At 68.2% G+C, this 56,836-nt stretch carries 47 protein-coding genes (1 of these 47 only partly in view); 21 read left to right on the top strand and 26 right to left on the bottom strand.

Annotation, left to right across the window (positions count from 1 at the left end):
* From BLT43_RS14985 to BLT43_RS14970, 4 genes are all read right to left on the bottom strand, one after another.
* On the bottom strand, positions 1–316 hold a 316-nt coding region (locus BLT43_RS14985; protein ID WP_131802665.1), incomplete at its 3' end, for a Calx-beta domain-containing protein.
* A 469-nt stretch (positions 317–785) separates the two neighbouring features.
* Positions 786–1,094 (bottom strand): antibiotic biosynthesis monooxygenase, encoded by a 309-nt coding sequence (locus BLT43_RS14980; protein WP_090114123.1) that lies wholly within the window; start codon positions 1,092–1,094, stop codon positions 786–788.
* Between the two features lie 22 nt (positions 1,095–1,116).
* Entirely contained in the window at positions 1,117–2,649 is a 1,533-nt protein-coding gene (gene lsrK / locus BLT43_RS14975; RefSeq protein WP_090114122.1) for an autoinducer-2 kinase, read from the bottom strand.
* Positions 2,646–3,596 (bottom strand): sugar-binding transcriptional regulator, encoded by a 951-nt coding sequence (locus BLT43_RS14970; RefSeq protein WP_090114121.1) that lies wholly within the window; start codon positions 3,594–3,596, stop codon positions 2,646–2,648. Before BLT43_RS14970 ends, lsrK begins: the two co-directional genes overlap by 4 nt.
* Before the next feature lie 169 nt (positions 3,597–3,765).
* On the opposite strand from BLT43_RS14970, the gene lsrA reads away from it, so the two are divergent.
* The 6 genes from lsrA to BLT43_RS14940 all read left to right on the top strand — a co-directional run bounded on the left by lsrA (position 3,766) and on the right by BLT43_RS14940 (position 10,446).
* Positions 3,766–5,253: an autoinducer 2 ABC transporter ATP-binding protein LsrA gene (gene lsrA, locus BLT43_RS14965; protein WP_242652308.1), complete on the top strand. Its 1,488-nt coding sequence runs from the start codon at positions 3,766–3,768 to the stop codon at positions 5,251–5,253.
* A complete protein-coding gene (locus tag BLT43_RS14960; protein WP_090114119.1) occupies positions 5,246–6,253 on the top strand; it encodes an ABC transporter permease subunit in 1,008 nt (335 codons plus the stop codon). The genes lsrA and BLT43_RS14960 overlap by 8 nt, the downstream gene beginning before the upstream one ends.
* A complete protein-coding gene (locus tag BLT43_RS14955) occupies positions 6,250–7,230 on the top strand; it encodes an ABC transporter permease subunit (RefSeq protein WP_090114118.1) in 981 nt (326 codons plus the stop codon). The genes BLT43_RS14960 and BLT43_RS14955 overlap by 4 nt, the downstream gene beginning before the upstream one ends.
* A 30-nt stretch (positions 7,231–7,260) precedes the next feature.
* Positions 7,261–8,277, top strand: a complete 1,017-nt coding sequence (gene lsrB / locus BLT43_RS14950) for an autoinducer 2 ABC transporter substrate-binding protein LsrB (protein WP_090114117.1) — start codon at positions 7,261–7,263, stop codon at positions 8,275–8,277.
* A 64-nt stretch (positions 8,278–8,341) separates the two neighbouring features.
* On the top strand, positions 8,342–9,574 hold the full coding sequence (locus BLT43_RS14945) for a class II aldolase/adducin family protein (RefSeq protein WP_090114115.1): 1,233 nt from the start codon (positions 8,342–8,344) through the stop codon (positions 9,572–9,574).
* Positions 9,575–10,068: 494 nt separating this feature from the next.
* On the top strand, positions 10,069–10,446 hold the full coding sequence (locus BLT43_RS14940; RefSeq protein WP_090114113.1) for a hypothetical protein: 378 nt from the start codon (positions 10,069–10,071) through the stop codon (positions 10,444–10,446).
* A gap of 33 nt (positions 10,447–10,479) precedes the next feature.
* Here BLT43_RS14940 and BLT43_RS14935 read toward each other — a convergent pair whose 3' ends face one another.
* From BLT43_RS14935 to BLT43_RS14915, 5 genes are all read right to left on the bottom strand, one after another.
* Positions 10,480–11,835, bottom strand: a complete 1,356-nt coding sequence (locus BLT43_RS14935; RefSeq protein WP_090114111.1) for a GH1 family beta-glucosidase — start codon at positions 11,833–11,835, stop codon at positions 10,480–10,482.
* Between the two features lie 87 nt (positions 11,836–11,922).
* Positions 11,923–13,011: an ABC transporter ATP-binding protein gene (locus BLT43_RS14930; protein ID WP_090114110.1), complete on the bottom strand. Its 1,089-nt coding sequence runs from the start codon at positions 13,009–13,011 to the stop codon at positions 11,923–11,925.
* A 5-nt stretch (positions 13,012–13,016) separates the two neighbouring features.
* Positions 13,017–13,919 carry a carbohydrate ABC transporter permease gene (locus tag BLT43_RS14925; protein WP_090114109.1) on the bottom strand — a complete coding sequence of 301 codons (903 nt, stop codon included), beginning with the start codon at positions 13,917–13,919 and terminating at the stop codon, positions 13,017–13,019.
* Positions 13,912–14,838 carry a carbohydrate ABC transporter permease gene (locus tag BLT43_RS14920; protein WP_090114107.1) on the bottom strand — a complete coding sequence of 309 codons (927 nt, stop codon included), beginning with the start codon at positions 14,836–14,838 and terminating at the stop codon, positions 13,912–13,914. Before BLT43_RS14920 ends, BLT43_RS14925 begins: the two co-directional genes overlap by 8 nt.
* 126 nt (positions 14,839–14,964) lie before the next feature.
* Complete coding sequence (locus BLT43_RS14915) at positions 14,965–16,203, bottom strand: ABC transporter substrate-binding protein (RefSeq protein WP_090114105.1); 1,239 nt, start codon at positions 16,201–16,203, stop codon at positions 14,965–14,967.
* Positions 16,204–16,387: 184 nt separating this feature from the next.
* Here BLT43_RS14915 and BLT43_RS14910 point away from each other — a divergent pair, with 184 nt between their 5' ends.
* The 4 genes from BLT43_RS14910 to BLT43_RS14895 all read left to right on the top strand — a co-directional run bounded on the left by BLT43_RS14910 (position 16,388) and on the right by BLT43_RS14895 (position 22,250).
* Positions 16,388–17,422: a LacI family transcriptional regulator gene (locus BLT43_RS14910; protein ID WP_090114103.1), complete on the top strand. Its 1,035-nt coding sequence runs from the start codon at positions 16,388–16,390 to the stop codon at positions 17,420–17,422.
* A 276-nt stretch (positions 17,423–17,698) separates the two neighbouring features.
* Complete coding sequence (locus BLT43_RS14905) at positions 17,699–18,151, top strand: MarR family transcriptional regulator (protein ID WP_090114101.1); 453 nt, start codon at positions 17,699–17,701, stop codon at positions 18,149–18,151.
* Positions 18,148–19,182, top strand: a complete 1,035-nt coding sequence (locus tag BLT43_RS14900; RefSeq protein ID WP_242652307.1) for an efflux RND transporter periplasmic adaptor subunit — start codon at positions 18,148–18,150, stop codon at positions 19,180–19,182. The genes BLT43_RS14905 and BLT43_RS14900 overlap by 4 nt, the downstream gene beginning before the upstream one ends.
* Before the next feature lie 11 nt (positions 19,183–19,193).
* Positions 19,194–22,250 (top strand): efflux RND transporter permease subunit, encoded by a 3,057-nt coding sequence (locus BLT43_RS14895; RefSeq protein WP_090114099.1) that lies wholly within the window; start codon positions 19,194–19,196, stop codon positions 22,248–22,250.
* Positions 22,251–22,413: 163 nt separating this feature from the next.
* Here the strand turns inward: BLT43_RS14895 and BLT43_RS14890 are convergent, their stop codons facing one another.
* The 10 genes from BLT43_RS14890 to BLT43_RS14845 all read right to left on the bottom strand — a co-directional run bounded on the left by BLT43_RS14890 (position 22,414) and on the right by BLT43_RS14845 (position 34,715).
* Complete coding sequence (locus BLT43_RS14890; RefSeq protein WP_090114097.1) at positions 22,414–23,283, bottom strand: HpcH/HpaI aldolase/citrate lyase family protein; 870 nt, start codon at positions 23,281–23,283, stop codon at positions 22,414–22,416.
* A complete protein-coding gene (locus BLT43_RS14885; RefSeq protein WP_090114095.1) occupies positions 23,280–24,497 on the bottom strand; it encodes a CaiB/BaiF CoA transferase family protein in 1,218 nt (405 codons plus the stop codon). The genes BLT43_RS14890 and BLT43_RS14885 overlap by 4 nt, the downstream gene beginning before the upstream one ends.
* Positions 24,494–25,558 (bottom strand): ABC transporter ATP-binding protein, encoded by a 1,065-nt coding sequence (locus tag BLT43_RS14880; RefSeq protein ID WP_090114093.1) that lies wholly within the window; start codon positions 25,556–25,558, stop codon positions 24,494–24,496. The genes BLT43_RS14885 and BLT43_RS14880 overlap by 4 nt, the downstream gene beginning before the upstream one ends.
* Positions 25,559–25,561: 3 nt before the next feature.
* Complete coding sequence (locus BLT43_RS14875) at positions 25,562–27,631, bottom strand: ADP-ribosylglycohydrolase family protein (protein WP_090114091.1); 2,070 nt, start codon at positions 27,629–27,631, stop codon at positions 25,562–25,564.
* On the bottom strand, positions 27,628–28,785 hold the full coding sequence (locus tag BLT43_RS14870; RefSeq protein ID WP_090114089.1) for an ADP-ribosylglycohydrolase family protein: 1,158 nt from the start codon (positions 28,783–28,785) through the stop codon (positions 27,628–27,630). Before BLT43_RS14870 ends, BLT43_RS14875 begins: the two co-directional genes overlap by 4 nt.
* A gap of 50 nt (positions 28,786–28,835) precedes the next feature.
* A complete protein-coding gene (locus BLT43_RS14865; RefSeq protein ID WP_207497592.1) occupies positions 28,836–30,251 on the bottom strand; it encodes an extracellular solute-binding protein in 1,416 nt (471 codons plus the stop codon).
* Positions 30,252–30,286: 35 nt separating this feature from the next.
* Complete coding sequence (locus BLT43_RS14860) at positions 30,287–31,180, bottom strand: carbohydrate ABC transporter permease (RefSeq protein WP_090114087.1); 894 nt, start codon at positions 31,178–31,180, stop codon at positions 30,287–30,289.
* A complete protein-coding gene (locus BLT43_RS14855) occupies positions 31,181–32,197 on the bottom strand; it encodes an ABC transporter permease (RefSeq protein ID WP_090114085.1) in 1,017 nt (338 codons plus the stop codon). It lies immediately after the preceding gene.
* A gap of 10 nt (positions 32,198–32,207) precedes the next feature.
* Positions 32,208–33,302: a substrate-binding domain-containing protein gene (locus tag BLT43_RS14850; RefSeq protein WP_090114080.1), complete on the bottom strand. Its 1,095-nt coding sequence runs from the start codon at positions 33,300–33,302 to the stop codon at positions 32,208–32,210.
* A gap of 201 nt (positions 33,303–33,503) precedes the next feature.
* Entirely contained in the window at positions 33,504–34,715 is a 1,212-nt protein-coding gene (locus BLT43_RS14845; RefSeq protein WP_090114078.1) for a serine hydrolase domain-containing protein, read from the bottom strand.
* Between the two features lie 116 nt (positions 34,716–34,831).
* Between BLT43_RS14845 and BLT43_RS14840 the strand changes: the two genes are divergently transcribed.
* The 6 genes from BLT43_RS14840 to BLT43_RS14815 all read left to right on the top strand — a co-directional run bounded on the left by BLT43_RS14840 (position 34,832) and on the right by BLT43_RS14815 (position 40,951).
* Positions 34,832–35,644 (top strand): helix-turn-helix transcriptional regulator, encoded by an 813-nt coding sequence (locus tag BLT43_RS14840; protein WP_165612630.1) that lies wholly within the window; start codon positions 34,832–34,834, stop codon positions 35,642–35,644.
* A 75-nt stretch (positions 35,645–35,719) separates the two neighbouring features.
* Entirely contained in the window at positions 35,720–36,829 is a 1,110-nt protein-coding gene (locus BLT43_RS14835; RefSeq protein ID WP_090114074.1) for an ABC transporter ATP-binding protein, read from the top strand.
* Between the two features lie 8 nt (positions 36,830–36,837).
* Positions 36,838–37,731 (top strand): ABC transporter permease, encoded by an 894-nt coding sequence (locus tag BLT43_RS14830; RefSeq protein ID WP_090114072.1) that lies wholly within the window; start codon positions 36,838–36,840, stop codon positions 37,729–37,731.
* Between the two features lie 64 nt (positions 37,732–37,795).
* Complete coding sequence (locus BLT43_RS14825) at positions 37,796–38,590, top strand: ABC transporter permease (protein WP_090114134.1); 795 nt, start codon at positions 37,796–37,798, stop codon at positions 38,588–38,590.
* A 25-nt stretch (positions 38,591–38,615) separates the two neighbouring features.
* Positions 38,616–39,647 carry an ABC transporter substrate-binding protein gene (locus BLT43_RS14820; RefSeq protein ID WP_090114070.1) on the top strand — a complete coding sequence of 344 codons (1,032 nt, stop codon included), beginning with the start codon at positions 38,616–38,618 and terminating at the stop codon, positions 39,645–39,647.
* Between the two features lie 71 nt (positions 39,648–39,718).
* A complete protein-coding gene (locus BLT43_RS14815) occupies positions 39,719–40,951 on the top strand; it encodes a serine hydrolase domain-containing protein (protein WP_090114068.1) in 1,233 nt (410 codons plus the stop codon).
* A gap of 192 nt (positions 40,952–41,143) precedes the next feature.
* On the opposite strand, the gene BLT43_RS14810 is transcribed toward BLT43_RS14815, so the two are convergent.
* From BLT43_RS14810 to BLT43_RS14800, 3 genes are all read right to left on the bottom strand, one after another.
* Positions 41,144–41,710, bottom strand: a complete 567-nt coding sequence (locus tag BLT43_RS14810; protein ID WP_090114067.1) for a gamma-glutamylcyclotransferase family protein — start codon at positions 41,708–41,710, stop codon at positions 41,144–41,146.
* Positions 41,711–41,751: 41 nt separating this feature from the next.
* Positions 41,752–42,699: a tyrosine-type recombinase/integrase gene (locus BLT43_RS14805; RefSeq protein ID WP_090114065.1), complete on the bottom strand. Its 948-nt coding sequence runs from the start codon at positions 42,697–42,699 to the stop codon at positions 41,752–41,754.
* A 1,420-nt stretch (positions 42,700–44,119) separates the two neighbouring features.
* The gene (locus BLT43_RS14800) at positions 44,120–44,527 is read right to left on the bottom strand and encodes a hypothetical protein (RefSeq protein WP_090114064.1); all 408 of its coding nucleotides are present in this window, start codon (positions 44,525–44,527) and stop codon (positions 44,120–44,122) included.
* Between the two features lie 358 nt (positions 44,528–44,885).
* Here BLT43_RS14800 and BLT43_RS14795 point away from each other — a divergent pair, with 358 nt between their 5' ends.
* On the top strand, positions 44,886–45,191 hold the full coding sequence (locus BLT43_RS14795; RefSeq protein ID WP_090114061.1) for a hypothetical protein: 306 nt from the start codon (positions 44,886–44,888) through the stop codon (positions 45,189–45,191).
* Positions 45,192–45,447: 256 nt separating this feature from the next.
* Here BLT43_RS14795 and BLT43_RS14790 read toward each other — a convergent pair whose 3' ends face one another.
* Positions 45,448–45,951: a hypothetical protein gene (locus BLT43_RS14790; RefSeq protein ID WP_090114060.1), complete on the bottom strand. Its 504-nt coding sequence runs from the start codon at positions 45,949–45,951 to the stop codon at positions 45,448–45,450.
* Positions 45,952–46,202: 251 nt separating this feature from the next.
* Between BLT43_RS14790 and BLT43_RS14785 the strand changes: the two genes are divergently transcribed.
* The gene (locus tag BLT43_RS14785; RefSeq protein WP_090114059.1) at positions 46,203–46,658 is read left to right on the top strand and encodes a helix-turn-helix domain-containing protein; all 456 of its coding nucleotides are present in this window, start codon (positions 46,203–46,205) and stop codon (positions 46,656–46,658) included.
* Between the two features lie 173 nt (positions 46,659–46,831).
* Here the strand turns inward: BLT43_RS14785 and BLT43_RS14780 are convergent, their stop codons facing one another.
* Together BLT43_RS14780 and BLT43_RS18950 are read right to left on the bottom strand one after the other, a co-directional pair.
* The gene (locus tag BLT43_RS14780) at positions 46,832–48,226 is read right to left on the bottom strand and encodes a hypothetical protein (RefSeq protein WP_090114058.1); all 1,395 of its coding nucleotides are present in this window, start codon (positions 48,224–48,226) and stop codon (positions 46,832–46,834) included.
* A 206-nt stretch (positions 48,227–48,432) separates the two neighbouring features.
* A complete protein-coding gene (locus BLT43_RS18950; RefSeq protein WP_131802664.1) occupies positions 48,433–48,741 on the bottom strand; it encodes a hypothetical protein in 309 nt (102 codons plus the stop codon).
* 60 nt (positions 48,742–48,801) lie between these two features.
* Here BLT43_RS18950 and BLT43_RS14775 point away from each other — a divergent pair, with 60 nt between their 5' ends.
* From BLT43_RS14775 to BLT43_RS14765, 3 genes are all read left to right on the top strand, one after another.
* The gene (locus tag BLT43_RS14775; protein WP_090114057.1) at positions 48,802–50,187 is read left to right on the top strand and encodes a tyrosine-type recombinase/integrase; all 1,386 of its coding nucleotides are present in this window, start codon (positions 48,802–48,804) and stop codon (positions 50,185–50,187) included.
* A gap of 411 nt (positions 50,188–50,598) precedes the next feature.
* On the top strand, positions 50,599–53,955 hold the full coding sequence (locus tag BLT43_RS14770) for a glycosyltransferase (RefSeq protein WP_090114056.1): 3,357 nt from the start codon (positions 50,599–50,601) through the stop codon (positions 53,953–53,955).
* Positions 53,952–56,441 (top strand): DUF3131 domain-containing protein, encoded by a 2,490-nt coding sequence (locus BLT43_RS14765; RefSeq protein WP_131802663.1) that lies wholly within the window; start codon positions 53,952–53,954, stop codon positions 56,439–56,441. The genes BLT43_RS14770 and BLT43_RS14765 overlap by 4 nt, the downstream gene beginning before the upstream one ends.
* Before the next feature lie 226 nt (positions 56,442–56,667).
* Here BLT43_RS14765 and BLT43_RS19195 read toward each other — a convergent pair whose 3' ends face one another.
* Positions 56,668–56,836, bottom strand: partial view of a hypothetical protein gene (locus tag BLT43_RS19195; protein ID WP_165612629.1) — the 3' portion only. 8 nt of this gene lie beyond the right edge of the window; only the last 169 of its 177 coding nucleotides appear in the window; the start codon falls outside the window, past its right edge; it ends in the stop codon at positions 56,668–56,670.

The raw sequence follows: 56,836 nt of genomic DNA, 5'->3' as shown, positions 1-56,836 counted from the left end.
CGCCGCCGGCGAAGCTGGCATTCGGCGTCAGTTCCGACAGCTGCATCACCACGCTCTCGTCGCGCTCGTCGAGGCTGTCGCCGGAGATGCGGATGGCGATCTCTTTGGTCGTCTCGCCCGGCGCGAAGCTGAGCCGGCCCGACGTCGCAGAGGAGTTCAGCCCGTGGTAGAGATCCTCGTCCTCCGCCGTGCCGGCAAGCGTCCGGTAATTGAAAGAGACGGCATCCGCGGCCGCCTCCGACAGGCTGACCACGAAGATCAGGTAATTCAACGAGGATTCGGTATTGGCGGCGGGGGAGATGGAAACCGTGGTCATTACGAAAAACTCCGATACCAGTAAACGCCTGACACCGGAGAGTGCACCCGAGCTGCATACAATTATCAATAGATCAATGTAACTTAGACCATTCCTTTGCGGCGAGCCGCGAAAACACCGGCGGGCGAGCGCGCAAATCAGAAGCCATCTACGAGAGCGGGATAAAAATAATTAATACGGGCTAAATATAAATATTAATACATCTAATTAATTCGGAATGCGGATCGCGTGATGCGACAGGAATTTTTTCATGAACCACGCGCTGCTGGGCCACGTCGAGACGCTCGGAGCGGTGCCGGGGCCTTCCGTCATTTCCGAAGGGGCCGCTCCACGAGAGGCCCGGTTCGGGCCACTTGGCGGCACAGGTCATACGAGGGCGGAATATCCGCAATCCGGGGCCATTCGGCTCCCTGGCCCGGCCCCTTTCGGGCCGCCGGGCAGTTCCATTCGCCCGGCGCCAAGTGACGCCCTAGGCGAGCGCCTGGTCCTGGATCAGCACCGGCTCGAAATAGGTCTTGCTCCGGCCGCCGAGCGTGATCGGTTCGATCATCGCCACGCAGCGCCGGTAATGTTCGGTCTCGCGGTGACGATCGAGCGCCGCGGCGCTTTCGAAGATCTCGTAGACCGAGAAATTGTGGTCGTCCTCGGGGTCGCAGAGCAGGTCGAACCGGATGTTGCCGGGCTCCTTACGCGTGCCTTCGCAATTGATGCGGAACGCCTCGAGGAACGTCTCCCGCTCGCCTTGCGCCACCCTGATGTTCACGAGTTGGATCAGCATGTCTTGTCCTTCCGGGCTGGTGTTACTGGATGCCGGGGGCGCGCCACATCGGCGTCGTGACCCCTTCGGCGGCGAGCGTGCGCTGGACCGCGTAGGCCTTGGCCCAGCGCTCGCCCAACGCGTCGTAGAGCGGCTTCAGCCCCGGATCGGGCCGGTACTCGGCATCCGGACGGAACCAGGCGCGGCCGGCGGCCTCGAGCGTGTCGAACTGCCCCGCACCGGTCGCGGCCGCCGCGGCGCATCCCAGCGCCGTGGCCTCCTTCACCTGCGGGGTGACCACCGGCAGGCCCGTCACGTCGGCGAGGATCTGGCTCCAATGCGCGGATTTCGATGCGCCGCCGGCAAAGACGATCCGCTCGGGGCGCCGGCCGAGAAGGCCGGTCACGGCATCGAGGTTGCGCGCCGCGACCACGGCCGCGTTTTCCTGTAGCGCCCTGAAGATCGCCGCCGGACCGCCCCGCTCGGGGTCGAGCGGCAGGTTGAGCAGCGAGGGCGCGGCGTGAAACCACGCATCGTAGCGCATCACGTCGGAGAAGATCGGCAGGATGCCATGCGCGCCCGGCGGCACCTGACGGCTCTCGGCCTCGATCGCGGCATAGTCGCGCCCCTGCCCGAAGGCGTCGCGGAACCAGCGCATCACCGCGCCGGTGAAGAAGCTGATCGCCTCGCACTGGTTCAGCCCCGGCACGACATGCGGGTTGATCCTGAGCCGCATCGAGGGGTCCGACACCTCCGCCCCGACATTGACCACGGTCTGCCAGAAGGTGCCGCCCATGATCGCGCAGTCGCCCGCGCGGGTCGCGCCGAGCGCGAAGCTGCCGATCTGGCAGTCGCCGCCGCCGGCGATCACGGGGGTGCCGGGGGCGAGGCCGGTCTCGCGCGCGGCCGCGGCGCTGATCGTGCCGACCGTCTCGCCGGTGGCGGCGGCGCGTGGGAACAGCCCCTCTGGCAGGCCAACCTCCTCCAGCGCGCCCGGCACCGGGCGGCGGTCGCGCAGGTCGACGAGGCCGGTGGTGCCGGCATTGGACGCCTCGCAGACGAGCTCGCCCGACAACCGGTAGAGGATCCAGTCCGACAGCATGGTCAGGTGCCGCGCCGCCTGCAGCGTCTCGGGCGCATGGCGCTGCAGCCAGAGCAGGCGCGGCAGCGCGCCCAGCGCGAAGGTCTGGCCGGTGGCCCGGTAGAGCCGCCGCTCGAGATCGGCATGGTTCTCCTTGAGCCACAGCACCTCGGCCTCGGCGCGGGCATCGACATTGGCGCAGGCCCAGATCTCGCGCCCCGATGCGTCATGCAGCACGAAGGCCTCGCGCATCGAGGTCGCGCTGACCCCGGCGATCCGCGCCGGGTCGACGCCCGAGCGCGCGATCACGGCGCGGCAGCATTCGGCCAGCATCGCCCAGTTGCCGGCTGTGTCGAAATCCATCGAGCCCGGGTAGCGGGGATCGCCGGCATGCCACCATTCGCGCGCCTCGGCCGCGACCTCGCGGCCGGTCTCGTCGAACAGCACCGCCCGGCCCGAGCCGGTCCCCGCGTCGATCGCAAGATAATGTCTCATGCACCCTCCCCGGGCTGTTCGAGCACGAGGCGGGCCGTGGTCTCGTCGGTGATCAGGATGTCGAGCAGCCGGCCGCGTAGCGCAGCACCGATCGCCTTCGACTTGGCCCGGCCGCCGGCCGCGCCGATGACCTTCTCGGTGCCGCCGAGCTGCGCGAGGTCCACGCCCACCACGCGCCGGTGCAGCGGCAGGTCGAGCGTCTGGCCCGCCTCGTCGTAGAGCCGGCACAGCACGTCGCCCACCGCGCCGCGGCGGCGCAGCGGCTCGACCTCGTCGCGCGAGAGGTAGCCCTGCGCCACGACGGTGGCGCCTTCGCTCAGCTCGCCGATGCCGACCAGCTTGAAATCCGCGTTCAGCGCCATGTCCATCAACCGCGCCACCGAAGGCTCGCGCATCAGGGCGGTGGCGAGGTCGGGGTCGGCCACCACCAGCGGCGCGGGAATGACGTGGATGTTGCGGTCCCAGTTCGCCATGCCCATGCCGTCGACATAGGTCCGCACGCCGCCGGTGAGGGAGACGAGACCCACGCCCCGCTGCCGCGCGACATGGCCGAGCATCCGGATCGAATGGGTCACCGTCGCGCCCCAGCCCACCGCCAGCAGGCTGTCGGGCGCGAGGTGCTGCATCAAGTACTGCGCCGCCGCCTGGCCGATGCGCTCGTTCAGATCATCGGCCGGCGCATCCGGGATGACCCGGCAGTCGCCCAACCCGAACCGCGCCCGCAGCGTCTCTTCCAGTTCGAGACAGCCTTGGTGCCGCGAATTGATCCGCACCTGGATCAGGCCGGAGATCCGCCCCTGCTCGAGCAGCCGCGAGACCTTGATGCGCGAGATATTGAGCTGCGCGCCGATCTCGTTCTGGGTCAGCCCGTCATTGTAATAGAGCCAGGCGCAGCGCGCGAGCAGCGCCTCGTCCAGATCGCCCAGTGCGTCGTTCGTCCCGTCCATCGCAGCCCATCTCCGTCACGCCCCGCGTAAGGCATCTCAGAATGCTCTACACGCGATCATATGATCAGGTCAAATACTTCGAGTCGAAGCAAGTGCGCGCATCAGGGCGAAAATGTTTGACAGATCGCGCGTCATGCTGATCATATGATTTTGTCAGGTTCATTTGAACATGATGGGGAGCAAGATGGGCGAGATGCTGGCCGAGCTGCGCGGCGTGACCAAGGCCTACGGGCCGGTCCAGGTGCTGCGCGACGTCGATTTCGAGATCCGCGCCGGCGAGATCCACGCCCTGCTCGGCGGCAACGGCGCCGGCAAGTCCACCCTGATGAAGATCCTGGCCGGGCTGGTGCCCGCCAGCGCCGGAGAGATCCGCATCAACGGCACATCGCTGTCGCACCCCACGCCGGCCCAGGTCCAGGCGCTCGGCCTCTATCTGGTGCCGCAGGAGGCGCATATCTTCCCGCACCAGTCGGTCCTGCAGAACGTCTGCATCGGCCTGCCGCGCGCCGCGCATCACTACCGCGACCGGATCGAGCGGCACATCGCCGAGCTGGGCGTCTCGATCTCGCCCGACGCCAAGGCCGCGACGCTCGAGATCGCCGACCGCCAGCTGGTCGAGATCCTGCGCGGCATGATCCGCAACGCCCGCGTCCTCGTGCTCGACGAGCCGACCTCCGCGCTCACCCCGCACGAGGTCGAGGCGCTGTTTACCCGGATGCGCGCGCTGCGCGACGCCGGGGCCGGCCTCGTCTTCATCTCGCACAAGCTGCACGAGCTGCGCGCGATCTGCGACCGGATCACCGTTCTGCGCGACGGCAACACCGTTCTCGCCGCGCCGCTGGCCGACTGCCCCGACACCCGGATCATCGCCGCGATGAGCCCCGGCGCCAGCGCGCTGCGCGACCGCGCCGCCCCGCGCGAGATCGGCGCGCAGGCGCTGACGCTCGAGGGCGTCTCGGGCGAGGGCTTCGAAGACATCTCGCTCGGGCTGCGCGCGGGCGAGATCCTCGCCCTGACCGGCGTGGTCGGTGCGGGGCGCACGGAGCTGGCCGAGACCCTGGTCGGGTTGCGGCCGCTGGCCGGCGGGCGGCTCGAGGTGAACGGCCGCGCCCTGCCCCGCCCCAGCCCGCGCCGGGCGGTCGATGCCGGGCTGGTCTACCTCTCGGAGGATCGGCAGCAATACGGGCTGTTCCTCGAGGCGCCGCTGTTCTGGAACACCTCCAGCTTCGTCACCCACAAGCTGCCGGCGCTGCTGCGCCCCGGGCGCGAGAAGGCACGCTTCGCGCGCTACCGCGACAGCATGAAGATCCGCTGCCAGTCGCCCGAGCAGAGCGCCGCGGCGCTGTCGGGCGGCAACCAGCAGAAGGTTCTTCTGTCGAAATGCCTGGCCGCCGCGCCGCGCGTGCTGATCCTCGACGAGCCGACGCGCGGGGTCGATGTCGGCGCGCGCGGCGACATCTACGCGATCATCGAGGAGCTGGCCGCCCAGGGCGTCGCGGTGCTGCTGATCTCGTCGGATTTCGACGAGGTGGTGCGCCTCGCCGACCGGATCGCGGTGATGGCGGGCGGCCGGATCGCCGGCGAGCTGCCCGGCGGCAGCCCCATCGGCGAGATCGCCCGCCTCGCCTTCGAATCCCGGGAGCCCGCCCATGCTTGACGCGATCGCACGAAACCGCGTGGCGACGCTGGTCTGCGTCACCGTGCTGGTGCTCCTGGCGGTGGGCCTCGCCGCGCCCGGCTTCCTGACCGGCAACACCGCCGCGATCATCTGGTCGAACGGGCTGGTGCTGATGCTGGTCGCGCTCGGCATCCTGCCGGTGATCCTGACCCGCAACATCGACGTCTCCGGCGGCTCGATCCTCGGCCTCTCGGCGGTGGTGCTCGGCCTCACCGTCAATGCCGGCACCCCGCTCTGGGGCGCGGTGGCGCTGGCGCTGGCCGCGGGCACCGCCGCCGGCGCGCTGAACGGCGCGCTCGTCGCGGGCCTCGGCGTGCCTGCGATCGTGGCGACGCTCGGCACGCTCGGGCTCTATCGCGGCATCATGCTGATCGCCACGGGCGGCGAATGGATCGAGGGGCTGCCCGACGGGCTCAAGGCGCTCGGCGCCAAGGGCGCGATCGGCATCGCGCCGCTGGGCTGGGTGGTCGGCGCGCTGGCGCTGGCCCTCGCGCTGGCGCTGCGCACGCGCCGGGGCCTGTGGCCGAACGCGGTGGGCGACAACCGCGAGGCGGCGCGCCATCTCGGCCTGCCGGTGCGGCGCATCGTCTTCGGCTCCTTCACCTTCGCCGGCTTCATGGCGGCGCTGGCGGGCGTCACCTTCGCCGCGCAGATCGGCTTCGTGCCGAACCAGGCCGGCACCGGGATCGAGCTGCGCGCCATCGCCGCGCTGGTGCTGGGCGGCGTCAGCCTCTTGGGCGGCGTCGGCACGGCCGGCGGCGTGGTGGTGGCGGTGATCTTCTTCACCGCGATCGACACCGCGCTGGTCTTCCTGAAGATCCCCGCCTACTGGAACGACCTGATCGGCGGCGCCATGCTGCTTCTGGTCCTGCTGATCGACGGGCGGCTGCGCATCGCGCTCGAACGCCGCGACCGCGCCGCGCGCTACCGCCGCGCCACCCAACTCCCCGACCGGACCCCGCTGGAGGACGCCGCATGATCCGCCACGTGATGCGCTGGGAGGCCGTTCTGGTCGCGATCCTCGTCGCCGAGCTGCTGATCTTCGGGGCGATCAACCCCCGCTTCCTCAACAGCGCGAGCCTGCTCTTCGGCACCTCCGACTTCGTGCATATCGGCATGGTCGCGGTGCCGCTCACGCTGGTGATCATAGCCGGCGGCATCGACGTGAGCTTCGCCTCGACCGTCGGCCTTACCGCGATCCTGTTCGGCATCGCCAACTTCATGGGCGCGCCGCTGGCGGTGTCGATCCTCGCGGCGCTGGGCGCGGGCGCGCTGGCGGGCGGCTTCAACGCCGCGATGATCCGGGTGACGCGGCTGCAGCCCTTGGTGATCACGCTCGGCGCGCTCTACCTGTTCTCGGGCGCGGCGACCGTGCTGTCGGGCGCCGTCGGCGCCAGCGGCTACGAGGGCATCGGCGGCTTTCCGGCGGGCTTCACCGCGATGGGCTATGCCCGCATCCTCGGCCTGCCGACCGGTCTGGCGCTGTTTCTCGCCATCGCCGTCGCGCTGTGGCTGCTGCTGCATCTCACCCGCTTCGGGCGGCTGGTGTTCCAGACCGGCCAGAACGAGGCGGCGGCGCGCCATTCCGGCCTGCCGGTCGGGCGCGTGCAGGCCACCACCTACGTGTTGACCGGGCTCTGCGCCGCGCTGGCCGGGCTGATGCTGTCGGCCTATTTCGGCTCGGCCCGGGTCGATCTCGGCACCGCCACGCTGCTGCCGGCGATCACCGCGGCCGTGCTGGGCGGCGCCTCGATCTATGGCGGCCAGGGATCGGTGCTGGGCACGGTGATCGCGGTCTTCATCATCGGCTACCTGCAGCAAGGACTTCAGATGAGCGGCGTCCCGAGCCAGATCTCGGGCGCGCTCTCGGGCGCGCTGCTCGTCGTGGTCGTGGCGCTGCGCCACGGCGCGGCGCTGCTGCGCGATCTCATCCCGGCCGCGTCATCGTCCCGATGACACGGCCGGACAACAGGGAGGAGACGGGACATGACAGTGAAGACACTACTGGGCGGCGCGCTGGGCGCGGCGCTGATCGCCGGGGCGGGCGGCGCCAGCGCGCAGGACATCGCCTTCATTCCGAAGCTGGTGGGGGTGGGCTTCTTCACCTCGGGCGGCGCCGGCGCGGTCGAGATGGGCAAGGAGCTCGGCGTCAACGTCACCTATGACGGCCCGACCGAGCCCAGCGTCTCGGGCCAGGTGCAGTTCCTCAACAACTTCGTCAATCAGGGCTACGACGCGCTGATCGTGTCCTCGGTCTCGCCCGACGGGCTGTGCCCGGCGCTGAAGCAGGCGATGGCGCGCGACGTGCTGGTCATGACCTGGGACAGCGACGTCAACCCCGACTGCCGCAGCTACTACGTCAACCAGGGCACGCCCGAGCAGCTCGGCGGCCTGCTGGTGGACATGGCGGATGACGGCATCGAGGGCGAGGAGGCCAAGGTGGCCTTCTTCTACTCGAGCCCGACCGTAACCGACCAGAACGCCTGGGTCGAGGCCGCCAAGCAGAAGATCGCGGCCGAGCATCCCGGCTGGGAGATCGTGACGACGCAATACGGCTACAACGACGCGCAGAAGTCGCTGCAGACCGCCGAGAGCATCCTGTCGGCCTACCCCGATCTCGACGCGATCATCGCGCCGGACGCCAACGCGCTGCCGGCGGCGGCGCAGGCAGCCGAGAACCTCGACCGCGCGGGCGACGTCACCATCGTCGGCTTCTCGACCCCGAACGTGATGCGCCCCTACGTGAAGCGCGGCACGGTCGAGCGCTTCGGCCTGTGGGACGTGACCCAGCAGGGCGCGATCTCGGTCGCCGTGGCCGCGAAGGTGCTGCAGGACGGCCCGCTCAATGTCGGCGACAGCGTCGAGGTGCCGGGCATCGGCAAGGTCGAGGTCTCGGCCAACTCGGTGCAGGGCTACGCGCACGAGGCCGACGGCAACGGCATCGTGCTGCTGCCCGAGCGCACCGTGTTCACCGCCGAGAACATCGACAACTACGACTTCTGATCGCGGGGTCCGCGATCCTTCGGGGGCCGGTCGGACCGGCCCCCGCTTCATGCGAGGAGACGACATGCAATCGCGCTGGAACGACGACGACGCCGCCCGCTTCGCCCGCGAGGCCGAGGCGCAGGGCCAATCCGCCGCGCTCGGCCTGCGGGTCTACAGCTCGCGGCTGATCGGCGGGGACCCCGACCTCGTGCTGCATGGCGGCGGCAACACCTCGGTCAAGATCGGCAGCGGCGCCGACGCGGTGATCCACATCAAGGGATCGGGCTGGGATCTCGGCGCGATCGAGGCGCCGGGCCTGCCCGCCGTCCGGCTTGAGACGCTGCTCGCCGCGCGCGGGGTGGCGCGGATGTCGGACGACCGGATGGTGGCGATGCTGCGCGGCGCGCTTCTGGAGCCCAAGGCCCCCACCCCGTCGGTCGAGGCGCTTCTGCACGCCTATGCACCGCACGCCTTCGTCGATCACGGCCACGCCACCGCCGTGCTCGCCCTCGCCGACCAGCCCGGGATGGAGCCGACGGTGGCCGATCTCTTCGGCGGCGAGGTCGCCTTCGTGCCCTACGTGATGCCCGGCTTCGCGCTGAGCCAGGCCTGCGACCGGGTGATGCGCGACAACCCCGGCTGCAAGGGCCTCTGGCTCGAGCAGCACGGCCTGTTCACCTTCGGCGCCACCGCGCGCGAGAGCTACGAGCGGATGATCGACTACACCGGGCGCGCCGAGGCGCATCTGGCCGATCGCGGCATCGCCCTGCCCGGCCCTGAGGCCGACGACGCCCCCGCCGACCCGGCGCTGGCCGGGATGCTGGCCCGCGCCCTGTCGGGCGGCGCGCTGGGCGACGACCCGGCGCTGGACTGGCGCAGCACGCCGTCGATCCGGGCGCTGGTCTCGCGCGACGACCTGTCGGAGATCGTGCATCGCGGCACCGCGACGCCCGACCACGTGATCCGGCTGAAGCCCTTCCCGATGATCGTGGCGCCCGACATCTCCGAGGCCGGGATCGCCGCCGCGCTCGACGCCTACGGCGCGCGCTACCGCGCCTATTTCGAGCGTCACGCCCCGCATGCCGAAGAAGAGAAGATCATGCTCGACCCGCTGCCGCGGGCGGTGCTGGTCGAGGGCCAAGGCCTCTTCGGGCTCGGCCGCGACGGGAAGGCGGCCCGCATCGCCGGCGATCTCTGGGAACAGACCGCGCGGATCGTGCTGGCCGCAGAGGCCTATGGCCGCTTCACGCCGATCGCCGAGCGCGACCTGTTCGACATGGAGTACTGGTCGCTCGAGCAGGCCAAGCTGCGCTGAGACGGGCCTCGCGGCGCGCGCCCCGCAAACGGGCCCGGGCCGCCGGCTCACCCGGGGGGGCGCATCGCCGTGCCGATCGGGGCGCGGGAACGGCCGACCGACGGATGCGCATGGGCCGGTACCGATGTCGCGAAACGGCCCGGCACCCCGGCCGGGATCGGCGCTTCGTTGTCGGTTTCAAATGTCCAAAATGGTCGCATACGGCGGCCCATTTCATCCTCGGCGAGAGCCCCATGCCGTCACCGCCAACCACGGGCAGCAAAATGCCCCGTTTCGCTTGACCTTGATGGCCCGCGACACACTTGCGGCGCATGACCAAGCGTAAACCCGTTGCGACACTGGCCTGGTCTGAGGGCGCATCCGACGACATCGCTCCTCCCTCGCGCTGGTGAGGATGCGCCCTTCCCGACGACCCAGTTTGTACCCGTTGCCCAGCCGTGCCCGTTTGAGACCCTGACCCGCCCCCGCCCGATCAGCCCGGATGGAGCACTGCCATGCCCAACGGTCTCCTGCTCGACCACTGCATCGACCCCGACGGCGGCGTGAACGCCGAGATCCTCGCACGGGCGCTTGGCGTGGATGTCCTCGACCTCAGGCGCGCCGCGCCGAACCAGAGACGCCTGAAGGAGCTCTACTGCATCCTGAGCGTCATCCGGCCCTGGACCCGATCGGCCTCCGACAGCTGGTCCTGGTATCACGGCAGGCGGCTCGCCGGGCTCGACGGCCGCACGCCCGCCGCCATGGTGAACGAGGGCCGCTATTCCGAGCTCAAGGAATTCCTCGAATCCGGCGAGGCCCTCGCCACGGCCTGGCCGGCGGCGATGGAGATCGACTTCGTCCCGAAGGACGCACGGCCCGCGGCGAACAGCTGACCCCCGATCCGCGCGACGGGACGCAGCCCCGCCTCAGCCGGTGGCGGCGATGCGCCGTTCGTCGCGCGACAGGGCCGCGCGGAACGCCTCGAAGGACGCCTTCGGCGTGCGCTTCTGGGTCTCGTAGTCGACATGGACGAGGCCGAAGCGCTTTTCGTAGCCGAAGGACCACTCGTAATTGTCGAGCAGCGACCAGGCGAAGTAGCCCTTCATCGGCACCCCTTCCCCGATCAGGCCGCGCACCACCTGAAGGTGGTCCTCGAAATACTGCAGCCGCACCGGGTCGTCGCAGACGCCGTCCACGAGGTGGTCGTCGCCGGCCATGCCGTTCTCGGTCACGTAGAGCGGCAGCTCGCCGGTGTAGTCGCGCGCCACGCGCGCCAGCAACGTGCCGAGGCCCTGCGGATAGATCTCCCAGCCCATCGCGGTCTTGGGCAGCGGACCTTCGACCGCCGTGGCGTGCGGCCAGGGCGCGTCGGGCGCGGCGGCGACGAGCGAGCGGGTGTAGTAGTTGATCCCGAGCCAGTCGATCGGGGCCGCGATCTCCTCCATCTCGGCCTCAAAGCCCGCCGGCATGTGCGGCCCGAGCGCGTCGAGGATGTCCTGCGGGTAGCGGCCCTTGAACAGCGCATCGAGGAACCAGCGATTGGCGATGCCGTCGGCGGTGCGCGTGGCCGCCGCGTCCTCGGGCGCGTCGGTGGCGGGCTGGTTGTCGGCGAGGTTCAGCACGATGCCGAGGTTCTTCTGGCCCATCTCGCGCATCACCGAAAGCGAGCGCCCATGCGCCAGCATGACGTGGTGCATGGCGCGGGCGGCGGCGCGGATGTCGCGCAGGCCGGGCGCCTGGGCGCCGATGAAATGCGAAAGCCACGCCACGCACCACGGCTCGTTGATCGTCGCCACCGCCTCGACCCGGTCGCCGATCCGTTCGATCACCGCGCGGGTGTAGGCGGCGAAGAGGTCGACGGTCTCGGGGTTGGTCCAGCCGCCGATATCGGCCAGCGCCGAGGGCAAGTCCCAGTGGTAGAGCGTCAGGTAGGGCTTGAGCCCGCGCGCCACGATCGCGTCGACCAGCCGGTCGTAGAAGGCCAGACCCTCGGGGTTCACGTTGCGCCCGTCGGGCATGATCCGCGCCCAGGAGACCGAGAAGCGGTAGACGTCGAAGCCGCCCGCCTGCACGAGGTCGAGATCCTCCTCGAAGCGGTGGTAATGGTCGCAGGCCACGGCGCCGTCATCGGCGCCGGTGACGTTGCCCGGCGTCGCGGCGTAGGTGTCCCAGTGCGAGGAGCCGGCGCCGCCGAAGCGGTGCCCCTCGATCTGGTAGGCGGCGGTGGCGGCGCCGAACAGGAAGTCGCCGGGAAAATCGGCACGGGTGAAGCTGAAGGTCATCGGCTGTCCTTGGATGGGTCGTGGGCGTCCTCCCGCGGGAGGCGCGGCGTTCGGAGAAGGCGGCCCGCGCGGGGGGCCGCCCGCAGATCAGATCCGTTCCTCGGTCTCGGCGTCGAACAGCGAGGCGCGCGACGGCTCGAAGCCGATCGGCAGCACGTCGCCCGCCCGCACCTGCGCGTGGCCGTCCATGCGGATCCTGAGCGGCCCGCCGGCGAGATCGGCATAGACCAGCGTGTCGGGGCCGGTCGGCTCGACGAGGTTGACGGTGACCGTGGTCTGCACCGGCGCGCGTTCGACCAGCTCGCCGGTGACGACGTGCTCGGGCCGGATGCCGATGGTGGCTTGGCCTGCGCGGGCGCTCTCGGAGGAGAAGCGGTAGCCCTGCATCGGGATCGCGAGGTCGCCCGCCACGAAGGTCTCGCCGTCGAACCGGCCGTCGATGAAGTTCATCGAGGGGCTGCCGATGAAGTCGGCGACGTACCTGTTCTGCGGGCGGTTGTAGATCTCGTCCGGCGTGCCGAGCTGCATGATCACCCCGCCGCGCATGATCGCGATGCGGTCGGCGAGCGTCATCGCCTCGACCTGGTCGTGGGTGACGTAGATCATGGTGTTCTTCAGCTGCTGGTGCAGCCGCTTCAGCTCGACGCGCAGGTCGGCGCGCAGCTTGGCGTCGAGGTTCGACAGCGGCTCGTCGAACAGGAAGACGTCGACGTCGCGCACCAGCGCCCGGCCGATCGCGACGCGCTGGCGCTGGCCGCCCGAGAGCGCGCCGGGCTTGCGCTTCAGAAGCGGCTCGATCTGCAGGATCTCGGCGGCGCGGGCGACACGGGCGGCGATCTCAGCCTTGGGCACCCGGGCGTTCTTCAGGCCGAAGGAAAGGTTCCCCTCCACCGTCATCTGCGGGTAGAGCGCGTAGCTCTGGAACACCATGCCGATGCCGCGCTCGGACGGCTCCTTCCAGGTGACGTTCTGGTCCTGGATGAAGATCTGGCCGTCGGTGACCTCGAGAAGACCCGCGATGCAGTTGAGCAGCGTGGACTTGCCGCAGCCCGAGGAGCCGAGCAGCACGAGGAACTCGCCCTGCCGGATGTCGAGGCTTAGGCTCTTCAGGACCTTCACGTCGCCGAACTGGAGGTCGAGGTCGCGGATCCGGACCGAAGGGGCGTGCATGTTCATGGCGTTCATCCTTTCACCGCGCCGGCGGCGATGCCGCGGACGAAGAGTTTGCCGGAGACGAAGTAGATGACGAGGGGAACGAGGCCGGTGAGCAGGGTCGCGGCCATGTTGACGTTGTATTCCTTCACGCCCTGCACCGAGTTGACGATGTTGTTGAGCTGCACCGTCATCGGGTAGATCTCGGGCTTGGTGAAGATCACGCCGAACAGGAAGTCGTTCCAGATGCCGGTGACCTGCAGGATCATCGCCACCACGAAGATCGGCAGCGACATCGGCAGCATGATCCGGAAGTAGATGCCCCAGAAGCCGGCGCCGTCGACGCGCGCGGCCTTGAACAGCTCCTCGGGCATACCGGCGAAGTAGTTGCGGAACAGGAGCGTCAGGATCGGCATGCCGAACACCGTGTGCACCAGCACCAGCCCCCAGAGATTGCCGTAGAGCCCCAGCTCGCGCAGGATGATCACCATCGGGTAGAGCATCACCTGGTAGGGGATGAAGGCGCCGAGGATCAGGATGGTGAAGAACACCTCCGAGCCTTTGAACTTCCAGTTCGCCAGCGCGTAGCCGTTGACCGAGGCGATCGCGACCGAGAGCGCGAGCGACGGCAGCAGGATCTGCACCGAGTTGCCGAAGCCGCGCGAGAGGCCGTCGCAGTTGATGCCGGTGCAGGCGCCCGACCAGGCCCTGGCCCAGGGCTCGAAGGTGATCTCGACCGGCGGCGCGAAGATGTTGCCGAGCCGGATCTCGGGCATGCCCTTGAGCGAGGTCATCACCATCACCCACAAGGGCAGCAGGTAGTAGAGCGAGACGACGATCAGCGTGCCGTAGACGATGATGTTGGTGCGCGACAGCGCGCGCTTGGGCTTCGGGCCGCGCGGCCCATGGGTGGGGAGAGCGGTATCAGCCACGTTTCTTTCCTGCGAATTCGAGATAGGCCCAGGGGATGAGCACGATCAGCACCGAGACCAGCATCATGGTCGAGGCGGCGAAGCCCTGCGCGAGGTTCTGGTTCTTGAACATCGCGTCCATGACGTAGAGCGCGGGCATCTGGCTCGAGATGCCGGGGCCGCCGGCGGTCTGCGCCACGACGAGATCGTAGACCTTGATGATGCCCGCCGCGATCAGCACCAGCGCGGTGACGAAGACCGGGCGCATCATCGGGATGATCACCTTCACGTAGGTCTTCACCGTGCCGATGCCGTCGACGCGGGCGGCCTTCCAGATGTCCTCGTCGATGCCGCGCAGACCGGCGAGCATGATCACCATGATCAGGCCCGAGCCCTGCCAGATGCCGGCGATCAGGATGCCGAAGATCACGAGGTCGGGGCTGTTGAGCGGGTCGAAGACGAAGCTCTCCCAGCCCATGGCGCGAATGCTGGCCTGGATGCCGAAATCGGGGTTGAGGATCCACTGCCAGGCGAGGCCGGTGACGATGAAGCTCAGCGCGAAGGGGTAGAGAAAGACGGTGCGGAACGCGCCCTCGAAGCGGATCTTGCGGTCGAGCAGCGCCGCCAGCGTGAAGCCGATCAAGAGGATCAGCACCATCGAGCAGATGCCGTAGATCGCGAGGTTCTCGAGCGAGACGAGCCAGCGCCGCGTGCCCCAGAGCCGCTCGTACTGGCCGAGGCCCTCCCAGCTCAGCCGCGGCAGCAGCTTGGAGTCGGTGAAGGAGTAGATCACCGTCCAGACCGTGCAGCCGACGAAGACCACCAGCGCGGTGAGCACCATCGGCAGCGAGGCGATCTTGGCCGAGATGTTGCGGAACGGGCGACGCGGCTTTCGCTCGGCGCGGGCGAGGTCGATGCCGTCGCTTTCGACTATCGTCATGTGAGGGGGTCTCCCGGCTGCTGGCGACGGGCCGTGCGAGGCCATGGGCCGCGGCGCGCGGCCCCGTCGCGCGAGGACGATCGGGGGGTGGCGCGGGCCGCGGCTCGGCGGCCCGCGCAGGGCGGATCAGTCGGCGTCGGCGATGATCTCGGCGAAGCGGGCCTGCGCGTCGGCCGCGCTCATCGAGCTGTCGGCCCAGAACTCGGCCATCAGGTCCTCGACCTGGCCGGTGGTGTCGGCGGTCAGGGACATGTCGCCCGAGGGCAGGATGCCGTCCGCGCCGCCGGCGAGGATCTCGAGACCCTTCTGCATGCAGGCATTGGCGGTCGACATGTCGATGTCGCCGCGCACCGGCAGCGAGCCCTTGGCGAGGTTGAAGGCCACCTGCACCTCGGGCGAGAGCAGCACCTCGGCCAGCTCCTTCTGCATCGCGGTCACTTCCGGGTCGTCGTTGACCGGGAAGTAGATCGCGTCGCCGCCGGTATCGAGCACGGCGTTGACCCCGAGGCCCGGCAGGCAGGAGTAGTCCTCGCCCGCGACCTCGCCGGCCATGGCGAACTCGCCCTGCGCCCAGTCGCCCATGATCTGGCCGCCGGCGGCGTCGGTGATCACCATGTTGGTGGCCTGGTTCCAGTCCTGCACGTTGGAGCCGGCGGCCATCTCGCGCGCATTGGCGACGGCCTCGAAGGCGGCGGCGTAGTCCGGCCCGGCGGCGACCTCGGCGTTCTTGTCGATGTTGACCGCCTTCCAGGCATCGAGGCCGGCCACGGCGAGCGAGATCGTCCCGAAGGCGAGGTTCGACTGCCAGGGCTGCTGGCCCAGCGCCAGCGGCTGCTTGCCGGCCTCCTTCAGCGCCGGGGCGGCGGCGACGAACTCGGACCAGTTCGTCGGCACGGCGACGCCGGCATCCTCGAAGGCCTTGTGGCTGAGCCACAGCCACTGCGCCGAGTGGATGTTGAGCGGCGCGCAGTAGATCCGGCCGTCGACGGTGCAGCCCTCGAGCAGCGCCGGCGGGTTGATGACGTCGGTCCAGCCATTGGCCTCGGCGACGTCGGTGATGTCGAGCATCATCCCCGCCTCGATCAGCTCCTCGGCCTGGCGGCCATGGGTCATCTGGGTGGCGCCCATCGGGTCGCCGCCGAGGATGCGGCTGATGATGATCGGGCGCGCGGTGCCGCCCGAACCGGCGATGGCGCCGTCGACCCAGCCATTGCCGGTCTTGGCCTCGTAGGCCTCGGCGAGCGTCTTCACGGCGGCGGCCTCGCCGCCCGAGGTCCACCAATGGGTGACTTCGAGCTCACCCGCGGTCGCGGCGGTGGCGCCGAGCGCGGCGGTCAGGGCCAGCAGGGACGGTGTCAGTTTCACGATCGCATCCTCCCGAATCTAAATCGTTATAGGCGGACCTATAACGTTTCAGATCGTGCTGGCAAGATTTTCTTCGGCGGGTTAAACAAAGGGACAGGACACCCCGCCCGGCGCTAAGGTTGGCCGAGCCGGGCCCGGCACCGGTCCCGCGCCCCGCGGAAACGGCAAGGCAAGGAAAGCGCGCATGGCACCCGAGAGGATCACCGAGGCGGCCGCGACGTCGGCGCGCAAGAAGCCGACGCTGAAGACCATCTCGGAGCTCAGCGGCCTCGCCGTCGCGACGGTGTCGCGCGCGCTCAGCGACGCGCCCGACATCGGCGCCGAGACCAAGGAACGCGTGCGCCGCATCGCGGCCGAGATCGGCTATGTCCCGAACCGCGCCGGCGTGCGCCTGCGCACCGGCCGCACCAATGTCGTCAGCCTCGTGATGTCGACCGAGCACGAGATGATGAACATGACCGCCCGGCTGATCTCGGCAGTGGCCGAGGGGCTGCGCGGCACGCCCTACCACCTCAACATGACGCCCTATTTCCCGGGCGACGACCCGATGAAGCCGATCCGCTACATCGTCGAGACCCGCTCGGCCGACGCGATCATCTTCAACCAGGTCGAACCCGACGACCCGCGCGTCGCCTACCTGATGGAGCGCGGCTTCCCCTTTGCCACGCATGGGCGTTCGAACCGGGCCGCGGAATATGCCTATTTCGACTTCGACAACGCCGCCTTCGCGCGGCTCGGCGTCGAGGCGCTCGCCGGCAAGGGCCGGCGGCGGGTGCTGCTGATCGCGCCGCCGGTCTCGCAGACCTATGCCGGGGCGATGATCGAGGGCGCGTCCGAGGCGGTGCGCTCGCAGGGCGTCGAACTGCTTGTCGCCGACGGCGTGACCAGCGACGACGGCAGCGAGGCGATCCGGCGGCGCATCGCGCAGCTGTTGCAGGCGGATGCGGCGATCGACGGGCTGCTGACCGGATCGCCCACGGCGACGATGGCCGCGGTGGCGGCCTTCGAGGGCTGCGGCCGGCAGATCGGCCGGGATTTCGACGTCGTCGCCAAGGAGGCCATCCCGTTCCTCAAGCTGTTCCGCCGCGAGATCATGGTGGTCGAGGAGGACATCGCGAAGGCCGGCGTCTTCCTCGCCAAGGCGGCCGTCGCCGCCGCGACCGACCAGCCCGCGGCCCCGCGGCAGTTCCTCGACAGCCCCACGAGATTCGACGTCTAGCCGGTCCCGATCGCCCGGCGCGCCGAGCCGGGCACGAAGACCCATCGCCCGCCCCTGACCGCCCACCCGCGGCCCGGCCCGACCGCCTGCGCCCGGGCATCCGCTCAGGTCCGGCGGCGCGAGTCGGCCAAAACCGGCCGAGAGGACTTCGGCAAGGTCTGTTCCCTCGCGCAGACCGCCTGTTCACCGCGCCATATGACCTATAGTGCTTTCCATCTTGAATGTTTCTCATTCCGAAGCATATAGCGCCCACTCGCGACAAGGGGGTGGGGCGTGATGGATGAGGCGTCGGACGACACCGCGCGCGGCGAGATGCTGCTGGGGCTGGTGCTGCTCTACTGGGCGCTGCACGAGCGGATGGAATGCGTGGAGCCCGAATTCACCCGGCAGGAACGGGTGCTGCTGCTCAGGCTCGGCACGCCGCGCCGCATGGGCCAGCTCGCGCATCTGATGCAGGCGCAGCCCTCGGCCATCACCGCGCTGGCCGACGGCTTCGAAGAGCGCGGCCTCGCCCGGCGCCGCCGCGACCCCGAAGACCGCCGGGTCTGGCTTCTGGAACTGACCGATCAGGGCCGGACGCTGCGGCGCGAGATGCTCGACCACCTCGATCGCATCCTGCACGAGACCACCGGCCTCGCCGATGATGAATTGGAGATATTGTGCAACCTGCTCCTGAAGACGCGCGACCACATCAAGGCCACCGGCCTGCCGAAGGTGCTGCCGCTGTGACCCGGCTCATCCTGTTCTCCGTGGCCCTGATCCTCGCGGCGACGTCGCCGAGCGCGCAGCAGACGCCGCGCCCCGTGAAGCTGATGACGGTCGAGGCCGGCCCCCGGACGCCGGACCGCCAGTTCTTCGGCCAGGTCGTGGCGCGCCAGACGGTCGACCTGGCATTCCAGGTGTCGGGGCAGATCGTCGAGTTCCCGGTGCTCGAGGGCGAGACCGTGCCCGAGGGCGATCTCGTCGCCCGGCTCGATCCCGAGCCGTTCGAGCTCGCGCTCGAGCAGGCCGAGCTGCGCAAGGCCCAGGCCGACCGCGACCTCGAGCGGCTCGACCAGCTCAGCCGCTCCACCGTCAGCGAGGCGGCGCTGCAGGACGCCCGGACCGCCGCCGAACTGGCCGACGTCACGCTGCGCGACGCCCAGCGCGCGCTGTCGAAGGCGCGGCTCGACGCCCCGTTCGAGGCGCTGGTGGCCGAGCGCATGGTCGCCAACTTCTCGACCGTCTCGCCCGGCACCCCGGTGGTGCGACTGCACGACATGTCCGAGCTCAGGATCGAGGTCGAGGTGCCCGAGATCCTGTTCCAGCGCGCCGGCCTCAACCCCGGCGTGAAGGTCGAGGCGCGCTTTCCCGGCCGCCCCGGCGCCTTCCCGCTGGAGATCCGCGAATTCACCTCCGACACCGACGCGACCGGCCAGACCTTCGTGCTGACGCTGGCCTTCGTGGGCGAGGAGACGCCGCAGGTTCTGCCCGGCTCCTCGGTCACCGTGGTGGCCATGCTCGACGACGGCGCGACCGGCGCAGTGCTTCCGACCGGGGCGCTCGTGCCGGATGTCGACGGCACGGTCTCGGTCATGGTGTTCGAGGAAACCGACGACGGCGCGCGTGTGACGGCGCGGCCGGTCACGATCGAGCCGACCGATGCGGGCGGGTTCCGCGTGACCGAGGGCCTCTCGGGCGGCGAGGAGATCGTCTCCGCCGGTGCCGCGCTTCTCGATGACGGGCAGGCGGTGCGCCGCTTCACCGGCTTTCCGGAATAAGGGGCGGGACCATGGGCATCGCGCGCGCGTCGATCGAGAAGCCGATCCTGACATGGCTGGTGATCCTGGGCTGCCTGATGGGCGGCATCTGGGGCTTCGCCACGCTGGGCCGGCTCGAGGACCCGGCCTTCACCATCAAGCAGGCGGTGATCTCCACCGGCTATCCCGGCGCCTCGGCCGAACAGGTGGCCCGCGAGATCTCGGAGCCGCTGGAATCGGCGATCCAGCAGATGGGCGAGGTCGACACCATCACCTCGGTCAACCAGCCCGGCCGCTCGCTGATCGAGGTGGAGATCAAGTCCACCTATGACGGCGAGGCCCTGCCCGACATCTGGACCAAGCTGCGCGCCAAGCTGCGCGACGCCGGCCGCGACCTGCCGCAGGGCGCGGGCCAGCCCTTGGTCAATGACGGCTTCGGCGACGTGTTCGGCCTCTACTACGCCGTCACCGCGCCCGGCTTTGACGACGCCGAGCTGCACCGCCTCGCCACCTGGCTGCGGCGCGAGCTGCTGGCGGTCGAGGGCGTGGCCGACGTGGAGCTGGCCGGCCTGCCGCAGGAGGCGATCTTCGTCGAGCCGGAGCTGGCGCTGTCGACGGCGCGCAACCTGCCGCCGCAGGCGCTGGTCGGCGCGATCTCCGCGGCGGATTCGGTGGTGCCGGCCGGCACGGTCGACCGCGACGGGCAGCGCACCATCATCGAGGCGCCCGAGGGCTCTGACAGCGTCTCGGAGATCTCGGGCCTCTCGGTCGGCGTCGGCGGCGAGGTGCTGAACCTCTACGACGTGGCGCAGGTCCAGCGCGGCCGGGTCGAGCAGCCTTCGCTGATGATCCGCCACGACGGCACCGAGGCCTTCACCTTCGGCGTGGCGGGGCTCTCGACCGAGAACATCGTCGCCGTGGGCGAGCGGGTCGATGCGCGGCTTGGCGAGCTCTTCGTCGAGATGCCGGCCGGGGTCGAGCTGCACCCGGTCTACCAGCAGCACGAGGTGGTCGACGAGGCCTCGAACGCCTTCCTCGTCAACCTCGCCATGTCGGTCGGCATCGTGGTGCTGGTGCTGGCGCTGTTCATGGGCTGGCGCGCGGCGATGGTGGTCGGCACGACCCTGCTGCTGACCGTGGTCGGCACGCTGTTCTTCATGGCGATCTTCGCGATCGAGATGGAGCGGATCTCGCTCGGCGCGCTGATCATCGCGATGGGCATGCTGGTCGACAACGCCATCGTGGTGGCCGAGGGCATGCAGGTCGCGATGCTGGGCGGCCGATCCTCGCGCGAGGCGGCGACCGAGACCGCGGGCAAGACACAGGTGCCGCTCCTGGGCGCGACGGTGATCGGCATCATGGCCTTCGCGGGCATCGGTCTCAGCCCCGACGCGACGGGCGAGTTCATGTTCTCGCTCTTCGCGGTGATCGGCATCTCGCTGCTGCTGAGCTGGGTGCTGGCGATCACGGTGACGCCGCTGCTCGGGCACTACTTCTTCAAGCGCGGCACGGCCGGCGGCGCGGGCGCCTATGACGGCGCGCTGTTTCGCGGCTACGCCACCCTGCTGCGCGGCGCGCTCAAGGCGCGCTGGCTGGTGATCCTCGCGCTGATCGGCATCACCGCCGCCTGCTTCGTGGGCTTCGGCCAGATCCGCCAGCAGTTCTTCCCGAACTCCAACACGCCGCTGTTCTTCGTGCATTACAAGCTGCCGCAGGGCAGCACGATCCACGAGACCTCGGAGGATCTCTCGACCATCGAGGCGTGGCTGTCGGAGCGTGACGAGGTCGTCTCGGTCACCACCTATGCCGGCCAGGGCGCGAGCCGCTTCATGCTGACCTATTCGGCGCAGAAGCCGAACCCGAGCTACGGCCACATGATCATCCGCACCGGCTCGATCGAGGAGATCCCGGAGCTGCGCGCCGATCTCGAGGCCTTCGGCCGCAGCGCCCTGCCCGCGGGCGAGTTCCGCACCGAGCGGCTGGTCTTCGGCCCCGGCGGCGGCGACCCGATCGAGGCGCGGGTCTCGGGCCCCGACCCGGCGGTGCTGCGCGCCGTCGGCGCCGAGGTGATCGCCGCCATGGAGGCGGCCTCGCCCAACGTGCTCGATGCGCGCACCGACTGGCGCGAGCCCGAGCTGGTGATCCGGCCCGCCTATGCCGACGAGCGCGCGCAGAGCGCCGGCGTCAGCCGCGACGACCTCGCCACCGCGCTGCGCTTCGCCACCGACGGCATCGCCGCGGGCGTCTACCGCGAGGGCGAGCGGCTGATCCCGATCACCGTGCGGCTGCCGCGCGACGCCGATGTCGGCCTGCGCGACCAGCCGGTCTGGTCGGAGACCGGGCGGCACTTCCTGTCGGTCGAGCAGGTGATCGACGGCCTCGATCACGAGGTGCAGAACACGCTGGTGCATCGCCGCGACCGGGTGCTGACCCTGACCGTCGGCGCCGACATCCCGCCCGAGCGCACCGCCGCCGAGGTGTTCTCGGAGATCCGCGCCGCGGTGGAGGCGGTCGAGCTGCCGGCGGGCTACGCGCTCGACTGGGGCGGCGAGTTCGAGAACTCGGCCGAGGCGCAGGAGAGCCTCGGGCGGCAGCTGCCGCTGTCGCTTCTGGTGATGGTGCTGATCTCGGTGCTGCTGTTCAACGCGATCCGCCAGCCGGTGATCATCTGGCTGCTGGTGCCGATGTCGGTCAACGGCGTGGCGCTGGGGCTTCTCGGCACCGGCCTGCCCTTCACCTTCACGGCGCTTCTGGGCCTGCTGTCGCTGTCGGGGATGCTGATCAAGAACGGCATCGTGCTGGTCGAGGAGATCGACCTCGTCCGGGCCGAGGGCGTGGCGCTGAAGGAGGCGATCGTCACCGCCTGCGTGTCGCGCCTGCGGCCGGTGGTGCTGGCGGCGGCGACGACGATCCTCGGGATGCTGCCGCTCCTGTCGGACGCCTTCTTCGTGTCGATGGCGGTGACGATCATGGGCGGGCTGGCCTTCGCCAGCGTGCTCACCCTGATCGCGGCGCCGGTTTTCTATTACGTCTTCTTCGCCAGGTCGGAGCGCCGGGCGGATGCGCGACCCGAACCGGCGGTGGCCTGACGGGAAAGAGGGCCGACACAGCGATGACGCATGCCGGGGCGGCCGAGGTCGCCCCGGCCCTGTGATGGGCCGGTCCGGCCGGCGCGACCCGCGCAATCACGCCTCGCGGCAGGCGCTCCACCACGCGCGAGGACATCGCCCAAGGCCCCGCGACCGTGGCGTGTCACCCGGCTTCCCGGCCCCCGCGCGTCGCGGCCATCGCCAGGATGTCCCGGGCGCGCCGGGCCATCGGCGCGTCGATCATCCGCCCCCCCAGCCGGGCGGTACCGCGACCGTCCGCCTGCGCCGCCGCCAGCATCTGCAACACCGCTTCGGCCCAGGCGACGCTGTCCGCGCCGGGCAGGAAGCCCGCGTTCAGCGCGGCGATCGTGTCCGGGTGGATGGCGCTGGCCCCGGCGAAGCCAAAGGCCCGTGACCGCCGCACGAGATCGGCGAGGTCGTCATGGTCAAGCCGGGCCACGCTGTCCAGCAGCCCCAGGGGTGCGACACCGGCCGCGCGGGCCGCGGAAACGAGCCTCTGCCGGGCATAGAGCAGGGCCTCCGGCGTGGGCTCCATCCCGCAGGCGGCGGCGTAGTCCTCGGACCCGAAGGCAAGCGCCCGAACGCGCGGCGCGACGGCGATCTCGAACGCCCTCTCGATGGCGGTCGGGTCCTCCAGAAGCGGCACGAGGCCGATGCCGCCCGCAGGCATGCCGCGCTCCGCCTCGAGCCGGTCGAGCGCCGCGGCCAGCCAGGCGATCATCGAGGCGCCGCGGGCCTTGGCGACGTAAAGCCCCTTGAGGCCGGGGCGGACCACGGCGTCGAGGTCGCGGGCCGCCTCGAGCAGGTCGGCGTTGATCCGGACGACCAGCTGCGCGGATCCCTGCGCCAGCCCGTCCCAATGCGCGACCAGAAGGTCCCGCGCCCTGGACTTCTCCGCGTCCGGCACGGCATCCTCGAGGTCGAGGATCAGCGCATCGGCGCCGCGGGCCTGCGCGCGCTCGAGAAAGCGCGGCACGTTGGCCGGCACGTAGAGCAGCGAACGCCAGCTCATGCGATCGTCCCCGCCTTCCGCAGATTGGCGATCTCGTCCGGCGAGAAGCCGATCTCCGAAAGGATCTCCGCCCCGTCCTCGCCGATGCCCGGAGCGGGCCGGCGCAGGCTGCCCGGTGTCGCGGACATCCGGGGCAAGGGGCTGTGCTGCACGGACGCGCCGGTGTCCCCGTCCGGCAGGGCGACGTAGACGCCCCGGTCCCGGAAATGCGGGTCGCGCGCGATGTCGGCGCTGTCGTAGATCGGTGCGGCGGTGACGCCGGCGGCGTCCATGAGGGCCAGCGCCTCGTCGCGGTCGCGCTCCGCGAACCATGCCGCCACCGCCGCGTCCACCTCGGCGCGATGGGCGACCCGGTCGGCATTGGTGCGAAACCGCGGGTCGTCGACCATGTCGGCCCGGCCGATGGCGTGGAACAGCCTTTCCGCCATCGACTGCATCGACCCCGACACCGCGATCCATGCGCCATCGCGGGTCCGGTAGGCGTTGCGCGGGCTCGAGGTGTTGGAGCCGTTGCCGACCCGTGGCTTCGGCACGCCGGTCAGCAGCTGGTCGAGCGCCTCCGGCCCGAGGACCGAGGTCATCGCCTCCAGAAGCGAGAGGTCGATCACCTGCCCCCCCTGCCCCGCATCCCGCGCCCGCAGCGCCATCGCGACGGCATGGGCGCCGTAGAGGCCGGCGATCATGTCGGCCAGCGCCAGAGGCGGCAGCAAGGGCGGGCCCTCCGGCTCGCCGTTCCGGGCGGCGAAGCCCGACATCGCCTCGATCAGCGTGCCGAAGCCGGGGCGCCTGGAATAGGGCCCGGACTGGCCGAAGCCGGAGACCCGCAGCAGCACGAGCTGCGGATGCCGGGCGAGCAGGTCGTCCGGCGCCAGCCCCATCCGCTCGAGTGTGCCGGGGCGGAAGTTCTCGATCACCACGTCGCTGCCGGCGATCAGCCGGCGCAGGACATCGCCCGCCGCCGGGTCCCGGAAGTCGAGGCCGAGCGACCGCTTGTTGCGGCCATAGACCTTCCAGAAGCTCGGCACACCGGCCTGTTTCCAGGCTCGCAGCGGATCACCGGCGGGGATCGGCTCCACTTTGACCACGTCGGCGCCGAAATCGGCCATCTGCAGCGAGGTCATGTTCCCCGCGACCAGCCGCGACAGGTCGAGCACGCGCAGCCCCGAAAGCGGGCCGGTCGCGCCCGGTTGCCAGTCGGTCTCGGCCCAGCTCACAGCAGGCGCCCCCCGGTCTCGGGGTCGAAGACGAGCGCCCGGTCCGCCGGGACGCCCAGCGCGATCCGGTCGCCCGGCGACAGGCGGGCCTTGGCGGGCAACACCGCCACCATGTCCTGCCCGGCGACGGTCAGCGTCACGTCGGCGGTCTCTCCGGTCGGCTCCACCAACTGCACCACGGCCTCCGGGCCATCCTCGGCCATCGTGATGGTCTGGGGCCGGATGCCGTAGGTGACGGCCCGCCCTTCGGGCAGGTCGAGCGGGCGCGGCAGCGGCATCGTCGTGCCACCGCTCAGCTGCACATGGCGCGCCTCGGGCCCTGCCGACATGGCCCGGAACAGGCTGATCTCGGGCGAGCCGATGAAGCTTGCCACGAACTCGGAGACGGGGTTGTCGTAAAGCTCGGAGGGCGGGCCCATCTGCGCGATGCCGCCATCGTTCAGCACCACGATCCGGTCGGCCATGGTCATCGCCTCGGTCTGGTCATGCGTGACGTAGAGCGTCGTCTTGCCCAGCTTCTGGTGCAGTTTCTTGATCTCGGACCGCATCCGCACCCGCAGCTTGGCGTCGAGGTTCGACAGCGGCTCGTCGAACAGGAAGGCCTCGGGGTCGCGCACGATGGCGCGCCCCATGGCGACCCGCTGGCGCTGACCGCCCGACAGTTCCTTGGGCAGGCGGTCGAGCAGGTGGCCGAGGCCGAGGATCTCGGCCGCCTCCTGCACCTTGGCCCCGATTTCCGCCTTGGAGGCCCCGGCCAGCCGGAGCGAGAAGCTCATGTTGTCGGCCACCTTCATGTGCGGGTAGAGCGCGTAGGACTGGAACACCATGGCCAGCCCCCGCTCCTTCGCGGGAATGCGGTTGGCGATCCTGCCGTCGATCACGATCCGGCCGCGGGAGATGTCCTCCAGCCCCGCGACCATGCGCAGGAGCGTCGACTTCCCGCAGCCCGACGGCCCGACCAGCACGACGAACTCGCCATCCGCGATGTCGAGGTCGATGCCGTCGAGAACGTCGACACCGCCGTAGCTCTTGCCGACCCCTTCCAGCTGGATGCGGCCCATCGCTCAGCCCTCCCTGATCTCGAAACCGGTGCAGCCGATCGCGCCGGCCGCACCGAGCCGCAGGCCGGCCATGCCGCGCGGATGGCGGCCGTCGGTTGCGGTCAGAAACTCCTGCCCGTCGATCGACAGGGACAGCCGCTCGCCGATGGCGCTGAAGGTCAGCTCCACCTCCTCCCCGGCCGTGACCGGCGCCTCGGCCAGCACGGTGGTGCCGAAATCCTCGCAGAGGATGACGGCGCGGCCGGCCTCGATCCCCGCGGCATAGAACCGCCGGGCCCCAGCCGCGCGCGCGGAGACGAGATGGCTGTCGCCCGCGATGCACATGATCCGGGCGGTGACGGTCTGGTCGGTGGCGAAGGCGTGGCCGGTCCAGAGGTCGGCGTCGCTCGTCGTCCGGCCGATGATCCGGCCGTCCTCGAGGCCCCAGTCGCCGCGGTTGAAGCTGAACCGGCTGACCGCCCCCCATTCCTCGGCCTCCTCGGCCGGCGAAATGACGGTGTGGCCGGGGCCGGTGACGCGGAAGGACCGGATCAGGCAGGACATCATCACCCGCGCCTCGCCGTGCTGCGCCAGGCGGACGCCGATCTCGTCGATCGCCTCGGCGCTTTCGGGCAGCGTGAAGCGCACCGCCTGCCAATCCTCGGGCAGCGGCGCCCAATCGGCGAGGTCGATCCGCTCGCCGCTGGCGGCAAGCCGGACATAGGGCACGAAATGCACCTCGCGCGGGCCTTCCAGCGCCTTCGTTCCCATCAGCTCGACCGTGACGGTCTGGCCCGAGGCCGTGACCGGCGACAGCATCGGGCGGTAGCGGTTGTCGTCGAAATCCGCCTCCCGGTAGAAGGGCTTCCAGAACACGCGGCCCGCGTCGCCCTTCGCCCAGCGGTCGATCTGCACGTCGAGCGCGCCGGCATGGTGGCCCGGTATCGTGCGCAGCCGGTGCGAGCCCTCGGCGCGGATGCCGTGGCTCGCGCCCGGCAGGGCGAAGTCGAAGAAGACGTCGCGGGACAGGGCCGCCTCGGCCCAGCCCTCGGGGACGGCATCGCCGCGGCGGCGCAGCGCGAGCACCGCCATGTCGCGGGCCGCCGACGGCATGTCGACGATGTTCAGGGACCCGGTCACCGCCGAGGTGATCAGGATGTCGTTGATCGGTCGCCGCCACTTGGCCCAGTGCGGCCGGACGCCCTGCAGCACCCCGGCGATGTTCGCCGCGTTGCCCGCGTTGCAGTCGGTGTCCCAGCCGCACATGGTGGCGATGGCGGCGGTGCGGGGCATGTCGCCGCCGCCATAGAGCAGCGCCAGAACGACCACGCCCGCATTCGGGATCACGTGGCAGACGCCGGTCCACTTGTCGTAGCCGAAATCGCGTTCGAGCATGTGAAAGCAGGCGCGCCAGTCCGCAGGCTCGCCCGCGTGGAAGGCCTCGACCGCGTCGATCACCCGGGCGTAATGCGAGCCGTCGGCCACCAGCGCCCGCGCCCTGCGGTGCACCTCGTGGATGTCGGTCGCGGTGAAGGCGGCGGCGGTGGCGCCAGCGACATAGGCCGCGCCTTCCAGCGCCTCGCCGTCATGCGACACGGCGCCCATGATCCGGGCCAGCCGCGCGGCCTCCTCCGGATCGCCCGGGCAGACCCAGCCCCAGCAATCGGAGAAGATCTGGCCGCCGATCTGCTCGGCCTCGACCTTGCCGCGCAGCGCGATGCTGCCGGTCTCTGGCGGCGTCCTGCCCTGCTGGAGATGGCGGTAGGCCGTCTCCTCGGTCGAGATGCCGAAACCGCCCCACCAGAGCATCCCGTGCCCGTCGGCGATGTAGTTCAGCCAGTTGCGGCCCGCGGCGGCGTGGGTCAGCGCGTCGCCCTCGTCCCATAGCGCCCGCACGAAGAAGAGCGGGCCGTTGGTGTCGTCGTCGGCGGCGAAGTTGCGGTAGTCGCGGACATAGTCGTCGATCTCGCCATAGACCTCCCGGATATGTTCGTGGTCCCAGACCGTCGGCTCGACCGGGGCGCCGAGGCGCACGCCCACGGCCTTGCCGATCAGTCCCGCGTAGATCTTCTGGCGGATGGTGTCGGGGGTCATTCGGCGGACCTCTCGAAAGTCGTCTGAAGCAGGATCCGGCGCCCCGCCGCGATGTCGGTCGCGCGGGCGGCGTCGCCTTCCATGATGTCGGCCACCGCCTCGGCGAAGCGGTCGGCATCGGCGGCAAGGGTCAGGCGGTTGGCGCTGTCGAGCAGCGCGGCGTCCTCGGGGTCGATCACCTCGGGGCCGTGCATGGCCCCGAGGATCGCGCCGACCATCACGCCGATGGAGTCGGTGTCGCGGCCGGAATTGATGCCGTCGACGACCGCCTGCCGGAAATCGCCCCCGGCGGTGATGCAGAAGCCGAGAGCGAGCGGCAGCTCCTCGATCGAGAGCAGCCGCGAGGGCTGGTAGGCGGCCGTGGCGCGCCCCGCCTTCTCGGGGCCGTGCGCCACGTCGTCGCCCATCGGAGAGAAGGGCGCGATGGCCCGGTGCAGCACCTCGGTCACCTCCTCCGCGCCTGCGCCCTTCCGGCGGAGATCCTCGGCGGCGGCGACGACCTCGGCGATGGCGGAGCGGGTGCCGTCATGGGCGAGGTCGTGGGCGGTCCGGACCACCTCGTCCAGCGTCGCTCCGGGCACGAAGGCGCGGGCGACGGCGGCCGCGAAGGCCCCGGCGGCCTCGAGCCCGTAGCTCTGCTGGTGACCGGCGGCGAAGTTGATCGCCTCGTCATAGGCGGCGCGCGGGTTGCAGGCGTTCACCGCGCCGACCGGAGCGATGTACATGGTCGCGCCGCAGTTCACCATGTTGCCGACCCCGCCCTGCCGCGGGTCGCAGCCCGACAGCTGCAGCCGCTGGAAGATCCACTTCTCGGGGTAGAACAGCCGCTCGATCAGCGGCGTCACGCGCTGCAGCTCGGGTACCCAGCGGCTTTCCCAGGCGATCTCGCGCACCATGCCAGTCGCCATATCCCAGGCATCGAGGTGCCGGCGCTCGGCCGCGTAGATCCGCATCAGCGACAGGGTCATGGCGGTGTCGTCGGTGGTGATGCCGTGGCCGCGGACCCGCCCCTTGCGCTGGACCTCGTCCTGGCCGTCGCGGTGCCAGGCCGTGCGCAGCGAGGTCACGCGGCCATAGCGTTCGCGGATCTCGGCGGCGGAAAGCTTCTCGACCGGAGCGCCCATGGCGTCGCCGAAGGCGACCCCATGGACCATGGCCCGGATGCGGCCCCGCAGATCGGGGCCGCCCTGTGCTGCATCTAGGGTCACAGCACGGCCTTCGCGTGGTCGATCATCGCCTGCCCGCCGGCATCGAGCCAGCCCTGCACATAGGCGTCCCAGTCACGCTCGGTCGACAATTCGCCCGAAACGAAGCGGAAGACGTTGGTGCGGTAGTAGGTCTCGGCCCCGTCCACCGCCGCGGCGAGATCCGCCGGCCAGACGAAGCTGTTGTCGGCGCGGAAGTTGTCGACCCCCTGCTGGAGCGAGGCCTGCGCCAGGTCGGAGAGCGGGCTGATCGGTGGCTGGTAGTGGTTCGGGTTGTCGTAGACGAAACGGGGATACCAGGCGCCGAGCTTGTCGGTCGGCGTCAGCGTGTCGCCGTCGCGGGTGTAGTGCTCCCCCTCGAAGCCGAGCCGGTCCATCATCTGCCCCTCGGGGCTGGCCATGAAATCGAGGAAGGCGATGACGGCCTCGGTCTGCTCGGTCGTGACCGGGATCGCGAAGCCGCGGCTTTCCTTGCTGACGTCGATGGCCTGGATCCCGGCGGGCGGGGTCAGCAGGACCAGCTCGGCGCCGGGGTTCACCTGCGCCATCTTGGCCTCGTAGATGCCGATGACGGGACCGGCGGTGCCCATGACCACCCCGACCTGTCCGGTGTAGAACTTGTCCTCCTTCACCTCCCAGTTCGAGGTCACGAATTCGGGGTCGAGCACGCCGTCGGCGTAGAGGCTGGCATACCAGGCCAGTTTCTCGCGCTCGCCCGCGCTGATCCGCGAGTGGATCCACTCGCCCGCCTCGTCCTGCATCCAGGTCCGGTCGATGCCGAAGGCCGGGTCGAAAACCGCGTCCATCTCGTCGGTGTTGTTGGGGGCGATGATGCCGTGGCTCACCGTCGTGCCATCGAGTTCGATGCCCGGGATGGCGCGCAGCAGGGCGTCCCATTCCTCGAGGCTGGCGGGCGCGGACAGGCCCGTCGCCTCCAGCAGGTCGCGGCGGATAACCGGGGCCTTGGTCCGGGCCGGGAAGACGTAGAGCAGGTAGGGGTAGTTCGCCATCCGCGCGGTGTTGTGCGGCCAGAGCGCCGGGGCCAGGTGCTCCGTCCCCTCGATCAGCGACCCGAGATCCTGCAGCACGCCCTGCTGGGCGATCTGCTCGTCGCCGCCCTGGAAGTAGATGACATCCGGAATGTCGCCCGACAGCAGCATCAGGTTCAGCTTCTCGGCATAGCCCTCCGAGGGCAGGTCGACGATCTCGATCGAGATGTCGTGGCCGCGGGCGGCCAGGGCCTCCTCGATCCGCCCGATATGGGCGACGTCCTCGGGGTTGGTCGTCAGAAGGTCCTTCATGACGATCCGGATGGTGCCGCTCGCGGCGCGTGCCGGGCGCGATAGCAGGCCGACCATCGGCGTGGCGGCAAGGCCGGCCAGCAGGGCGCGGCGGGAAATGGACAGGTGTTGCATCAAGTTCCTCCCTTGGGTGCAGGTCACGGTTCCGGTCACTTCAGGGCCCCCGACATGGTGCCCTTGGTGAAGTAGCGAAGGATGAGCGGGTAGATCGCGAGGACCGGCAGGATCGTGAACAGGATCATGCCCGCCCGGAACGCCTTGAAGTCGATCTGGCTGGCGCCCTCGTAGCTGTTCATCGCCTGCAGCCCGACGATGGCGGCCTTGTCGCCGACCACGACGAACTGCCGCAGCACCACCTGCAACGGCCACATGTCCTGGTCGTTGAAGTAGATCATCGGCCGCAGGAACTCGTTCCAGTGGTAGACGACGTAGAACAGGGTGATCGTGGCCAGCGCCGGCTTGGCCAGCGGCACCACCACCCGCCAGAAGATCTGGAACGCGTTGGCCCCGTCGAGCGTCGCCGCCTCGATCAGCTCCTCGGGCACCTCCTCGAAGAAGCGGATCAGGATGATCAGGTACCAGGCGTTGACCATCTTGTAGATGATGACCGCCGAATAGCTGTCCAGCAGGCCGAGCCGCCGCATGACGAAGTAGTCGGGGATGATCCCCGGCTCGAACACGATCGTCGCCAGGATCAGCACGAAGAGCGTGCGCCGGAACGGCAGCCGCCTACGCGACAGCGCCCAGGCCATGAGCGCGGTGCAGCTCACGTTGAGGACCGTGCCGACGGCGGTGATGAAGACCGAGTTCATCAGCCCCCGCTGCACCGCCGGGTGGTTGGCGAGCAGCGTCCAGATGTCGACGGAAAAGCCCTCGGGGAGGATCGCCATGCCGCTCATCCCCGGCACCCGGGCCGGGTCCGACAGCGAGATCGCCAGCAGGTTCAGGATCGGCTGCACGGTCACGACGACGATGGCCAGCAGGACCGAGAGGATGATCGCCTCCTCGACCCGCTCCAGCGGGGTGCGGTTGCGCGTCGCCATCTACCAGACCCCCCTGCCCGTCAGCCGCTTGGACAGGAAATGCGCGCCCAGCATCAGGGTCATGCCCACGACGCCCTTGAACAGGCCCGCCGCGGTGGCCAGAGAGAACTGCCCGCCGGTGATGCCGAGCCGGTAGACATAGGTGTCGATGATGTCGATCTTGTCCCGGATCGCATCGTTGCTGAGGTTGAACACCTGGTCGAAGCCGGCATTCAGGAACAGCCCGACATTCAGGATGAACAGCGTGGCGATGGTCGGCACGATGCCCGGCAGGGTGATGTAGCGCATCTTCTGCCAGCGGCTCGCCCCGTCCATCTCGGCCGCCTCGTAGAGCGCGGGGTCGATAGACATGATGGCCGCGAAGTAGAGCAGGCTGTCCCAGCCGGCGCTGCGCCAGGCCTCCGACCAGACCAGCACCCAGCGGATCGACCCGCTTTCGGTCATGAAGCTGCGCCGCTCGAGCCCGACCATGTCGCGCAGGTCGTTGATCACGCCGTCGCCCGGCGACAGCGCCGCGATGAAGATGCCCGCGATCACCACCCATGACAGGAAGTGCGGCAGGTAGATGACCGACTGCACGCCGCGCCGGAACCGGCCCGAGCGGACCTCGTTCAGAAGCAGCGCGAGGAGGATCGGCAGCGGGAAGACGAAGGCGATCTTCATCGCGCTGATGATCAGCGTGTTGGCCAGCACCTCGAAGAAGGCCGGTGAGGCGAAGAGCTGCGCGAAGTGCTTGAGCCCGACCCAGAGGTTCGGGCCGATGATGCGCAGATCCTCGAAGGCCAGCTTGGCCTCCCAGACCGGCAGGTAATGGAACAGGGCGAAGTAGATCAGCCCCGGTGCCAGCATCAGGTAATAGGGCCACCATTCCCGGACCCCGTCCCGGAGCCGGGCGCCGCGACTGTCGAACTCCTCCTCCGGCCAGCTGTCGCCGGCGATCTCGGCGGTGAGCAGGTCGGGATTGGGAACGTTCCCAGCCGTCGACGAGCTCCGGTCCTCCCGGTCGTGTCTGGTCATCAGGTCCTCCCTAGCCCGTGCCGACGGCGCGGGGGTGGTCGATGCGCGGCAGCGTTTCGCGCTCGATCAGCGTGCAGGGCAGCGACAGGCGCGGCGCCTCCGCCTGCCCCGTCACCTTGCGATTGAGAAGTTTGAAGGCCTGCCGCCCGATTTCGCGCGACGGCTTGCCGACCGTGGTCAGCGCCGGGGTCGACACCTCGGCCGCCGGAATGCCGTCGAAGCCCAGCAGCGCCACCTCCTCGGGGCATCGCAGCCCGGCCGCCCGAATGGCCTGCAGCGCGCCCAGCGCCATCAGGTCGTTGGCCGCGAAGACGACGCGTGGCGGGCCGGCTTTCAACAGCCGCTCCATCGCGGCGCGTCCCCCCTCGACCGTGTACTGCCCATCCTCCAGCCGCATCTCGTCGAGCGGCCATCCCTCGGCCTCGCCCACCGCCCGTACGGCCGCCACGAACCGTTCCCGCGCCGTACGCTCGGCATCGCCCACCAGCAGCGCCGGCATTCCCAGCCCCGCCGCGACGATCCGGTCGAGCCCGATCGACACGCCCTGCGAGATGTCGCTTCCGACCGAGGGCAGCTGCGGGAACCGCTCCGCGGAGGACCCGATCAGGACAAGCGGTATCTGGAACCGCAGAAAATCATCCAGCCCGTCGCGCACCGGGTTCACGATGGCCGCGTCGACGCGCGATTGGGTCAGGGCCTGCAGGTGGCGGCGCTCGCGCTCCGGATCCCAATCCGAGTTGAAGATCAGCAGCGAGATGTCTTCCGCGTCGGCCGCGTCCTGCGCCCCGCGGGCCACGTCCGCCCAGAAGGGGTTGGCGATGTCGGGGATCAGCAGGCCGATCATCCCGGTGCGGCCGGAGCGCAGCGAACGGGCGAGGTCGTTGCGGCGGAAGCCGGATTCCTGCACCGCGGCCATGACCTTGTCGCGGGCCTCCTGCGACACGTTCCCGGCGCCGGACAGCACCCGCGACACCGTGCTCTTCGACACGCCGGACAAGCGTGCGATGTCGATGATCGTCAATGGTGCGGCTGTCTCTGACACGGCGATTCGCGCCTCCCCGACCCGATCAGTAGCACCCGAAATGCCTCGTGGGAACCTTCCCATGATGTTTGGGGCGCGATTTCGAGCGTTTCCGCCTAATCAACCGGTCGAAGCATGGGAGCGCCGGCACCGAAAGCGCGGACCGGGAGGGGCGCCCGTGGCCGAGGCTGTCCCGTACGACATGGCTAGCATGACCAGCAAAGGGATCGAGGATCGGCGCGCCGCCACGGGCGATGCCTTCCGGCCGAGAGCCACGTCAGAAGGTCAACGAATGGCGCCCACCACTGCATCGATGAGCGCCATGGTCTCGACGGGCTCCTGCCCGGTCGGTGCCGAACGTGCGCAGTTCAGGACGACGACGATGTTCCGCGCCGGGTTGAGGTAGAGATACTGCCCATGGATGCCGACGGCGGTGAAGGCCCGGTCCGCCATCGAGGTCGCGGTCCAGGCGGGCCACCACATGTAGCCGTAGTCGATCTCCGCGCCTGTCCTGAGCGTCTGGCGTCGGCCGGCGGCCTCTGTCCAGCCCTCCGGCAGCACGGATCGGCCGTCGATCACCCCGCCCCCGAGGAAGAACTGGCCGAAGCGGGCGTAGTCGCGCAGCGTCGCGCACAGGCCCGAGCCGCCGATCTCGGCGCCGCCGGGGGCGTCGAGCCACCATTCGGCGTCGGTCTCCATGCCGTAGGGCGTCCAGATCGTTCGCGAAAGGTACTCGGCCAGCGGCAGGCCGGTCGCGCCGCGCACCACCTCGCCCAGCACCTGCGTCTCGCCGGTCGAGTAGGTGTGCCGCGTGCCGGGTTCTCCCGCGCGCGGCAGCGCCGCCATCACCGCCATCAGCGCGCCGGGCTGCTGCGCGATCTGGGCGCGCAGCAGGTCGCGGCGGTCCGACGCCGGATTGGTGTAGGTCTCGTCCCATGCCACGCCCGACGCCATCAGCAGGATGTCCCCGACCGTGACGCCGTCATAGGCGCTGCCCGCAAGCGCCGGCACGTGGTCGGTCACCATGTCGTCGAGCCCGCCGACATGGCCTTCGGCGATCGCCGCGCCCAGAAGCGTCGAGGTGACCGACTTGGCCACCGACATCGACATCCAGCGCGTGTCGGGGCGGTTGCCGTGCCGGTAGGTTTCGTGGACGACCGCGCCGTCCTTCAACACGATCAGCCCCGTGACGCGGTCGAGTGCGAGCGCATCGTCGAAACCGTAGGTCGCGCCATCGATCTCGACCGCGACCGGACCGAGGCGCCGGTCGGAGGAGGGCAGAGGTCGCGGCGTGCCGGCGGCCGCGACCGTGCGGGTCGGGAACAGCCGGTGGATGTTGCGAAAGGTGCTGACCGCGAGATCGGGCCCGAGAGCGCCGCCATAGATCGCCTCGACCGCGCCGATCGACTCGGCGGCATGCGGATTGACGTACGCGGGCCGCCCCTGCCGTGGAACGCTCCCATCGCTTGCCCGCGTGATGCCGAACCGACCCGTCATCGGCGTTCCTCCTCCAATAGGGCTTGCCCACGGCCACTCGCCCGGCGGATGTTGTGGACGGCGTCATGCGGCCTCGCCGCCGACCACCGACGCTCCGAAAGCTGGGACGCCGAGACTTGAACCTGTCGACACGCAGTAAGCCGACCGAAGACGCCTCCGGGCAAGGAAATTCGCGGGATGACGCGCTGTCGCTGGCGGTGCAGGCGCTGCACACACCGGACTTCTTCCCGGCGATGATCGGGCTGCTGCGCCGCGCCGCGCCGTTCACCGGAGCCTTCGTGACCACGCTGCACCCGAACCGCGCCCCGACACATGTCCATGACAACGTCCGGGCCGAGCGCCGCCGGGTGGTGATCGACGACTACCTCGAGAGCGCCTACCTGCTGGACCCGATCCACGACGTGTTCCTGAGCGGGGCGACCGATTGCGCGGTGCGGCTGCGCGACGTCGCGCCGGACCATTTCCGGCGGTCGACCTATTACAAGCTCTACTACGGCAACATCGACCTGCGCGACGAGATGGCCCTGCTGATCCGCATGCCGGGCGGCTCCGCGCTGTTCTACTCGCTGGGCCGGATCGGGCGGGAGCCGCGCTTCACCGCCCGCGACCTCGCGGCCTTCAGGCGGCAGCTGCCGCTGATCGGCTCGCTCTCGCGCAAGCATTTCGAGAACCGCCCCGACGAGCCGCCATACGGCCTCGGCCAGTCGATCACCCAAGCGCTGGAGCAGTTCGGCACCGATGTGCTGACCGCGCGCGAGCGCGAGATCGCCGGGCTCATCCTCAAGGGCCATTCCTCGGCCTCGATCGGTGCCCTGACAGGCACCACGACCGGCACGGTGAAGATCCACCGCAAGAACCTCTACCGCAAGCTCGGGATCGGATCGCAGTCGGAACTGCTGTCGCGGTTCCTGCAGTCGGTCATGCGCTGACCTCTACCCCCATCGGGATATTTACCGGCGCGTTCCGGCGCGGCTAGCCTTGCCCTGACCGCACGGAGAGACGTCATGGACAAGGATCCGCAACGCCAGACCGACCGGGCCCGACAGCGCCCGGCCATCGCGGCCCGGCGGCTGACCAAGCGCTTCGGCCCGATCGAGGCACTGAAGGATCTCAGCCTCGACATCCGCGAGAACGAGTTCTTCACACTGCTCGGCCCGTCGGGTTGCGGCAAGACCACGCTGCTGCGGCTGATCGCCGGCTTCGAGCTGCCGACGACGGGCCGGATCGAGCTCGACGGCGAGGACATCTCCGGCCTGCCGCCGCATCGGCGCCCGGTCAACACCGTGTTCCAGAACTACGCGCTGTTCCCGCACATGACGGTGGCCGAGAATGTCGGCTTCGGGCTGAAGATGCTCGGCCGGTCCCGGTCCGAGATCGCGCGGCGCAGCGCCGAGATGCTCGAGCTGGTCGAACTCGGCGCCATGGCGGGGCGGCGGGTGGAGCAGCTCTCGGGCGGGCAGCAGCAGCGCGTGGCGCTGGCCCGGGCGCTGGCGCCGGCCCCGCGGGTGCTGCTGCTCGACGAGCCGCTGGCCGCGCTCGACCTCAAGCTGCGCAAGGCGATGCAGCTCGAGCTGAAGAAGCTGCAGGCCGAGACCGGCATCACCTTCGTCTTCGTCACCCACGACCAGGAGGAGGCGCTGACCATGTCGGACCGGATCGCGGTGATGCGCGCGGGCGAGGTTCTGCAGGTCGGCAGCCCGGCCGAGATCTACGACAGGCCGGCGCATCGCTTCGTCGCGGACTTCATCGGCGAGATCAACATTCTCGAGGGCCGGATCGAGCGCATGAGCCGGGAGGGGCATGCGCTGGTCCGGCTCGGCGGCGGTGCCGAGATCGAGGCGCGGCTCGACCCGGAGCTGCCGCGGCACGGCGCCGTCTCGGTCGCGGTCCGGCCCGAGGGCGCGCGGCTCGCCGGGGCCGAGGAGGCCGCCACCATCGAGGGCCGCCTCGAACATGTCGTCTATTTCGGCTCGGGCTCGCACATCCATCTGCGCCTCGCCTCGGGCGAGCCCTTCGTGCTGCGCCATTCCGGCCCGGTCGACCCGCAGCACCTGCAACCGGGCGCGCGGCTCGGCGCCTGCATCGCGCCCGAGCAGGCGCGCGTGCTGGCGTGAGCCGCGCGATGCTCTCCCGCCGCGCAGGGCTGTCGCGCGCCGCGCTGCTCGCCCCGGCGCTGGCGATCATCCTCGCCGTGGGGGTGCTGCCGCTCGGCATCACGCTCGTCTACTCGGTGCTGACGCCCGGCACCTATGGCGGGGTGAGCTGGGCGTTCTCGCTCGACGCCTACGTGCAGTTCCTGTTCGAGCGCGACATCTTCGACGACACGCTGCAGTTCAACGGCGCCTACCTGTCGATCTTCGCCCGCTCGATCGGGCTGGCCTTCGGCGCGACGCTGGGCGCGCTGATCCTCGGCTTCCCGACCGCGTGGTTCATCGCCACGAGGCCGCGCGAGCAGCGCAATCTCTGGCTGTTCCTGATCACCCTGCCCTTTTGGACCAACCTGCTGATCCGCACCTACGCGATGCTGCTGATCATCCGCGACGAGGGGATCGTGAACCTGTCGCTGATGCAGGTCGGGCTGATCTCGGAGCCGCTGTCGATCCTCTACACCGACACGGCGGTCTTCATCGGCCTGATCTACGCCTACCTGCCCTTCATGGTGCTGCCGCTCTATGCCAGCCTCGAGAAGATCGACATGCGGCTTCTTGAGGCGGGCTACGACCTCTATGCCGGCCGCTGGAAGGTGCTGCGCCACGTGATCGTGCCGCTGGCCCGCCCCGGCATCGTCGCCGGCTGCGTGCTGGTCTTCATCCCCGGCCTCGGCGCCTACATCACGCCCGAGCTGCTGGGCGGCGGCAAGAAGCTGATGATCGGCAACATGATCGCGATGCAGTTCGGCTCGTCGCGCAACTGGCCCTTCGGCTCGGCGGCGGCGCTGATCCTGATGGCGCTGGTGGTGCTGGTGCTGCTGGCCCATGCCCGCGCCGCCGGACGGGAGGGTCGCGCCCATGGCTGAGATCTCCGCCGCCGCCCGCGACCGCACCCCGATGGCCGGCACCCGGTCCCCGGCGCGGCGCCGGATGCGCGACCTGCGCGCCATGCCCGGCTTCTCGGCCGTGGCCTGGGCCTGCATCGTCGCGCTCTACCTGCCGATCGTCGTGCTGGTGGTGTTCTCCTTCAACGACAACCGCTCGGTGGTGCGCTGGACCGAGTTCTCGTGGCGCTGGTACGAGGCCGCCTTCGCCAACGAGGCGATCCGCGGCGCCGCTTGGACCTCGCTGAAGATCGCCGCCGTGGCGACGCTGGGCGCCACCGTCGCCGCGACCATGGCGGCGCTGGCCACCACCCGTGGCCCGCGTTTCAGGGGGCGTGCGCTGGCGCTCGGCATCGTCAACCAGCCGCTGGTGATCCCCGAGATCGTCACCGCCATCGCCACGCTGTCGCTGTTCTCGCTGATCAAGCGCCTGACCGGCGTCAACGGCATCGGCTACCTGATGCTGGCGCACACCGCCTTCTGCATCCCCTTCGCCTTCATGCCGGTGCGCGCGCGGCTCGAGGACATGACGCTGACGCTCGAGCAGGCCGCCGCCGACCTCTATGCGACGCCGTGGCGGACGTTCCGGCTGGTCACGCTGCCGCTGCTGGCGCCGGGCATCCTTGCCGGCGCGATGCTGGCCTTCGTGGTCTCGCTCGACGACGTGATCATCACGCTGATGATCGCCGGCCCCGGCGAGACCACCCTGCCCATCTACATCCTCGGCGCCATCCGCCGCGGGATCACCCCCGAGATCAACGCCGTGTCGACCATCCTGGTCGGGGTCTCGGTCCTGCTGGTGCTGCTGCTCTTCTGGGTGCAGCGGCAGATGCGGAAATGACGGCGGCACAACAGGAGGGACCAAGATGACACGACCCGTGACAGGCCTCGCCGTCGCATCGGCGCTGGCGCTCGTCGGCACCGTCGCCGCGGCGGAGGGCGAGCTCAACATCTACAACTGGGGCAACTACACGCCGCCGGAACTCTTGGAGAAGTTCGAGCAGGAATACGACGTCGAGGTGAATCTCGACGGCTACGACTCGAACGAGACCATGCTCGCCAAGGTGCAGGCCGGCAACACCGGCTACGACATCGTCGTGCCGGGCGACTACATGATCAAGGTGATGATCGAGCAGGACCTCCTGGCCGAGATCAAGCCCAACGAGATGGAGAACTTCGACAACGTCGATCCGAAATGGGTCGATGTCTGGTGGGATCCGGGCCGCGACTACTCGATCCCCTACCAGTGGGGCACGACCTCCTTCACCGTCGACACGGCGGTCTATGACGGCGACATCAACTCGCTGTCGCTGCTGTTCGATCCGCCCGAGGAGCTGAAGGGCCGGATCAACATGCTCAACGACATGAACGACGTGATCAATGCCGGGCTGCGCTACCTCGGCTACGGGCGCTGCAACGGCAACGAAGAGCAGATGCGCGAGGTCATGGACCTGCTGATCGAGGCCAAGCAGCACTGGCGCACGATGGACTACGCCACCATCGAGAAGCTGACCTCGGGCGATGTCGATCTGAGCCAGAACTGGAACGGCGCGGCGATGCGCGCCCGCGCCCAGCGCCCGACGCTGCAATATGCCTATCCCAAGGAAGGCTTCACCGGCTGGATGGACAACATCGCGGTGCTCAAGGACGCGCCGAACATGGAGAACGCCAAGCTCTTCGTGAACTTCATGATGGAGCCCGAGCACGCCGCCATGGCCTCGAACTTCGCGCGCTACGCCAACGGCATCCTCGGCTCGGAGGAGTTCATGGATGCCGAGATGCTCGAGGCGCCCGAGATCGTCATGCCGGCCGACGCCCCGGCCCCGGATTTCGTCACCCCCTGCCCGCAGGAGGTGGTCGATCTCTACAACAAGGTCTGGACCCGCCTGAAGCAGTAGGCCCGGCCCGGCGCGCGGAGCGATCCGCGCGCCGTCCCTCACCCCCCGCTTTCCTGCCCCCGGAGACTGCCATGCCCCATGCCAAAGCGACGCCGGTTCTCGGCCGCCGCCCCAGGACGGCGCGCGAACTCGGGATCATGCAGGGTTTCCCGCCACCGCCGGAGAAGCGGCCGACACTGACGAACTGGGACCTGCCGCCGTTCAACCGCTGGTCCTTCCAGAACGTCCGCAGCCTCGTGCCGACGGTCGACGTGTTCCGCGGCACCGGCCCGGTGCGGCCTCTGCCCGAGGCGGCCGATCCGCTCGGCGACCTCGCCGTGCCGGACCCGGCCGGCGGCAGCCGCAGCCTCGACGACTTCCTGGAGGAGAGCTACACCGACGGCTTCCTCGTCATGCATCGCGGCCGGGTGGTCTTCGAGCGCTACCTGAACGCCATGGGACCGGCCGCGCTGCACCTGTCGCAATCGGTCTCGAAATCCGTGACCGGTCTGCTGGCCGGGGCGATCCATGCCGAGGGCCGGCTCGACCTCGACGCGCCGCTGGCCGGGATCGTGCCCGAGCTTTCGGGCTGCGGCTACGCCGAGGCGACGCTGTCGCAGGTGCTCGACATGCGCTCGGGCGTGCGCTTCAGCGAGGACTACAACGCGCCGCACAGCGACATGACCCGGATCGACATCGCCTCGGGCTGGCGCCCCGCGCGCGCCAACGAGGCCCGCCCGACGATCCGCGACGTGATCCTGAGCCTGCCGCAGATCCGCCCGCATGGCGGCGCCTTCGACTACCGCTCGATCGAGACCGACGTCGTGGCCTGGGTGCTCGAACGCGTCACCGGGGAGCCGCTGGCAGAGCTGCTGTCGCGGCATGTCTGGCAACGGATCGGCGCCGAGCGCGACGCGTATTTCACGGTCGACACCGCCGGCACCGCGCTCGCCGATGGCGGCTTCAACGCCACCCTGCGCGACTTCGCCCGGATCGGTCTTCTGCTGCTGAACGAGGGGCGCGTCGAGGGCGCGCAGATCGTGCCGCGCGCCTGGATCGAGACGATGCGGCAAGGAGACCCTTCGGTCTTCGGCGCGCCCTACACGGCCATCTTCCCGCGCGGGGCGTATCGCCGTTTCTGGTGGATCCGCGACGCCGATCGTGGCGACATCTGTGCCCGAGGGGTGTTCGGCCAGCTCATCTACGTCGACCCCGACAGCGCGCTCGTCGTCGTCAAGCTCTCGACCTGGCCCGATTACGTGATGCCGCAGCTGACGCACCAGACCTTCGAAGCCATCGACGCGATACGGGCGGCCCTGCAGTAGCGGGGCGGGGTGGCGAAAGATCAGGAAGACATGTCGAGATGCGAATATCATGCCTGCGGCATGAATGGTGCCCGGGGGCGGAATCGAACCACCGACACGAGGATTTTCAATCCATTAGGCTCAGCTCGGCATGCGCGCCCGACGCCTAGGCGCGCTTACAGGCACGGCCAGCCTCGTGGCTCTGAGCCACTACTATAAGGCTTCGACCCGAAGGCCTCGGATGGCAATCGCGCCGTCAACAAAATCGCGCTCCTCGGCGCTCAGCACGCGGTGGCGCGGGTAGAGCGGCGCGGCACGGTCATTCACGATGCCGACCTCCCAGCCATCCGTCGTCTCGAAGAAGCGCTGCGCCCCCACCTCGCCGAACTCGCGCAAGAAGCCCTGAAGCACGACATCGAGGTAGCTCAACAAGATCGGCATGCGCTCCTTCACCGGCCAGCGACCGGGCACGACCGAGTAGATCGCCACCTCGACCGGGTCAGCAACGGCATGGTCCACGTCGTCGCATGCTCGAACGCGGGCATACCCTGCCTCGCGGGCATCGAGCGCGGCCCAGTCGCCGCCCGGCACATGTGCCATCAGGCCTTCGATCGTGGTCGCCACGTCGCGCACGACACTTAGAAAGGCATGGTCGCGGTGCCCAGTCAGGCACCATGTCCGGCGCCAGCCGCGCGCCTTGGCAGGGTGGGCCTCTACAAAGTCATGCGTACTGCGGTTTACGAGGCTGCCATAGCCGAAGAAGTGCGGTCGTGGGGTCATGCCTAACGCATAGGGTGCGAGGCCATTCGCCCGCAAGCCTCTCACGCCGCCATTAGATCGCGCTCCATCTTCTCAAAGAGGGCGATGTCATCGTCTGCGCTCTCGAACAGATGCCCATAAGTGTCCATCGTCATGGTGATCGAGGCGTGGCCGATGATCGTCTGGATCTTCTTGGGGTTCCAGCCCTGCTCGATGAACAGCGAGGCGGCTGCATGGCGCAGCGAGTGGAAACCGAAGCGCGGCAGGCCGGCCTCGTCCACGAGGCCCAGCTCGCGCATCATCGGCCGATAGACGCGGTTATTGATGTTCGAGTAGCTCTGCACCTTGCCCTTCGAGTTGGGGAAGACGAGGTCCAGTTTACTCTCGACGACCTCGTCGCGCCACGCCAGCAGCGCATCATGCACCATCGGGGCCATCGGGATCTCGCGTCGCCCTGCCCTGCTCTTCGGCGCGCCGATCTGCTGGAACTCGTCGGCGCGCTGAGTGACGCGGATCATGCGGCGGTCGAAGTCGACGCCCGCCCAACTCAGCCCGCGCAGCTCCGAGATGCGCATGCCAGTGAAGATGGCCGTGATGAACATCACCCGATGCGAGGCCGGAGCCTTGTCGATGATCAGGCGGATCTCGTCCTTGGTGGGGATCACCTTCCCGTCGCCTGCCGTGCGCGTCTGGCGCTTGAGCTTCACATCGGTGGCGACGTTGTGCTCGACCCATTCGCGCTCCATGGCCTCGGACAGGATCGAGCGCAGGCTGACCATCACCTTCTTGACCTGCGCGCGTGAAACACCGGCATCGAGCAGGTCATACATGAAGTCGCGCACTTGGCTGCGCGACAGCACCGCCAGAACCACGGCGCCGAGCCGCGGCTCGATGTGAATGGTGACATGACTCCGGTAGGCCTTCAGCGTGGCGCGTTCGAGTTCGTTGCGTTCACAGGTCTTGAGCCAGCTCTGGCAGGCGTCGGCGACGGTCTTCGGCGGGGTCGGCATCGGGCAATCTCTTCGTTGCTGCATCTGCCGCCATTATACGACGCGCGGAGTCGCCCGTCGGGCCTAATCCCATGTTCTACAGGAGTTATTCCGGCGCTCGCCATGAAGAGGCGAAACGACGCGCTCCGAAGAATGGCCGATGTATCCCCTGCAAAAACCCTACGATGATAATGGATGTCAGCAGGTGCCGGGTGGATGCGGGCGGGGTCAGATGATGTCCGACTCTCGTGCGTCTCTCACGCTATGAAACGCATCCCGGCATAGAGCGTCTCACTGGTGCGCGAACCGGGTCGGCGGCTACCCTGTCTCAAAAATTGCCACCGTCGCCACCTACGCGCCTCTCTGGCGACCTTCGAGCATGTAGAAGAGGCTGAGCCGCCCCCGACCCTGCGCCGCTGGCGATCTAGAAAGGAGCCAGCAACGAGGACCACGATCGGCCGGGCGCGGACAGCCTCACCGTGACAGAAGAGCTGATCCTGCACCTACTCGACCGCATCAATGACACCAGCGAGGTGGGCCAACGATAGGACGACTACCGGCAGCTGCAGACCGAAATGCGCGAGGGAGCGCCACAGGTGCGCGTCCCGGCCTGGTGGCTACCCAACTCATATATCGGCACCATCGCCACCAGCGCGGCACCTGAGCGACCTACGGGGCTTTTACCAATGCAGGCTCGCCTTGCTCGCTCCGGGATACTTTTGCGCGGGAGCCGGAAGCTCCCCCACGCGGCGCTTACAAGCTCACAGAACACACGAAGCAGGCGCTCAGCTGATACGCGCATTCGGCTAGACTCATACACCCTTTGATGGACTATCGCGACCGAGACGCCCTCGTATGATGACCCGGCGAACTCCTGCCTGTACCCTGTTCGTCACTTGGCCGAGGCTTCGCCCTCGGCCTTTCTTCGCGTTCAAAGCATTCGAACAATGGGCTCGAACAGGCAGGCCGTTCGCATGATGCTATCAATAGAACCACGCGAACTGTGCCTGTCTGTCGCCATATGCCAAGGACTGGAGAGGGATGAAAATGGCTCAAGGCGCCGCCTCGCAGGAACTGGTTCTGTCCCTGGGAATCTAGGGGCCGCCCAGCACTAACGCGCGTCAGGTCATGCGGCGCCCGCCAAACGTGAACGGGCGGCCCGCGGGATCCATGCTAGCATGAACCTCGCGAACACTGCCTGTCCTGCCCTAGTTCGTCACTGGCCGGAGTTCTGCCTCCGGCCTCCTCTTTCGGGGCTCCCGTTTTACTTGGGCTTCATGAGCCGGGGTTGCCTCGGCGCGGGGGTGAGCTGACGCCTCCTCCCCAGGCGACCCCGCGCCGTGGCTGTCAGGACGTTTCCGCCCCCCTCTTAATCAACGAAAACAATAAGCTGCGCTACAACATCGGGGGTGTCGCGCAGAACAGCCCGCATGGCGTGAGGCTACTCGAGCGATGCCCGGAGCTGGTGCGGCACGCCATAGTCGTCCATGCAGGGATAAAGCACGGCAGTGAACCCCGACGGCCAGCCGGGCCGATCGAACGCCACCGTCAGACGCCCGAAGTTTCGCGAACTGCGGCCGTCCGGACCGGTAAGGGTAGCTGCGCAGGCCCCGGGCTCGTCCGCGATCCAGAACCTGGCATGAACACCGCGATCTTCATAGTTGCCGGCGAGGTCGTGAATGTAGAGCATGCCCGCTCCCTCCGGGGCCATGAAGGACAGCAACGCCATGTCATCGATCTCGCTCTCGTAGATTACCGGGCCGGTCTCGCTGACCCACATCTCGTCAGCAGCGACAAGAGCGGGAACGAGGGCGAGCAGGCTGGCCAAGACTGCGGAACGAATGAGCATGAGGATCTTCTGAAGGTTCGCCGCAGCTAAGCGCGTGGCGGGCCGAACGACAAGAATGCGACCGGCGAGATGCTGCGAAGTATCCTACTACCGCAAACCGTCCGGCTAGAGGCAGCAGAGTGTCTACCGCGACCCGGAGAGATCCAAGGGCCGGGACAGGGCGGACGGCAGTTCAGTTAAACTAACTCGGATTAGGCCGCTCTCCTTGCACCCCTTTCCGACGATCGAGGTGGGCAGACCTTACCGATAGACAGGTTGTGTTGCATGCCCTTCTGATCACCTAAGGCAGCAATATTGACCGCGTATCGCGGCCTCCGCCAAAGGAGTGGGCCACCTGCTGACACCATGAGCAAGCTCCATGACGCTTGCGCTGCTCCCGACGCCATCAGCCAGGGAGACCACCATGCTCGAGCCACGCATACAGGATCACTTCATTGCCGACGAACGCTACACCGAGCTGGTCGAGCGCCTGATGGCCCTCGGCCTACCTCCGGCGCGCCGGGAGGAGGTCGTCGCACTGCTGGGAGGTCTGGGCGAAGTCTGGCCCCGCTCGGCGCGCCCCCAGCTCAGCGGCGAGCGGGACGGGTCGAACTCGCCCACCATCCACGATCTTGTCATGCCGCTGTTCGACGACATCGAGGAAGAGGACAGAGTTCAGCGGTAGATGCTAAAGCCGGCGGCGGCCCGAAGGGAATGCTGCGGTCCCGAGGGAAATCACGAGCCGCCGCCATGGGCGAGCATGCCATCGGCATGCGAGATGACCTAGGGAAAGTTTGCCCCCGGCGAACCTTCTATATGCTCGCCATCGAGCGCGGTCTGGGCGCGCACGCCCCAGACCCCGTAATAAGAGCGACTTGCCGCTCAGCGCGGCGTTCTGGGCGCCTTAGCCGCATTCCGCCGTGACCCTGCCGCTCTATCAGCTACCGCCATGCCACCACCTCGCCCGGCAACTCGATCGCGTGTGCGATTTCGAGCATGTTCTCAAGCAAACCCACATGTTCGGCCACCGCCGCCAGATCGCGGACATCGACAAGGTGCATATTCTGCGCGGCGCCGCCTTCCGGCCATACAGCAGAGGATCCGACGAGCCCGAACACTGAGCCAGTGCTAGCATCACTCATCTCGTGCCGAAGCCCGTCCAGCAACTCGCGGGGACCGCAAGGCCGTATGACCAGAGGCGGCGTGTGGCGATCGAGAAAGGCCAGCACCTCCCTTCCCTTGCGACAATCCTGACGTGCAGCGAAGATTGCCCGAATTGTCGTTGGGATCACGACGGTGAGGTCGAGCTCCAAGAGCAGGTGCAAGTGCCGGGCAATCCACAAACTGTGAATGGGCACCGCATCAAGCACCAGTAGCGTGCTGCGGCGGCCCTCGCCCCTCTTCACCTCTGCAAGCAAAGCGCCTCTTGCGGCGGTCTCGTCCATGACAAGCCCCCTCCATCAAGTCCTCGCTCCGGTCAGACCATAGCACAACCATGGCAGGCACGGGAGAGAAGCGTCAGCCCCTCTTTGCAACCTAGGGGCCGAGAGGGTGGGGCCAAGCAAGGCTACAGCGCTTGCAGGGAGCGAGCCCGGGCACTCGAGCCGCCAGGACGCGCGGTCGCAGCGCCGCCGACTAACATGAGGCATCACGCTGGCGCCGAACGCCACGCAACCAACATCTACGGAGATGCACCATGACCACCAGCCCCACCGCCACCTTTCTGAAGCTCGCCATCGCCAACAGTGACCTGACACAGCGCGAGATCGCCCATCGGGCCGGACTGCCTAAGGCGAACGTGTTATCGATGATGAAGGCCGGCGAGACCAAGGTGCCGCTGAACCGCATCCCGGCGCTGGCCGAGGCCTGCGGTGTCGACGCCGCTACCTTCGTCCGCATCGCCATGACCGAGTATCACCCTGCGATCTGGCGGGTGCTGGAAACCGAGTTCGGGGCAAACCTAACCGGGGACGAAGAGAAGCTGGTCGAGAGCTGGCGCTACCTCTCAGAGCGGACCAGCGGCCCGCGCCCCTTCCACGAGCAGAAGCGGTCGCTCGCCACCATCATCATAGAGCTATCGCGGTTGAGCGAGCACTTCCGAGTGGAAGAAGACGGGCAAGATGATCTGGACCGGCTGCTGGAGAGCATCTGAGTCGGCATGGTCGAAGGGGTAAGTCGAGCGAGAATCTGGCCAACTTTTTTTCAACGCGAGTACTTGTAACCTGCCAGCGCCTCATGCGGCCCCAGAAGCAGCGCAAAGCCTACCTATACAGCATTATGGGAGCTGCTGTGGCCAACCTTCTCGCATGTAGATAGATGGTTGGCCTAATGACTGTAGGTAGAGCGTACCGCCAAGCTCTTTCCAGAGGGGCGTGTCTCTACCGTGACAGCAGAGCTCAGGCCAGCGTCACGAAGCTCCCACAGCAGGGCCTCCCTGCCCCAACGTCTAGCAAGCGCTATAAGCGCGTGGTCGATCTTGTGGTTCAGCGCCTTGAACGAACGCAGGAAACCATGCTTGCGAAGCTTAGCCGGCATCTCCGAGATCATGCGGTGTTTACGACGCTCCCGAAGGAGTTCGTTCTCTCCCTCGTGGAGCCGGTGCAACGCGTAGACGCCTCCCTTCTCGAAGGCGTCCACCTCGCTAATATGACCCTTCAAGCCGAGATCCAGACTGGCCAGCTCTGGCCGCAGCGTCGGCAGAAAGAACTCGAACATTCCTGATCGCAGCGCCTGAAATTCAAAGTCGTAGAGGTCTCCTACCTCGCCGATCGAGTGGAGAACCGTGAACGCTCCAAGCCCTGGATGACCGTTCTTGATCATGACCTCTAGACGGGCGCGCTTGGCCTCGTCGTCGAGGGGGTCAAAGGTCTTCGCGGCATTGTCGCGTCGGTTGGTTTCCTTGTTCATGATCCTGACCAGCACCGGCCCCTCCTTCGGGCCAGCATAGTAGGTGCCATCGATCACCGGCGGGCTATACGCAGTGGGATGAAACACCGTCGAAGCACGGCGCGGCAGGTCCAAGGCGAGGATCGGGTCGACCAGCGTCTTCGTCCATGTTGGAGGCCTGCTGTTCACTAGGGACGCCACAGGTTGGGCTTCGGCAAATTTCACCCGCGGGCGTGCTCGAGGCTGCGCAGTGTAGTCGGGCGGTAGCCGCAGATGCCGGCGCAGAAGATCGACCATCTGCCAGCGCAACAGGTCGCAACGGGACTTCTCCATGTCCAAGGGGTTCTTGACGTAGAAGTCGACGGACACCTCGACCGCATCGATGAAGAAGACCGTGCCGGCAAACTCCTCGCGCAGATATTTGTCTCGCACAGCGGAGAGGGTCAGCGCCAGAGTTCGAGGCGTCGGGTCCTGCAGCCGGAGATAGAACTCGTGGCCGACGTAGGGAGTGCGCTCGTTCGGTCCCGCAACAAAAGCGTTCCCGCGCTCGCCCTGTGCCCGCAGCACATCATTGACTGTGCGGGCGACGTTGCGCGCTTGCCGCTTCTTGGTGAGGAAGAACTTCAGCTGCACCCAGTCAAGCACGGCGTGAGCATCGAAGAGATTGAGGTCGACCTGCGGGATTAACTCGTCGCGACCCTCGAACCGACGCTGGGTCAGGGAACATGGCTGCCGCCGGTAGCTAATGCTTGGCGGATCGAGCTCTTCTGGCCAGTTGTAGGGATGCGCGAAATGAAGGGGGAACTGCAAATATGTCGACGTGCCGCCAGCCATATGCACCTCATCCGCCTTGGAGTTGCGAGGCAGTCAGGGCACAAAGTCCTAGAAAAATCAAGGCCCTTCCATAGGGGCGTTCCTACTGAGGAAAGTGCAAGAACGCACAACCTTGCAAACCTCAAGTAGAGGGAAGTCTCAAGAAAAATTCCTACTTAGACTTGCAGCAATCAGCGAAGGAACGAAATTTTCTTCGATGAATTCCATCACTTGATCAACAGCAATAAATCGACACCACGACCACCGACCCGGACTTCATCAGAAAATACGCTCCTACCCCAATAACAGATTCGTCGAGCAGAGGCATTTGCAAGACTATCTGCTTTAGTTGCGATCACCTCCGCCCTTTCGTCGAGGCATGCAAATCTCTCAAAGACCAGCCATCGCAAACGCGGTTGTTGAAAAATCCATTCGATGACTTGTGGAGCAAACAGCCCATAGCGGATAGGGCCGCTACCCGCATGCACAAGAACGGAGCGGCATTGGGCCAAAGGCAGGTGATCGGCGCTTTCCATGCCGCCATGTTAGACAGCAGGATATCAATGACCTGTTAACGCCCCTTCGGAGGCGAACCCATGCCGGCATTGTCATCGACACCTGTGCTTGCCAGATCGGACCCGACGCGCGACTGTCCATTCGCGCAGCGGGTCGCGATCGAGACCCTCCCCTTTCGCGAAACACCCTACTGGTGGCACATCGCGACCTCGCGCCATCTGGGCATCTATCGCCCCCATGCCATGGTCTGCACTTGGACGGCCCGCTACCTTACTACCGACCGGCTCTACAGGCAGAAAGCCCTCGGCCCCGCGCTCGACACCGGCAAGGGCGTCATGGCCTTCGGAGAGGCGCTCCGTCGCGCGCAGGACTGGTTTGCCGAGCCGGAAGTCGTGCGGGCGGCCAACCGATCTAAGCCTGTCGGACGCACGACGTCAGTGAACTTCTGTCCGCTCGGCGAGGTCTATACCGTTGGCCATGCGCTGGCCGACTACACCGCCTGGACCCGGATCGCGCGGTCGCCCGGGGGGCACTACAACAACCTCGCACTGATCAACTATCACCTCGCGACCGACTTGCTCTTCGTGCCGGTCAACGCGCTCACCACGTGGCACCTGCGCCGCCTGGCGCACAGGGTTCTCGAGCGACCGCCGAAGTTCGGCTTCCAGCGCGAGCGTCCGAAGGTCCGGCTGTGCGACCTGACCGCGGAGGACCTCCGACGTCGCAAGCGGACTTTCAACTCGCTTGTGACTATCCTGAGGATGGCTTTCCGCATGGCCTGGGAGAACGGGTATCTCGACAGCGAGCGGACTTGGCGCTGTCTTCACCGAATGCCGGTCAACCACACGCCGCGCCGCATCTTCCTCGATCGGAATGAGTGCCGTCGCTTGCTCGCCGCGTGCCCGCCGGCCCTGCGCGATCTGGTGCTCGCCGCGCTCTACAGCGGATGCCGCGTCGGCGAGCTGGCCCAGCTCCGGGTCGAGGATGTCGCCCATCAGATCTATGGTCTGCGTGTCCCCGCCTTCAAGCGCAGCCCCGGGCGCTTCGTCTTCCTGCCCGACGAAGGCATGGCATTCTTCCTGCACTGCTGCGAGGGCAAGGGACCGCGCGATCACGTGCTGCTGTCGGCCAAAGGGCGCGTCTGGCGACGTCAGCACGCCGGTCCGTTCCGCCTGTCGGCGGCGAGGGCCGGCTTGCCGGCGACATTCGTCTTCCACGGCCTGCGACACACCTATGCCAGCGACCTGATCCGGAAGGGTGTGCCACTGGAGATCGTCGCACGGCAGCTCGGCCATGCCGACACGCGCACGGTTGCTTCGACCTATGGCCATCTCGCCGAGCAGTATCGCGAGGACCAGATCCGCAGCCGCTTCTCATTGCTCGACTCCAATGAAGTCGCCCGAGCGAATAGCATGGCCGGAGAACTGGCGGCGCGTCGGCAGCTGGGGCACCGTAAAGAACAGTAAGCTTTGACGGCGCGCCTGATTGACTGGCTCCCCAGAAAGTCTGGGTGGCAAAGTGGTCTGTCGACGACAGAGCTCGGTTCCGTGCGTGCAATGCAAGCTTACCTCCATGACACACCTTCTCACGGGCTACGATTCGTAGACTCTTCGGACGGGATCCTGCCGCGACACAAATCACTGATATTGCCGAAACTGTTTCGCTGGACTCGGTGGAACTTGGCTATTGGTTGGCCAAGTCCGGCAGAAATATGTCCGTTGCTGGACCGCACCCCATCCACGCCCTACCAGTGACACATTCGCGCCAAGATCACTGACCGGCAGAATGCGGAGCCTGGCACGCGGGGACCTTCCCTCCTCGCGCGCTCGGATCGGCTTGGCGAACTGGTTTCCAAGCCCTGATCCCGGTGAGCATCCATGCCCGCACGCAATCCCGATTTCGTGGTTCCCCGCGTCCTGCGTGGCCTGCCGGCAGCTGTCTTCTCGGCCCCCAACTCGCAGCGTGGCGTCTGGCTACGACGGCTGGCGCTGGCCGCCTCGATCTTATTCGCGGTCTGGGCTGCGCTGTTCTTCATCGAGATCTGGAACGCCGGCCGCCTCGCATCCGTCAGCGCCCCGCAGGATGCCATTCATCCGCCGGGCCTTGATGCGCATGTGCACTTGCACGGTCTCGAGCCACCGAGCCCGCATGCGGGTGGCGCGGCCTGGCAGCCCGCCAGCCAGCCGTCCACGGATTGCCCCGAGCCAGGCACGAAACCCCGCCGTCCGGTCTTCGCCTTCGCGCCGTCGTCCTCGCCCCATGCGCCATTCTCTCTCGAGCGCGATTGCGGCCTGATCGACGTGCTGCTGCCCGAGTGGGCCACCCTCGAAGTCCTGCAGGATGCGCCGCGTCTCGACATGGAAACCGAAGCCGCGCGCATGCCCATGGCGCAGGCCGCGCCCCGTGGCACGGCCATCTGGCCCGTGGTGAACGTGACGCCTGGCTATCTCGCCGCGTTCGTGCGGTCGCCTGGGCAGTTGGAGATCGAGTTCGAAGCCCTCGCGGCCGAGGCCCACCGGCAGGACTGGCCGGGCTACTGTCTCGACTTCACTGCGCTGGTGGGCTCTCCGCTCTCCGGGCGCTCTGCGCTGCTGCGCGAGTGGATGCGACTGACCCGTGCGAACGGGATGGAGCGCTGCACCATCTTCCCCGCGAACACGGAGGCCGCACTCCTGCAGATTGCCGGTCGAACGGCCGACTTTGTCATCGCCAAGGGATTCCAGGAGCCTTGGATCGGAACCGCGCCGACCGCCCTTGCGGGACGGGATTGGTTCGCGTCCGAGATCGGGCGAGTGCAAAGGCTCGTGCCGGAAGACCAGCTGGTCGTAGCGCTCGGCGCAGGCGCCGTCCTGTGGCATCCGCAGGTGGCCCAGCCCGAGCGGGTCGGGTTTGCCCATGCGATGACCGAGCTTGCCCTTGCTGACGGACGGATGTCGTTCAGCCCTGAAGCAGGCAACAGCTTCGCGAACTGGCGCGACGAGACTGGCGGTCGCGTCCGGGCTTGGCTTCTCGACCTGGCCTCGTTCGACAGCCAACTGCGCGCACTCGAGAGCCGGTCCGATGCCGCGGTGGCGGTCTGGGGACTGGGCCTCGAGGATCCCGCGATCTGGCCACGTCTCGCGGGCGCATCGGATGCCGCCCTGACCCGCGTCTACTTCGATAGCTATGTCCACCAGCTGGGCGAAGGCCCCTTCGTGCGCCCGGGGCCTGTCGCCCGGCACGGTGTGCGCCAGATCACGCGCGACCCGGTCTCGAACGAGATCACGGAGTTCGATTACAAGGTTTTGCCACGGGCCGCACTTGTTGAGCTCTACGGTCGCGGCCGGCCCGACCAGATTGTCCTGACCTTCGACGACGGCCCCGATCCCAGGCACACGCCCGCGATTCTTGACGCGCTGAAGGAGAAAGGCGTCCCGGCTTCCTTCTTCGTGTTGGGCCAGAGCGTCGCGCAGTCACCCCAGATCCTGCGGCGCATCCTGAGAGAGGGCCACGAGATCGGCTCGCATAGCTACTGGCACCCGAAGATGAGCGCGATCTCGGAGACCCGTGCCCGGCTGGAGATCAACTCGACGCAGCTCGCCATCGGAACCGCCAGCGGGGTCTCGGCCCGGCTCTACCGCGAGCCCTACATGCGCAGCGGCGGGCCGATCCATCCCGCGGAACTCGCGACGCTGCGCCCCTTGCACGAGGCGGGCTACGTGATCGCGGGTATCGAGGTGGTGCCTTGGGACTGGACAGCAAGCTCGCCCGAGGCGCTGACCGACGAAGTGATCGCACAGATCGCCCAGGGTGCGGGCAACGTGGTGCTCCTGCATGACAGCGGCGGCGACAAGAGCGTCACCGTCGCGGCGGTGCCCATGATCATCGACCGACTGCGTGCGCAGGGCTACGAGTTCACGACCTTGGCCGGTCTTCTGAACACGCCCGCTTATACGCTGATGCCGACCGCGCCCGCGCTGTCGCACTCGCTGCACGGGCTCTCGTTCCAGGTGCTCGGCAATGGCTGGACCATCCTGGCCGTGGGCTTCTGGACCACCTTCGCGATCGGCGTTTCGCGATCGGTCCTCCTGCTGGTGGCTGCGCGGCTGCGACGCCGACATGTGGCGCCCCTTCTGTCCGCCGGCGATAGTCCCACCGTGGCCATCGTCGTCCCCGCCTACAACGAGGCGCGGGTCATCACGCAATGCGTCTCGAGCGCCCTGGCCAGCGCCTATGACCGCCTTGAGGTCATCGTGGTCGACGATGGCTCGACCGACGGCACCGCCGAGATCGCGCGGGCGGCCAGCGCCGACCCGCGGCTGCAAGTCATCCGCCAGGCCAATGGCGGCAAGGCCAGCGCTCTGAACACCGCCATCGCCGAGAGCAACGCCGAGATCTTCGTCTGCCTCGATGCCGACAGCCAGGTGGATCCCTATGCCGTCGCTCGCCTGGCGCGGCACTTCCGGGACCCCGAAGTGGGCGCCGTCTCCGGCAAGGTGGTGGTGGGCAACCGCACCAATTGGCTCACCGGGCTGCAGGCCCTGGAATACATCACGGCTCAGGGGATCGAGCGGCGTGCACGCGAGCGCTTCAACGCCATGCCGGTCGTTCCGGGCGCGCTCGGAGCCTGGCGGGCCACGGCCGTGCTCGAGGCCGGGATCTACTCGTCCGAGACGCTGGCCGAGGATGCCGACCTGACGATGTCGGTGATCCGCTCGGGCTACCGGGTGGTCTACGACGAAAACGCGATTGTCACCACAGAGGCGCCTTCCAGCCTTTCGCAGCTCATGACCCAGCGACTGCGCTGGTCGCTGGGCATGTTGCAGGCGAGCTGGAAGCATCGCGGCGCCTGGCGGGATGGACCGGCGCTCGGGGTGATGACGCTGCCCGATCTCGCGCTCTCTGGCTACCTGCTGCCCTTGCTGGCCCCGCTTGCCGATGCCTTTTTGGTGATCCACCTGTGGAGCTGGTTGCAGTCGGACGGGACCGTGCAGGCCTCGTCCATGGCGCTGATCGGGGGGTATGCGCTGCTGCCGCTTCTCGAGGTGGCGATGGCGGCCGCGGCGTTCCGCTTCGATCCCTCCGAGAGCCGCCGGTTGCTCCTGCTCTTGCCGCTTCAGCGCCTCATTTACCGTCCGATCCTCTACTACTGCGTCTACCGGGCCTTGGGGCGCGCAGCCTCGGGACGTCTGGCGAAATGGGGACGGATGCAAAGAGAGGGCAGCATGCTGATCGCAGGCCTGCGCCGAGCATGATCGGCCGCCGCGACCTCCTGAAGGGAGCGGGCGTCGTTCTGGCAGGGTTCGGGCCACGCCCAGGCTGGGCAATCCCCGCCGCGATGCCGAGCTATACCGTCCTGCGGGACATCGCGGCGGGCACATCGCCCGAGGCGCTGCGGGCGGTATTGTCGGCGTTTGAGCGCCACGGCCTTCCGGTCACCTGCCTAGTGACGCTCGACGCGCCGGAGCATGGGGTTTTGACGGCCGACAGCCCCGTGGCCGAGGTTCTGGCGGACATGACACGGACCGCACCGGGTCTGATCGAAATCGCGCCACATATCAGCGAGCTGGCCACGCTGTCGAGCTACTTCCAGGCGCGCCGGGCCGCCGAGGCCGTCGCGCGCCTGAAAGGACTGCTCGGGGGAGCGGAAAACGAAGCAAGGCTTACTTCGATCGCCTGCGACAGCCCGGCCCTCGCGCAATCCCCACAGGGCCTGCGCGGGGCGGGCCTGCGCACCGTGCTCCTGCTCGCCGAGAGAAGCCGAACAGTGCGCAGTGAGCGCTGGCCGGATGGCACCGTGCGCTTTCTCGGCGGAGAACGGATCGACCTGGGCGAGGCGCGTTCGCTCTACTGGCAGATCCCGGCGGAACAGAGCCAGGCCCTCTGGACGCTGTCGATGACGGATCTCGATCGCCAGAGCCCGGCACAGCTTGCGGCCGAAGCCGCTGTCTTCGCCAGCCAAGCGCTCGCGGCCGAGTTGCACCGCGGCCTGTCGCACCTGACGCTGTCGGAGGCGCAGCTACGCGACGACTTCGGATACCGCCGGGACTTCGTCCTACACCTGCTGACCAACTCCGAGACGAGCGAGGCATTCCTCACGCTGGGTAAGCAGCTGTCAGCCGCCGGCATTCCGCATGGCTACAGCCTCAAGCGCGATCGCGGTGAGGGCACTGTCATCGCCGAACTCGAGGTCGACCCGTCCATCGCGCCGGCACGCGTTGGACGGGTCGAGCGCTTGACCGAGGGCCGGTCACGCACCAGCCGGACCATCGAGTTGCGCGCGGGTCCATCCGGGTTCAGAGGTCTAAGCGAAGACAACCGACTGGTTCTGCCGGCCACGACCCTGACACGGCCCGAGCAGGTCTTCGAGCTCGAGCACCTTGCGCACGATCTCGAGGATACGGTCTTGGTGGTCGACACGGATGGCCTGGAGCACGAGGCACACAGGACCGTCCTTCTGCGGAGCCTGCAGAAACTGGGTGACAGGCCGGGGCTGCATCTGGCGTCGATGCCGGAGGCCGTGGCCCGCATGCTGCCGCAAAGCCCCTACATCGGTCACCACCGGCGCACCGAGCACTATTCCGCAGCAATCAGACAGCCAGCGGGAGAGATCGCGCCTGAAGAGCGTGCCGCCTTGCTCGAAGATGCGAGACGGGCCTGGCGCTACTTCGAGAGGTGGACTCATCCCGCCACGGGACTCTGTCCCGCCACCGCCTATGATGGACCGGCCGGGCGGCGGCTGCACGAGGCGGTCACCATGTGGGACGTGGGTAGCCACATCAACGCGCTCATCGCCTCGCATGATCTCGGCCTGATCGGGCGCGCCGAGTTCCGGGCGCGCAGCGGCCGTATCCTGCCCCAGATCGTCGGCCGGCGTTTCAAGGGCAGGCTGCTGCCGCAGGGCTGGATCCGCACCGATCGCGCCCGATGGGGCACGAAGGACTTCGATGCCTGTGATGCCGGCCGGCTGCTGGCCGCGCTCTACGCGCTCGAGAACCACCCCTCGGCCGGAGCGCGGCCGATGGAGATCGTGCGGGGCTATGATCTGGGCGACATCATCCAGGCGGGCGAAATCCAGAACGTGACCGACGGGCTGTTCCATAGCTCCTATCGCTCGCATTGCGCGCACTACGCGGCTCAGGCCTTCCGGGTGTGGGGGTTCGATGCCCGCTCGCCCTACGAGGTCCTGACGGGCCGCTCGCGCGCCGACGGTCAGATGGCGCTGCTCGAGGTCTCGGGTTTGATCGGGCCCCTGGGCGCCGAACCCCTGCTGCTCGAGGCCATTGAACTCGGCATGTCGCCCGAGAGCGCCTACCTTGCAGACGTGCTGTTTGGCGCACAACTCGAGGAATACGAGACGACCGGGCGACTGAAATGCGTCTCCGAATGCCCGATCGATCGTGCACCCTGGTTCCTCTACTCGGGACTGCAACTCGACGCGGAGGACCGTCGCTGGGCCACTGACACGGTCAGCGGACATGCCCGGCATCGCTCTCAGGAGTTCGGCGCCGCCAACGCGGTGATCAGCAGCAAAGCGGCCTACCTCTGGGCGGCTTGGCGCCCGCACCCCTATAGTCAGGCACTGATCGACCATGTGCGCGCCAATGCGCGTCAGGATGTGGGGTTCTCGCCGGGAATTTATGAAGCGGACGATCGCGCCATGCCCAACTATAGCGACATAAACACCAACGCGATCATCCTGCAGTCGATAGCTTATCGCCTGACGGCTGCAAACAAATAAGTAATTCGTTTGTCCAACCCATACGTCTACTACTTGTAGTTCCGCGTTTCTTTGACGCCCTCGTGCCTCAGTTTTTGGCCACTCCCTTCAAATCTTTCATGAGCTTGGCATAGAGCGCAATTTAGGCACGGAGGTGTAGCTCGGGCCATATTGGGGTGACTTGCCGCCCAGCGCAGCGCTCTGGGCGTCTTAGCTACTCTTCGCCGTGGCCCTATTGCTCCATCAGTTACCGCCACACCACCACGTCGCCCGGCAACTCGATTGCGTGCGCGATCTCGAGCACGTTCTCCAGCAAACCTACCTGTTCGGCTACGACTGCCAGATCGCGGACATCGACTAAATAAGCATGCTGCGCGGCGGCTTCCCCAAGCCATGCGGCAGAGGATCCGACGAAC

Source organism: Limimaricola pyoseonensis (assembly GCF_900102015.1).
Lineage (GTDB): Bacteria > Pseudomonadota > Alphaproteobacteria > Rhodobacterales > Rhodobacteraceae > Limimaricola > Limimaricola pyoseonensis.
The sequence above is the reverse complement of the archived record's forward strand: the minus strand, read 5'-3'. Positions and strand labels throughout refer to the sequence as shown.

Coding starts and splice junctions, on each gene's coding strand:
- BLT43_RS14870 (WP_090114089.1), bottom strand. CDS start 28,785: ATGGTCCATGGGGTCGCCTTCGGCGACGCCATGGGCGCTCCGGTCGAG.
- BLT43_RS14935 (WP_090114111.1), bottom strand. CDS start 11,835: ATGACCTTCAGCTTCACCCGTGCCGATTTTCCCGGCGACTTCCTGTTC.
- BLT43_RS14850 (WP_090114080.1), bottom strand. CDS start 33,302: ATGGGAAGGTTCCCACGAGGCATTTCGGGTGCTACTGATCGGGTCGGG.
- BLT43_RS14830 (WP_090114072.1), top strand. CDS start 36,838: ATGCTCTCCCGCCGCGCAGGGCTGTCGCGCGCCGCGCTGCTCGCCCCG.
- BLT43_RS14980 (WP_090114123.1), bottom strand. CDS start 1,094: ATGCTGATCCAACTCGTGAACATCAGGGTGGCGCAAGGCGAGCGGGAG.
- BLT43_RS14865 (WP_207497592.1), bottom strand. CDS start 30,251: ATGCAACACCTGTCCATTTCCCGCCGCGCCCTGCTGGCCGGCCTTGCC.
- BLT43_RS14805 (WP_090114065.1), bottom strand. CDS start 42,699: ATGCCGACCCCGCCGAAGACCGTCGCCGACGCCTGCCAGAGCTGGCTC.
- BLT43_RS14770 (WP_090114056.1), top strand. CDS start 50,599: ATGCCCGCACGCAATCCCGATTTCGTGGTTCCCCGCGTCCTGCGTGGC.
- BLT43_RS14960 (WP_090114119.1), top strand. CDS start 5,246: ATGCTTGACGCGATCGCACGAAACCGCGTGGCGACGCTGGTCTGCGTC.
- BLT43_RS14825 (WP_090114134.1), top strand. CDS start 37,796: ATGCGCGACCTGCGCGCCATGCCCGGCTTCTCGGCCGTGGCCTGGGCC.
- BLT43_RS14785 (WP_090114059.1), top strand. CDS start 46,203: ATGACCACCAGCCCCACCGCCACCTTTCTGAAGCTCGCCATCGCCAAC.
- BLT43_RS14875 (WP_090114091.1), bottom strand. CDS start 27,631: ATGACCCCCGACACCATCCGCCAGAAGATCTACGCGGGACTGATCGGC.
- BLT43_RS14815 (WP_090114068.1), top strand. CDS start 39,719: ATGCCCCATGCCAAAGCGACGCCGGTTCTCGGCCGCCGCCCCAGGACG.
- BLT43_RS14895 (WP_090114099.1), top strand. CDS start 19,194: ATGGGCATCGCGCGCGCGTCGATCGAGAAGCCGATCCTGACATGGCTG.
- BLT43_RS14835 (WP_090114074.1), top strand. CDS start 35,720: ATGGACAAGGATCCGCAACGCCAGACCGACCGGGCCCGACAGCGCCCG.
- BLT43_RS14860 (WP_090114087.1), bottom strand. CDS start 31,180: ATGGCGACGCGCAACCGCACCCCGCTGGAGCGGGTCGAGGAGGCGATC.
- BLT43_RS14820 (WP_090114070.1), top strand. CDS start 38,616: ATGACACGACCCGTGACAGGCCTCGCCGTCGCATCGGCGCTGGCGCTC.
- BLT43_RS14905 (WP_090114101.1), top strand. CDS start 17,699: ATGGATGAGGCGTCGGACGACACCGCGCGCGGCGAGATGCTGCTGGGG.
- BLT43_RS14795 (WP_090114061.1), top strand. CDS start 44,886: ATGACGCTTGCGCTGCTCCCGACGCCATCAGCCAGGGAGACCACCATG.
- BLT43_RS14955 (WP_090114118.1), top strand. CDS start 6,250: ATGATCCGCCACGTGATGCGCTGGGAGGCCGTTCTGGTCGCGATCCTC.
- BLT43_RS14790 (WP_090114060.1), bottom strand. CDS start 45,951: ATGGACGAGACCGCCGCAAGAGGCGCTTTGCTTGCAGAGGTGAAGAGG.
- BLT43_RS14930 (WP_090114110.1), bottom strand. CDS start 13,011: ATGAACATGCACGCCCCTTCGGTCCGGATCCGCGACCTCGACCTCCAG.
- BLT43_RS14845 (WP_090114078.1), bottom strand. CDS start 34,715: ATGACGGGTCGGTTCGGCATCACGCGGGCAAGCGATGGGAGCGTTCCA.
- lsrA (WP_242652308.1), top strand. CDS start 3,766: ATGATGGGGAGCAAGATGGGCGAGATGCTGGCCGAGCTGCGCGGCGTG.
- BLT43_RS18950 (WP_131802664.1), bottom strand. CDS start 48,741: ATGGAAAGCGCCGATCACCTGCCTTTGGCCCAATGCCGCTCCGTTCTT.
- BLT43_RS14810 (WP_090114067.1), bottom strand. CDS start 41,710: ATGACCCCACGACCGCACTTCTTCGGCTATGGCAGCCTCGTAAACCGC.
- BLT43_RS14780 (WP_090114058.1), bottom strand. CDS start 48,226: ATGGCTGGCGGCACGTCGACATATTTGCAGTTCCCCCTTCATTTCGCG.
- BLT43_RS14945 (WP_090114115.1), top strand. CDS start 8,342: ATGCAATCGCGCTGGAACGACGACGACGCCGCCCGCTTCGCCCGCGAG.
- BLT43_RS14940 (WP_090114113.1), top strand. CDS start 10,069: ATGCCCAACGGTCTCCTGCTCGACCACTGCATCGACCCCGACGGCGGC.
- BLT43_RS14970 (WP_090114121.1), bottom strand. CDS start 3,596: ATGGACGGGACGAACGACGCACTGGGCGATCTGGACGAGGCGCTGCTC.
- BLT43_RS14880 (WP_090114093.1), bottom strand. CDS start 25,558: ATGGGCCGCATCCAGCTGGAAGGGGTCGGCAAGAGCTACGGCGGTGTC.
- BLT43_RS14800 (WP_090114064.1), bottom strand. CDS start 44,527: ATGCTCATTCGTTCCGCAGTCTTGGCCAGCCTGCTCGCCCTCGTTCCC.
- BLT43_RS14765 (WP_131802663.1), top strand. CDS start 53,952: ATGATCGGCCGCCGCGACCTCCTGAAGGGAGCGGGCGTCGTTCTGGCA.
- BLT43_RS14775 (WP_090114057.1), top strand. CDS start 48,802: ATGCCGGCATTGTCATCGACACCTGTGCTTGCCAGATCGGACCCGACG.
- BLT43_RS14910 (WP_090114103.1), top strand. CDS start 16,388: ATGGCACCCGAGAGGATCACCGAGGCGGCCGCGACGTCGGCGCGCAAG.
- BLT43_RS14855 (WP_090114085.1), bottom strand. CDS start 32,197: ATGACCAGACACGACCGGGAGGACCGGAGCTCGTCGACGGCTGGGAAC.
- BLT43_RS14920 (WP_090114107.1), bottom strand. CDS start 14,838: ATGACGATAGTCGAAAGCGACGGCATCGACCTCGCCCGCGCCGAGCGA.
- lsrB (WP_090114117.1), top strand. CDS start 7,261: ATGACAGTGAAGACACTACTGGGCGGCGCGCTGGGCGCGGCGCTGATC.
- BLT43_RS14890 (WP_090114097.1), bottom strand. CDS start 23,283: ATGAGCTGGCGTTCGCTGCTCTACGTGCCGGCCAACGTGCCGCGCTTT.
- lsrK (WP_090114122.1), bottom strand. CDS start 2,649: ATGAGACATTATCTTGCGATCGACGCGGGGACCGGCTCGGGCCGGGCG.